The 57,671-nt window shown below is 61.4% G+C and carries 46 protein-coding genes and 1 tRNA gene (2 of these 47 cut by a window edge); 4 read left to right on the forward strand and 43 right to left on the reverse strand.

All coding sequences use genetic code 11. The annotated features are described in order from the left end of the window. Positions 1–542 carry the 5' portion of a threonine synthase gene (thrC, locus tag H6A60_RS03020; protein WP_205101936.1) on the reverse strand. The gene continues 892 nt to the left of window position 1, outside the view, so 542 of the gene's 1,434 nt are visible here — the first part of the coding sequence; its start codon is at positions 540–542; its stop codon lies beyond the left edge, outside the window. Positions 543–910: 368 nt separating this feature from the next. Between thrC and H6A60_RS03025 the strand changes: the two genes are divergently transcribed. Then, the gene (locus H6A60_RS03025; RefSeq protein WP_239477547.1) at positions 911–2,869 is read left to right on the forward strand and encodes a PhoH family protein; all 1,959 of its coding nucleotides are present in this window, start codon (positions 911–913) and stop codon (positions 2,867–2,869) included. Positions 2,870–2,950: 81 nt separating this feature from the next. On the opposite strand, the gene recD is transcribed toward H6A60_RS03025, so the two are convergent. The 11 genes from recD to H6A60_RS03080 all read right to left on the reverse strand — a co-directional run bounded on the left by recD (position 2,951) and on the right by H6A60_RS03080 (position 20,395). After that, positions 2,951–5,305 carry an exodeoxyribonuclease V subunit alpha gene (gene recD, locus H6A60_RS03030; RefSeq protein WP_205101937.1) on the reverse strand — a complete coding sequence of 785 codons (2,355 nt, stop codon included), beginning with the start codon at positions 5,303–5,305 and terminating at the stop codon, positions 2,951–2,953. Continuing rightward, positions 5,298–9,278, reverse strand: a complete 3,981-nt coding sequence (locus H6A60_RS03035) for a UvrD-helicase domain-containing protein (protein ID WP_205101938.1) — start codon at positions 9,276–9,278, stop codon at positions 5,298–5,300. Before H6A60_RS03035 ends, recD begins: the two co-directional genes overlap by 8 nt. A gap of 1 nt (position 9,279) precedes the next feature. Continuing rightward, positions 9,280–13,035 carry an exodeoxyribonuclease V subunit gamma gene (locus tag H6A60_RS03040; protein WP_205101939.1) on the reverse strand — a complete coding sequence of 1,252 codons (3,756 nt, stop codon included), beginning with the start codon at positions 13,033–13,035 and terminating at the stop codon, positions 9,280–9,282. Positions 13,036–13,113: 78 nt separating this feature from the next. Further along, a complete protein-coding gene (locus H6A60_RS03045) occupies positions 13,114–13,623 on the reverse strand; it encodes a DUF456 domain-containing protein (RefSeq protein WP_205101940.1) in 510 nt (169 codons plus the stop codon). A gap of 244 nt (positions 13,624–13,867) precedes the next feature. Further along, the gene (gene dnaB, locus H6A60_RS03050) at positions 13,868–15,256 is read right to left on the reverse strand and encodes a replicative DNA helicase (RefSeq protein ID WP_205102020.1); all 1,389 of its coding nucleotides are present in this window, start codon (positions 15,254–15,256) and stop codon (positions 13,868–13,870) included. A 255-nt stretch (positions 15,257–15,511) separates the two neighbouring features. Further along, on the reverse strand, positions 15,512–15,961 hold the full coding sequence (gene rplI, locus H6A60_RS03055; RefSeq protein ID WP_205101941.1) for a 50S ribosomal protein L9: 450 nt from the start codon (positions 15,959–15,961) through the stop codon (positions 15,512–15,514). A gap of 20 nt (positions 15,962–15,981) precedes the next feature. Next, positions 15,982–16,254: a 30S ribosomal protein S18 gene (gene rpsR / locus H6A60_RS03060; RefSeq protein WP_139687927.1), complete on the reverse strand. Its 273-nt coding sequence runs from the start codon at positions 16,252–16,254 to the stop codon at positions 15,982–15,984. Positions 16,255–16,266: 12 nt separating this feature from the next. Next, complete coding sequence (locus tag H6A60_RS03065; protein ID WP_239477548.1) at positions 16,267–16,560, reverse strand: primosomal replication protein N; 294 nt, start codon at positions 16,558–16,560, stop codon at positions 16,267–16,269. A gap of 58 nt (positions 16,561–16,618) precedes the next feature. After that, positions 16,619–17,008, reverse strand: a complete 390-nt coding sequence (gene rpsF / locus H6A60_RS03070) for a 30S ribosomal protein S6 (protein WP_205101942.1) — start codon at positions 17,006–17,008, stop codon at positions 16,619–16,621. A gap of 141 nt (positions 17,009–17,149) precedes the next feature. Continuing rightward, positions 17,150–17,959, reverse strand: coding sequence for a 23S rRNA (guanosine(2251)-2'-O)-methyltransferase RlmB (rlmB, locus tag H6A60_RS03075; protein WP_338054829.1), 810 nt, complete (start codon positions 17,957–17,959; stop codon positions 17,150–17,152). 111 nt (positions 17,960–18,070) lie between these two features. Next, positions 18,071–20,395, reverse strand: a complete 2,325-nt coding sequence (locus tag H6A60_RS03080) for a ribonuclease R family protein (RefSeq protein WP_205101943.1) — start codon at positions 20,393–20,395, stop codon at positions 18,071–18,073. Positions 20,396–20,854: 459 nt separating this feature from the next. On the opposite strand from H6A60_RS03080, the gene H6A60_RS03085 reads away from it, so the two are divergent. Further along, positions 20,855–20,941: transfer RNA gene (locus tag H6A60_RS03085), tRNA-Leu, on the forward strand. A gap of 204 nt (positions 20,942–21,145) precedes the next feature. On the opposite strand, the gene H6A60_RS03090 is transcribed toward H6A60_RS03085, so the two are convergent. From H6A60_RS03090 to H6A60_RS03100, 3 genes are all read right to left on the reverse strand, one after another. Continuing rightward, on the reverse strand, positions 21,146–22,600 hold the full coding sequence (locus H6A60_RS03090) for a purine-cytosine permease family protein (RefSeq protein ID WP_205101944.1): 1,455 nt from the start codon (positions 22,598–22,600) through the stop codon (positions 21,146–21,148). A gap of 64 nt (positions 22,601–22,664) precedes the next feature. Further along, positions 22,665–23,609 carry a PfkB family carbohydrate kinase gene (locus tag H6A60_RS03095; protein ID WP_205101945.1) on the reverse strand — a complete coding sequence of 315 codons (945 nt, stop codon included), beginning with the start codon at positions 23,607–23,609 and terminating at the stop codon, positions 22,665–22,667. 1 nt (position 23,610) lies between these two features. Next, complete coding sequence (locus H6A60_RS03100; RefSeq protein WP_205101946.1) at positions 23,611–24,633, reverse strand: ADP-ribosylglycohydrolase family protein; 1,023 nt, start codon at positions 24,631–24,633, stop codon at positions 23,611–23,613. Positions 24,634–24,772: 139 nt separating this feature from the next. Between H6A60_RS03100 and H6A60_RS03105 the strand changes: the two genes are divergently transcribed. After that, positions 24,773–25,258: a hypothetical protein gene (locus H6A60_RS03105; RefSeq protein ID WP_205101947.1), complete on the forward strand. Its 486-nt coding sequence runs from the start codon at positions 24,773–24,775 to the stop codon at positions 25,256–25,258. A 24-nt stretch (positions 25,259–25,282) separates the two neighbouring features. Here H6A60_RS03105 and H6A60_RS03110 read toward each other — a convergent pair whose 3' ends face one another. The 24 genes from H6A60_RS03110 to ndk all read right to left on the reverse strand — a co-directional run bounded on the left by H6A60_RS03110 (position 25,283) and on the right by ndk (position 52,668). Next, positions 25,283–26,353 carry a hypothetical protein gene (locus tag H6A60_RS03110; protein WP_205101948.1) on the reverse strand — a complete coding sequence of 357 codons (1,071 nt, stop codon included), beginning with the start codon at positions 26,351–26,353 and terminating at the stop codon, positions 25,283–25,285. Beyond that, entirely contained in the window at positions 26,350–28,926 is a 2,577-nt protein-coding gene (locus H6A60_RS03115) for a fimbria/pilus outer membrane usher protein (RefSeq protein WP_205101949.1), read from the reverse strand. Before H6A60_RS03115 ends, H6A60_RS03110 begins: the two co-directional genes overlap by 4 nt. Continuing rightward, positions 28,927–29,781 (reverse strand): fimbrial biogenesis chaperone, encoded by an 855-nt coding sequence (locus tag H6A60_RS03120; protein ID WP_205101950.1) that lies wholly within the window; start codon positions 29,779–29,781, stop codon positions 28,927–28,929. Then, positions 29,781–30,539, reverse strand: coding sequence for a fimbria/pilus periplasmic chaperone (locus H6A60_RS03125; RefSeq protein ID WP_205101951.1), 759 nt, complete (start codon positions 30,537–30,539; stop codon positions 29,781–29,783). Before H6A60_RS03125 ends, H6A60_RS03120 begins: the two co-directional genes overlap by 1 nt. A 344-nt stretch (positions 30,540–30,883) precedes the next feature. Further along, positions 30,884–31,438, reverse strand: coding sequence for a fimbrial protein (locus H6A60_RS03130; RefSeq protein ID WP_205101952.1), 555 nt, complete (start codon positions 31,436–31,438; stop codon positions 30,884–30,886). Positions 31,439–31,818: 380 nt separating this feature from the next. After that, entirely contained in the window at positions 31,819–33,324 is a 1,506-nt protein-coding gene (locus H6A60_RS03135) for a mechanosensitive ion channel family protein (protein ID WP_205101953.1), read from the reverse strand. Between the two features lie 123 nt (positions 33,325–33,447). Further along, complete coding sequence (locus H6A60_RS03140) at positions 33,448–33,975, reverse strand: phosphoribosyltransferase (RefSeq protein WP_205101954.1); 528 nt, start codon at positions 33,973–33,975, stop codon at positions 33,448–33,450. A gap of 102 nt (positions 33,976–34,077) precedes the next feature. After that, positions 34,078–35,376 carry an adenylosuccinate synthase gene (locus tag H6A60_RS03145; RefSeq protein ID WP_205101955.1) on the reverse strand — a complete coding sequence of 433 codons (1,299 nt, stop codon included), beginning with the start codon at positions 35,374–35,376 and terminating at the stop codon, positions 34,078–34,080. Positions 35,377–35,719: 343 nt separating this feature from the next. After that, entirely contained in the window at positions 35,720–35,914 is a 195-nt protein-coding gene (locus H6A60_RS03150; protein WP_205101956.1) for a DUF2065 domain-containing protein, read from the reverse strand. Then, complete coding sequence (gene hflC / locus H6A60_RS03155; RefSeq protein WP_205101957.1) at positions 35,911–36,822, reverse strand: protease modulator HflC; 912 nt, start codon at positions 36,820–36,822, stop codon at positions 35,911–35,913. The genes H6A60_RS03150 and hflC overlap by 4 nt, the downstream gene beginning before the upstream one ends. Before the next feature lie 20 nt (positions 36,823–36,842). Beyond that, complete coding sequence (gene hflK / locus H6A60_RS03160) at positions 36,843–38,513, reverse strand: FtsH protease activity modulator HflK (protein ID WP_205101958.1); 1,671 nt, start codon at positions 38,511–38,513, stop codon at positions 36,843–36,845. 320 nt (positions 38,514–38,833) lie between these two features. After that, entirely contained in the window at positions 38,834–39,949 is a 1,116-nt protein-coding gene (locus H6A60_RS03165; RefSeq protein WP_205101959.1) for a M20 family metallopeptidase, read from the reverse strand. 179 nt (positions 39,950–40,128) lie between these two features. After that, on the reverse strand, positions 40,129–40,605 hold the full coding sequence (locus H6A60_RS03170; protein WP_239477550.1) for a YjiG family protein: 477 nt from the start codon (positions 40,603–40,605) through the stop codon (positions 40,129–40,131). 60 nt (positions 40,606–40,665) lie between these two features. Continuing rightward, entirely contained in the window at positions 40,666–41,373 is a 708-nt protein-coding gene (locus H6A60_RS03175) for a nucleoside recognition domain-containing protein (protein ID WP_205101960.1), read from the reverse strand. A 304-nt stretch (positions 41,374–41,677) separates the two neighbouring features. Then, entirely contained in the window at positions 41,678–42,853 is a 1,176-nt protein-coding gene (gene hflX / locus H6A60_RS03180) for a GTPase HflX (protein ID WP_338054830.1), read from the reverse strand. Between the two features lie 58 nt (positions 42,854–42,911). Next, positions 42,912–43,151 (reverse strand): RNA chaperone Hfq, encoded by a 240-nt coding sequence (hfq, locus tag H6A60_RS03185; RefSeq protein ID WP_205101961.1) that lies wholly within the window; start codon positions 43,149–43,151, stop codon positions 42,912–42,914. Between the two features lie 394 nt (positions 43,152–43,545). Next, positions 43,546–44,892 (reverse strand): ribosome biogenesis GTPase Der, encoded by a 1,347-nt coding sequence (gene der, locus H6A60_RS03190; RefSeq protein ID WP_205101962.1) that lies wholly within the window; start codon positions 44,890–44,892, stop codon positions 43,546–43,548. A 144-nt stretch (positions 44,893–45,036) separates the two neighbouring features. Next, positions 45,037–46,185, reverse strand: a complete 1,149-nt coding sequence (gene bamB, locus H6A60_RS03195) for an outer membrane protein assembly factor BamB (protein ID WP_205101963.1) — start codon at positions 46,183–46,185, stop codon at positions 45,037–45,039. A 271-nt stretch (positions 46,186–46,456) separates the two neighbouring features. Next, positions 46,457–47,104 (reverse strand): YfgM family protein, encoded by a 648-nt coding sequence (locus H6A60_RS03200; protein WP_205101964.1) that lies wholly within the window; start codon positions 47,102–47,104, stop codon positions 46,457–46,459. Positions 47,105–47,260: 156 nt separating this feature from the next. Next, positions 47,261–48,562 carry a histidine--tRNA ligase gene (hisS, locus tag H6A60_RS03205; RefSeq protein ID WP_205101965.1) on the reverse strand — a complete coding sequence of 434 codons (1,302 nt, stop codon included), beginning with the start codon at positions 48,560–48,562 and terminating at the stop codon, positions 47,261–47,263. A gap of 45 nt (positions 48,563–48,607) precedes the next feature. Then, positions 48,608–49,861 (reverse strand): flavodoxin-dependent (E)-4-hydroxy-3-methylbut-2-enyl-diphosphate synthase, encoded by a 1,254-nt coding sequence (gene ispG, locus H6A60_RS03210; protein WP_205101966.1) that lies wholly within the window; start codon positions 49,859–49,861, stop codon positions 48,608–48,610. A 138-nt stretch (positions 49,862–49,999) separates the two neighbouring features. Further along, positions 50,000–51,016: a RodZ domain-containing protein gene (locus H6A60_RS03215; protein WP_205101967.1), complete on the reverse strand. Its 1,017-nt coding sequence runs from the start codon at positions 51,014–51,016 to the stop codon at positions 50,000–50,002. A 37-nt stretch (positions 51,017–51,053) separates the two neighbouring features. Further along, the gene (rlmN, locus tag H6A60_RS03220) at positions 51,054–52,211 is read right to left on the reverse strand and encodes a dual-specificity RNA methyltransferase RlmN (protein ID WP_205102025.1); all 1,158 of its coding nucleotides are present in this window, start codon (positions 52,209–52,211) and stop codon (positions 51,054–51,056) included. 31 nt (positions 52,212–52,242) lie between these two features. Then, a complete protein-coding gene (ndk, locus tag H6A60_RS03225) occupies positions 52,243–52,668 on the reverse strand; it encodes a nucleoside-diphosphate kinase (RefSeq protein ID WP_205101968.1) in 426 nt (141 codons plus the stop codon). Positions 52,669–52,898: 230 nt separating this feature from the next. Here ndk and H6A60_RS03230 point away from each other — a divergent pair, with 230 nt between their 5' ends. Continuing rightward, entirely contained in the window at positions 52,899–53,498 is a 600-nt protein-coding gene (locus H6A60_RS03230; RefSeq protein ID WP_205101969.1) for a hypothetical protein, read from the forward strand. 117 nt (positions 53,499–53,615) lie between these two features. Here H6A60_RS03230 and rlmD read toward each other — a convergent pair whose 3' ends face one another. From rlmD to H6A60_RS03250, 4 genes are all read right to left on the reverse strand, one after another. Further along, positions 53,616–55,064, reverse strand: coding sequence for a 23S rRNA (uracil(1939)-C(5))-methyltransferase RlmD (gene rlmD, locus H6A60_RS03235; RefSeq protein WP_205101970.1), 1,449 nt, complete (start codon positions 55,062–55,064; stop codon positions 53,616–53,618). Between the two features lie 195 nt (positions 55,065–55,259). Further along, positions 55,260–56,213 carry a peptidoglycan DD-metalloendopeptidase family protein gene (locus H6A60_RS03240; RefSeq protein ID WP_239477551.1) on the reverse strand — a complete coding sequence of 318 codons (954 nt, stop codon included), beginning with the start codon at positions 56,211–56,213 and terminating at the stop codon, positions 55,260–55,262. A 56-nt stretch (positions 56,214–56,269) separates the two neighbouring features. Beyond that, positions 56,270–57,052 carry a 5'/3'-nucleotidase SurE gene (surE, locus tag H6A60_RS03245; protein ID WP_205101971.1) on the reverse strand — a complete coding sequence of 261 codons (783 nt, stop codon included), beginning with the start codon at positions 57,050–57,052 and terminating at the stop codon, positions 56,270–56,272. Between the two features lie 332 nt (positions 57,053–57,384). Next, positions 57,385–57,671, reverse strand: partial view of a M20 metallopeptidase family protein gene (locus tag H6A60_RS03250; protein ID WP_205101972.1) — the final stretch only. The gene runs 886 nt beyond the window's last position; the window shows 287 of its 1,173 coding nt (coding positions 887–1,173); its start codon lies off the right edge, out of view; its stop codon occupies positions 57,385–57,387.

Raw genomic sequence — 57,671 nt, forward strand, 5'->3', positions numbered from 1 at the left:
TGAAACCGCGTCATGCGCCCCTTGGGCGCGAGCATCACGACCTTGACGTCGTCGCGCCCGCCGAAATGCGCCTCGCAGGACGCTCCCATGTCGCCCGTCGTGGCGCCGAGGAAAGTGAGCGGCGGCTTAAAGGGCGCGAGTTTGCGCTCGTAGGCAAGCGACAGAAATCGCATGCTGTGGTCGTCAAACGAGAGGCTCGCGCCGTTGGCGAGCTCCATAAGCGCAACACCGTCGCGCAGCCACGAGAGCGGCGCACAGTCGAAATTGTCGATCTGGTCACGCCCGTACGGAAAGTGTTTCGGCTGAAAGGCATCGCGGCAAAGCAGCCACAGCGACTCCTCGGAGAGCTCCGGCCAGAAGAGACGGAAGGTGCTGTAGACGATGCCTGGGTATTCTTCGCCGAGCAGGCCCTTGAGTTCGTGCTTGTCGAGCTTCGGATAGGATTCGGGCAGATACAGACCGCCGTCGGCGGCGTAGCCTTCGAAAAGAATGTCCGCGAAGGTTTTTCCGGCAGCGTCGCCGCGCGTCGAAATGTAATGCATCGTGGAGAGCCTCCGTTTCGAGGGGTTGCATTTTTGTAGCGGGCTCGCGGCGCAGCTGCCGCAGGGGCGAGCTCGGCACGAAAACCCGATTCGTAATGCCTATGCTACTCGAACTCCTCCGGCCGAAGAGAGGCGCTTTCCACGGAAAAAGGAAGTAGCCGCGAAGGCCTAGGCTTTAGGTCTTACTGGAAACCGAGCGCCGATCGCACGCGCTCGAAAAAAAACGAGCGTACGCGCGCGCCACGAGCGACATACGAACGTCATCCGCGCCGAATAGAATGAAACGTGAAAGGTGCGCCGCTATCCTTCGGGATTGCGGCGCGCAGCCCGCTCGTTTCTTTTCGGCCTCTGCGCCGCTTATTTTCGACATGCCGCTTCCGAAAGCTCCCAGCAAACTCGCAGACATTCTTGAAGACTACGGTGCTCCCGCCGAACCCGAAGACGTTCGACTGAAGCATCAGGCGCCGAAACGCCGTAAAAAGGCGGCAGATGCTGCCGCAATGCCCGCAGCAGATACAACTGATACGACTGAAACGACTGAAGCCCCCGCAGCGGCTGCGACCCGCGACGCAGAGGCTGCACCGAAAGCGGCAGCCAAAGCGCGCGCTTCGAAGGGTACGAAGACCGCGGCCCAAACCGCTGCCAAGACGAGCACCGCCACCGCCAAGGGCACCCAGGCCCGAGCAAAGACGGTGAAAGCCTCGACGAAAACGGCTGACAAGGCGCCCGCAGAACAGGCAGTTAAGCAAACGGTCAAACGAACGGTCAAAGCGTCGGCAAAGCGCGGTCGGAAAGCCGTCGAAGCACTCGAATCCACTATGCTGGCCTCGAGCGCCGAAATCGTCACGAGCGCATCGTCGCAGCCTGCCGCTCCCGCTTTCGCCGCAGCACTCGCTCCGAAGAGCGGCGCGCGCGATCGGCGCGGGCGCGCCCCGACGCCGCAAAACTTGAAGAAGCTCTTCGTGCTCGACACGAATGTCCTCATGCACGATCCGCTTTCGCTCTTCAAGTTCGATGAGCATGACGTGTTTCTGCCGATGACGACGCTCGAAGAGCTCGACAACCACAAAAAGGGCCTCACGGATGTCGCGCGCAACGCGCGCTCGGTGAGTCGCACGCTCGACGCGCTCATTGAAGCCAACGACGGTCAGATTCGCGAAGGCGTACCCTTGGCGCTTCTCGGCAACGCCGAAGCGCGCGGGCGCCTCTGGTTCGAAACCGAACCCCTTGAAGCGGAGCTCCCTGCGATGCTGCCAACCTTCAAGGGCGACAATTCGATTCTCGCAACCGTCAAGGGCGTGCAGGAAGCGTTCCCCGAGCGCGCCGCCGTACTCGTCTCCAAAGACATCAATATGCGCATCAAGGCGACGACGCTCGGCATTCCCGCGGAAGACTACTTCAGCGACAAAGCGCTCGACGACACCGACATGCTCTACACGGGGCGACTTCTTCTCGAAGCCGACTTCTGGGAAAAGACCGCACCGACGCTTCGCTCCTGGCAGGATGCGGGCGCAACGCACTACGAATTCGAAGCCGAGGATCCCTCGCGCTTCATCGTGAACGAGTGTCTCGCCATCGACGGCGACGAAGGCTTCATGGCAATCGTCACCGACGTTTCGGGCAAGAAAGTCACGATGCGGCTTTTGCGGGACTACCGTGCCAAGGGCCGCTTCAAGGTCTGGGGCATTCACGCGCGCAACCGCGAGCAGAACATGGCGCTCAACCTCCTCATGGATCCGGAAATCGACTTTGTCGCGATTCTCGGCCAGGCGGGCACGGGCAAGACCCTCATGACGCTCGCTGCCGCGCTCGCACAGACGATCGACGAGCGGCGCTTCTCCGAAATCATCGTCACGCGCGCCACCGTGAGCGTCGGCGAGGACATCGGTTTTCTGCCCGGCACAGAAGAGGAAAAGATGGCGCCCTGGATGGGAGCGCTCGAAGACAACCTCGAGGTGCTGCACCGCACCGATTCGGGCGGCGAGTGGGGCCGCCAGGCTTCGCTCGACCTCATCAAGAGCCGCATCCGCATCAAGTCGATGAGCTTCATGCGCGGGCGCACGTTCCTGCAGAAATTCGTCATCATCGACGAAGCGCAGAACCTATCGCCCAAGCAGATGAAGACGCTCATTACCCGCGCGGGCCCGGGTACGAAGATCGTGTGCCTCGGCAACATCGCGCAGATCGACACGCCCTATCTCACGGAAGGAAGCTCCGGCCTCACGTACGTCGTCGAACGCTTCCAGGGCTGGCCGCATGCAGCGACGATCACGCTCACCCGCGGCGAACGCTCGCGTCTTGCCGAATTCGCAGCCGAAGCGCTCTGACGTGCAAAATTGGCTGCTAGGAGCCGCTCAGAACGCCATGTTCGGGCGGCTCTTCTTTTTGTAGCAGTCCGAATCAGTTCGTCAAGCGCTTTTTCGTGCCTTTTTCGCTTTCTTAAGGCCGCTCGCAAGCCGCTCGGCAAGGCCGCCCTCGCGGCTTGTCGGCGTCTCGACGGCACGCCTGAGCGCCGCGTCGCTACCGAAGACCGCCACGCTTCGCTTCGTTCGCGTTACGCCCGTATAGAGCAGTTCTCGCGTAGCGAGCCCCGACATCGGATTGACGGGCAGAAACACCGCAACGTCCTCGAACTCCGAGCCCTGCGACTGATGAATCGTCATGGCGAAAGCCGTGTCGGCGGGTGGCAAGAGCGCGGGCGGAAGTCGGCGCCCGACTTCACCGAAGCGCACGACGTGCGCAAACTTGCCGTCCTTGCCGCGCTCGGGCACGACAATGCCGATATCGCCGTTGAAAACGCCGAGCATGTCGTCGTTGCGCCGAACGATCACAACGCGCCCCGGCCAATTTTCGAGGTCGAGCCGCTCGTCGAGCCAGCCCTCGGAAAGCAGTCGATCGCGAAGCTTCGTCTCGAAGTAAGCGTTCACCGCCTCAACGCTCATCGGGCCGCGGCGCTGTGCGGTAAGTGCTCGGAAGCTTTCGAGCGTCGACCAGAGCGAGCGCCATTGAAGTTCGATCGTCTCCGGCCGTGCGTTTCGACGAACGGCCTCAAGGTACCCAGAAAGTGCGCCGCAGTAGCACTCGAACTTTTCGTCGAGCCAAAGGGCGGCACTTTTGCTCAACCCGGAAGCGCCGTCAAAGGGCTCGTCGTAGCGCGTCACGCTGTAGCGACCGTCGGCAGGCGTCGCAAAAAGACGCTTCACGGCCTCAAAGACGTCGCCCTCGCGCTCCCCTTCGTCAAAGAGCGAGGGCTCTTCGGGCACATCGGCCGCTGCGCCCGAACGCGGCGCTGGGATTTCCTCAAGCTCGTGATTGATGGCTTTGGCGAGTCGCCCGATCACCGTATCTTCGGGGAAGCGCCGGCTCGTTTTGAGCGTCACGACGGCTGCACCGAGCGCCCCCCCTTCGTCGGAAATATCGGCAAAAACCGCGCCCGGCCCCACGGCTGCGAGCTGGTGCTTGTCACCCAAAATAATGAGGCGCGTCTCGAGTGAGACGGCGCGAAGCAGTCTTGCGGCAAGGTGAATGTCCACCATAGAGGCTTCGTCAATGATGAGAACATCGGCCTCAAGCGGATTGTCCTCGCTGGGACGGCGGCCGTTCGACGTGCGCGAGACGAGCCACTTGTGAATCGTGCGTTCGCGAATCGCTTGATGCTCGGGCTCTCGCGTGGCGTCAGCCGCTACAACGGCCGCCACGTGCGGCAGATTCGCAGCCAGTTTGGGCGAAGCGAGGCTCAGCATGATCGACTGACGCATGCGGCTTGCAGCCTTGCCGGTGGGTGCCGCGAGCGCGACGCGCAGCTCGGGCTTTTCGGCAAAAAGGCACTCGAGAATCTGCACGACCGTTGTTGTCTTCCCGGTCCCGGGCCCGCCCGAAATGACGGCAAAACGACGCTTGAGCGCAAGTTCGAGCGCCTTGCGTTGCAGCTCGTCAGCGCCGAGCGACTGCGCGAGCGCATTGACGCGCTCGAGCGACTCGGCGCGCAGCCGTCGCTGCGGCAGCAAATAAAACTGCAGGAGCCGGCGTGCGAGCTCGAGCTCTTCGAGCGCCTCTCGCGCAAGATAGAGGCGAGAAGCTTCGAATTCTCGATCCGAGATGCGCCCCTTGCGAAGCACGGCTTCGCCGATGTCGCCGCGCCGCTTGATGCGCCCGCCGCGCGCGGCATCGATAACAAAGGGAGCAGCGGCCGACGAGGCAGCCGCTCTAATGGCTGCGCGCTCGAGCTGTGCGTGCGCACCTACGGCACCGGCCTTCGCCGCTGAAAGCGCTTCGAGCGCCGACAATTCGCCCGCGAGCGAGAGCGTCTTCAGAACACGCAGTCCCGCTTCAACGGTCGGGCGCTTGATGCGGCGAAGCGCCGCCGGGAAACTTTCGAGCGAACCGCCTTCGAAGTAGGTCTCTACCAGTGCGGCCGCGTCTAAGGGCACACTTTGCGCTTCACCGTCGCGATCTGCTTCGTCGCGTGCTTCGGCCGTTTCCCGAGAAAGCGCATCCGCGAGCAAAAGCGCGCCTTCGAGCGCGCCGAAGCGCACGCAGACGCTGCCCGCCTGCGCGGCTTCGTCAAACGCCAGAGCGAGCGCCGTCATGAAGCGCTCGAACTCGGTGCTCTCCGTCAAAAGGAGCGCCGCTTGCACCTCTGGGCGCTCGTCGGCTGCGGCGCGGCGGCGCGCCGCGCGTAGAAGCGCCGAAAAAACACCCGAAAACCCGCCGACGCAAAGTGTGCCGCCGCCAAGCGCCGATTGAATGTCGTTCTTATGCATGGCCGCTCTCCTTGCCGTTCACCGCTGCGTACGCTTCGGTCTTCGCAGCATTCAGTACGCCCGTCTGAAGCGCCGCAAGCCGGCGAGCAGAGACGCCCGAATCGAAAAATTCATCGAGCGCCGCTATCACCTCAGGTTTCACCGGATCGAAAACGATGCCCTGCGGATTCGCCGCCGTTGTCGTCTCGGCGCGAACGCCGCGCAGGAACACGTAAATCGCGCCCCCGATCATGGATTCGCGGAATTTCTCGCCCAAACGCGCCTTGAGGAAGCGACGCAGCGCTACGAGATAGATGAGGTACTGCAGCCGATAGCAGTGCTTTCTCATCTCGTCGCTCATCGCGTTTTCGTCGTAGCCCTCGGGCGTATCCGCGACAGCGTTGCTTTTCCAGTCGATCACCCAGAACTTGCCGTCGACAGCGATGACCAGGTCGATGAACCCCGTGAGAAAGCCTGTGAGCCGCTCGCGCGTGAGTCCGGGCACGGCATACTTCGGATCGATCGCACCGAGGGCTTCCCCAAGAATGTCGGCGGTGAGCGTCGAGCGCATGCTCAGAAGAAATTCAAGTTCGGCAAACCGCATCCCGGCGGGCACGTTTTTGAGCCGCAGTCCCGGTGCAATTTCCGCATTGAGAACGTCGCAGAGCATGCGCGCAGCGCCGCGCACGGCGTCCGTCTTGGCCGCTTCACTCGGGAAGGAAAGATGCCGCTCGACGATGCGCCGAACAAAGGCTTCGCGCGCCTCGCACGCATCGGGCTCTGCGAAATGCGCGAAGTCCGCCTCTTCGAGCATGGCGTGCAGGCATGTACCCGCCTGAGCGCCTCGCGGAAACGCGAGGATGTCGCCGCTCGGCAGCCGCCGCTTTTTCGCTCCGAAGAAGGGCTTGGCACCCGCCCCCTCGGCTTCATCCTCCAGCATGCGGGAAATCGCCGTAAAACTCGAAATGCGCCACTGCGCCCGGCGGTCTTTCGCGGGTGCGGCCGTAAGCGCTGCCGTTTCGCTTGCAAGCGCGCGCACGGGCGCGACCTTGCGCGAACGCACCTCGTTGATGTCGCGCAGCACAATTGTTCGCTCGTCCGAGAGCGTTTCGAGGACCTTAAGCACCGCTTCGCCGCTCGCAGGCGACTCCTCTCCCGTGAGAATTCGGAAAAACGCGTTTTTGAGTGTCTGTCCGTGCCAGAGCGTGTTGTTCTTTGGAGAGCGCGGCCGCTGCGGCACGGTGATGACAAGCCGTTTGGCAGCGCGCGTCATCGCAACGTACGCAAGACGCAGGAGTTCCTGACGGGCTTCAGCGACTTCCGCTTCGGGACACGCCGTTTTTTCGTGCGAAAGCTGCAGCACCATGCCGCAGGGCGACACGCCCGCATCAACACGCGCACGCCGAACGGCACTCGGGCTGCCGCTCGTATCGAACTGCTCGGCATTCGGAACATAAACGATCGGGTACTGCAGCCCCTTGCTCGAATGAATCGTTTCGCCCGTGACGACGTTCGCATCGCTTTCGAGCCGAAGCTTGCGCGCTTCGCTGCCCGCCTCGTCATCGGCACCGGCGACCGCAGACTCGAACCATGCGATGAGACCCGCAGGCGTCGGGTGCCGTCGGCCCGCTTCGTGGAGTACTTCGACGAGATGCGTGTAATTGGCGAGCATGCGCTCGCCGTTATGCACGCGCAGCAGCCGCTGCGCGAGCCCCGTCTCTTCCATAAGCCCCGCAAAGGCCGACGCAACGCCGTAGCGGCGCCACTTCGCCGCACAGTTCTCAAAGAGCGCGCGCAGCGCAACGCGGCCGGCTTCGTCATCAGCTGCAATTTGCGAAAGCGGCTCCCCGATAAAGCGCGTGGCGCGAGCGGCGCGAACGACCCGTTCGTCACCCGGCGCATTAAAGGCACGCAGCACAAGGAGAAGGTCCGCCGCTTCGGGCGTTGCGCAGACGTCGGCCTTGCTGTTCATGCGAAGGCGTACGCCGTACTTCAAGAGCGCCGCACGAATGGGCGCTATCTCGTCGCGCGTTCGAACGAGAATCGCAATATCGCGCGCTTCAACCGCACGAAGAGGCACGCGGCGCTCGCCGAGCAGGACCTCGCCGATTTGAGGCGACGCGTCGCCCTCTTCAAGGGCAACGGCAGCTTTGCCCGCCTTGCCCGCGCCGATCAACGCCGCAATATCACCCGCGATCGCCTGGGCGGTCGCGTCGACGCGATCGCTCTTCGCCATGGGAAGCGATGTCACCGTCCCCCAGATTTCGAGCGGCACGACCGCCTTCCAGCTGCCGCGCGTCAAGCGAAAGAGCCCTGTATTCGAGTCGCTTGCCTTCACCTGCGTGTAGCGGAGCTCCTCGCGCAGGAAAGGCCCGCGCGAGTCGGCCGGCGCGGCCGCAAAAAAACGGTTGAACGCCTCAACGAGGGGCGGACTCGAGCGAAAGTTCTTCTGCAGTTCCGCGCAGATGCCGATACGGGCAATGAGGCGGCGCGCATCGAGATACGTGTTGAGGTCCGCCGAACGGAATCGATAGATCGCCTGTTTGGGGTCGCCCACGAAAAAGAGCGCGCGCGAAGGTTTATCGCTCGCCGCTGCCGATTCGGCCGCCTGAACCGTCGAGGCCGGATGCACGGCATCGATGAAGAGACGCTTGAAAATCGCGAACTGCAGCGGATCCGTATCCTGAAATTCGTCAACAAGCACCCCTCGATAGGCCGAGCGCAGGCTCCCGGCAAAATCGCCCGAGCGATCCGCTTCAAGACGCGCCCAAAGCTCCACGAGAAGGTCGTCAAAGGTGGCAACGCCCGCCGCGCGCTTCTTTTCGCGAAGCGCTGCGGGCGCTTCCTCAATAAAGCGCGCGAGGACCGCCGTCATCGGGTCGTTCTCCGAGGGCGTCTCAGCCGAAAGTTCGGAAACGATCTCTCGCGGCATCAGCGAGGCCGGGTGCCCCGCGAGGGCATGAAGCTTCTCAGACCAAGCCGCACCGAGCGCGAGACGCTCGCGCACGTCCGGCGCGTCGCGATACCGGTCGAGCTCTCTGCGCAGGAAGTCTTCGACCACGTCTTCACGAAGCGCGGCGTCATCGTCTTCGAGCGTCCAGTCGAGTGCGGCGCCCGACGAAAAGGCGAATGCCGTCAGCGACTTCTGTGCGAAGCTGTGAATCGTGTAGATCGCCGCCTTATCAAAGCGCGTGAGTGAGCGCTTGATGCGAGCAGCAATCGCCGAGCGTTCGTAAAAAGCGGCCACTTTCTCTGCTTTCTCACCGCTTCCCGCAAGGGCTGCCGTCCGACGCTTCTTCCAGAGCTCGAGCTGCTCGACGAGAAGCCTGTCGACTTCGTCCGCACCGAGCGTCCCCGTGAGGAACCCGTGCATGTCTGAGAGGTGATGCTTAATGCGAGCCGAGAGCTCGGCCGTCGCCGCTCGCGTGAAACTCATAATAAGGAGCGTATCGATCGGCATATCCTCTTCAACGACGAGGCGCAGCACCAGATGCTTGATCGAAAAGGTCTTCCCTGTGCCTGCCGATGCCTCAAGGAGCGTCGGCACCGTCAGAGGCGCCGTGCACACGTCAAAGGCAACGGGATTGGTCGCAGTGCCCGAGGCAACTGCGGCAACTGCAGCCTCCGAAGGCTCGCTCGGGAGCACGGCCGCCGTTTCGCTGCCCGCTTCGGAAAATACGTCGAGCGCTTTCGCTTCGAGCCCCTCGGCCAATGCCGCCTTTGCGGGTGCTGCGGCGGGTTCGAGCAGATGGGACTCCCGCGGCGCAGGCGCAGCGGGCACCGCCCGAGCGGGCGGCGTTCGATGAAGGAGCAGCTCCTGCACCCAGTCGGCTTCGATGGCATCGCTTTCCGTCCAGGCGTCCTCACCGTCGTTTGCCAGACAGTCGAGCGGAATATCGTCGTCGCTCGCCGCAGGCGGTACGTCGTCGAAAAACGAGGGCATTGCACCCGACGAAAATTCGTCCTCGAGCACGTCGTAATTCTTCTTTTTCATGTCATTCCTGCGAACGCCGACTGCGGGCGGCAACCGTCTTCTGGGCACGCACAAAGTCTTCAATCCGCGCCTCGCATTCGGGGGTGCCGCACGCCTTCATCATGCCGGCAAGCGCGTCTTCGAGTTCGCCGCGTGCGCGACGCGCCGCATCGAGATCCGCACCGCGGAAAAGGAGTTCGTCGGCACGCTCTTCGGTCACGTCGCCCGCTCTCGAGCGGTCGGGGAGCTGTGCCGCACGCTCGAATGCACACGAATAGAGTGCGTAGAGCGCCGCAGCAAAACGCTTGGCGGCCTTCGCAGAGACGAACGGAAATTGAGTGCACTCGACGGGAACCGCCTCTCCCGTCTTTGACGAGCCCTTCTTCGTCTCGCCCCGATGGAAGACTTCCGTTGCGACCGGCCGACCGGCCGCACAAGCAAAAAGATGCTCGACAAAACGCCGCTCGATTGTGGAGCCGCTCTCGCTCGAGACGCTCGCGCAAACACGAAGACGCTCGGAGACATCGAGCGGTGCCTTCGCCTTGCTGGCTTTTTCCGTCTTTTGCAGAGAAGGCTCTGTGGTTTCAAACTCAAGAGCGTGCACCGCAGCAAAGAGGCTCGTGAGGCGCACCGCAATGCGCACCGGCCGCTTTTCAGGCGTTGCGGCAGCAGGGAGCTTCACGACGATGCGTTCGTCTTCAAGGGGCGTCAGTTCCGCTTCCCGAGCGGCAACCCGCTCGGCGAGTTGCTCGGCAAAATCGATTTCGTCTTTGAGCGCCCACTCCCGAACGCCCGCCGTCCCCTTCGTCGGATCGCACCCCCAGCGCCGCTCGATCTCTTCTCGCGAGCGGCCTTCTCGCAGGTACTCGTAGGCAAAATGCTTGCGCTTCCAAGCGTCGAGCGGCTCGCGCGAAGGCATGAGCGAAACCGAGTCGGTCGCGCCCGACTCGGGCAGCACAATGCCGCTCTCTTTCAAAGCCCAATCGGCCGAACGGCGCCAGAAGCGCCAGAGGTCGTCAAAGTCCACAACCTCGACCGGACGTGCGCGCGCAATGCCTGCGTCGGCAAAACACGCTTCGCTCGCAGCATAAGCCGCAGCCTCGGCGTCCGCTACGGCTGCCAGCAGCGCTTTGTCGGTGCTTTGCCAGTCGCCGCTTGCGCTGCTGAAATTCGCTTTTGAAAAGCTGTTGAGCGATAGCCTCGTCGTGAGCTGCGCCTGCGCGGCACGGCGCGCTTCGCGTCCATGCGCAAACGACAGGAGCCAATCGCGCAATTCCGCTGCAACGATCGAGGGTTCCTTCTGATCGGCTTCGTTCGTGCCGCTCACATACGAAACAAGGAACGTCTTGCGTGCGGCGAGCAACAGGTCGAGGAACACATTGCGGTTGTCGACGCGGCTGTCGCGGTCGCCGCGACGCGGCGCGGCACCCATGAGGTCGAATTCCTCGAATCGCATCGTGCCGGGGAAACTGCAGTCGTGATTGAGTCCTATCACGGCGAGCACCTTGTAGGGCAGCCCGCGCATCGCGGACATACCGGCGAAAGTCACGGCGTTGCCCGGCCGCCCCGAAACGGTCTCTTCGCCGAGCCGCTCGAGAAACACTTTCATAAAAAGCGAGAACGGCACGGGAAGCCCCGCTTCGAGCGCCCCCGCCGTTGCGGCCGCTTCGATTTCGGCACGCACGCTGTCGGCGGCGGCTCGAATGGGGCCGTAGCTGTTTTCGGGCGTTTCAGGCGCAAAAAGCGCTTCGAGCGCATCGGCAATCCAAGCACTCCACTGCGCGGGTTCGACTGCGCATTGGGTCGCTTCAAGTCGAGCAGCTTCGCGAAGTTTTTCGAGCTTGCCCGCAATTTCGCAGAGCGTCTCGAGGAGCGCTGGTCGATCGGCGACGCGCACCCAAGAAGACTCGCCCTCGCGCACCGGCAGGATGTCGCCCCACGGCGCGTCAATTGCGTCGGGAAGCGCCAGTCCGAACGAGAGGCGCTCGAGCGCGCGCGCGAGCGTTGTATCTCGCACGTTCGCAAACGTAACGGGGTCGATCGCTTCGAGGTGCGCATCCGAAAGCCCGAAACGGTAGCCCGCCGCGGCGAGCCAAGCGGAAATCGTGCCGATATCTTCGACGGAGAGTCCGAAGCGCTCGGCCACGGGCGGCAGCGCAAGCCACGAAGTCAAGGCTTCACGCCGCGCACGCCCGCTCACGAGCGCAATCAAGTCCGAGAGCGCCTGCGCCGGCGCATCGGCAGCGGCGCTCTGTGCGCCTGTGATGCGGAATTCGATGCGCGCGCCTTCGGCGAGGCTGCCGAAAACCTTTTCAATCAAGGGGCTCGTCGCCGTAATGTCGGGCGTCACAACGAGTACATCGTCGGGCCGCAGCGTCGGATCGGCTTCGAATTGTGCCTGCAGCCAGTCGGCGAGCGCCTCGAGTTCGCGCGTGGCCGTAGGTGCCGCGACAAAGTGAATCGATCGGTCGTCCTTTTGAAAGAGCGGCGCCGATTCACTGGCGAGCTTCTCGAGATCGGGCTCGAGAAGCAGAATCGAATCCTGTACGCGGCGCAAAAGCGTCGGCTCCCGCGCCTCGAGGTAATAGCTTTGCGCGGCAGCTTCGGTTTGCGCATGCATATTGCGGAAATCGCCGAAAAGGCGCCGAGCAAACGCTTCATAGGTTTCGATGCGGCGAGCGTACGGCACACTCGGTTCGCCGGGCGAAGGTGGATCGAGTTCGCTCAGCCGCAGCTCGGGCGTCTCGAGCCCCGTATCCGCACCCTGCGTGAAGCGCCAGAGACGGTCGATATTCGCACGCACGCTCAGACCGTTGTCGGCAAGAATCGGGTGGCCGACCTCGCGGTGATCGTCGCCCGTCCCTTCGCCATCGGCCCTTCGCCAGTCGAAGAGACGCTGCGGCACGAGGTCGAACCAGTATTCGGAACAAGGATTGAGAAGATAGAACCAAACGTCCCGTCCGGCATGCGCATAGGCCTTGATGATCGGCAGCATGAGAGGCGGCACGACAAAAGGCGCAAAGATGTGAAGCGCGTCGGGCAAAGGCGCCCAGCGTCCCGGCCCCACCTCGAGATGTTTCAAATGTTTGGGCGCCTGCGCGAGCGCAGCGAGCGACTGCGGCAACGCCGAAAGGAAAGCCTTGCCCTGCCAGTTCGGCTCCTGCGCCAAACGCACCCAAAGCATGCGCTGCCACAAGTAATCGGGATGGGTTTCCAGCCGACGGCGCTCATCGAGTGCTTCGGCCCCCTGCGGCACAAGTTCTCGGTGAATGCCGAGCCAGTCGAAAAGCCAGTCGACACGGTACGTCGCATAGGCGACGAATACGCTCGAAATGTGTCTCGCGAGCGCAAAGATCTCTTCGCTCGAACGCCCCTCCAAATAACGCTCGAGACGGCTCGACGGATCGGCCTCGCGCACCGCCGCGCGAAAGCTCCCCGGTCCCTCTTCGCAAAGAATGCGCCAAATCATCCAGTCGGCTTCGTTGCCGACGACGTTCGCGAGCGGCTCCTTCGAAAAGAACCCCATCCACTGCGATAGATACATGAAATCCATCGCTGCGCAGACAGCGTTTTGCTTGGCGATGGCGCGCTCAAGATCGGTTTGAACGGCTCGGCTCGGAATGATGACGGGTACCCGCTCGAAAACCTTCGCGCAGAGTGCGTCAAAGTCGGACGCATCGCGCTGCGCTGCCTGCCCACCGAAGCCAAGGTGCTCGATATTGGAAAGCAGCACCGCACGAAGCACCTCATAGCTGTTGCTGTAGACCGTATGAATCATTTGACGAGCGCGCCTCCTTTTCGCCTCAAGACCCGGTCCGCCGCCCGAGCCCCTGCACCATTGCTACCGAAGCCTTTCTCAAGCCGTGAAATAGACGAAAAGGAGAATCCCCGTCATGGCGAACGCAAGCGCCACCTTGACGGCCGTGCCGACGATCATGCCGATCCAGGTCGCGATGCCGACGCGCCCGGCGTGGTAAAGATTGCGCTTTGCGTAAAACTCGCCCACCGCCGCGCCGATCAGCGGCATAAAGAGAAGCCCGAAAAGCCCCAGGAACATTCCGATCACGGTTCCTACGAGCGAGCCGATGATCCCGGCCTTTGAGGCCCCCGCTTTCTGCGCGCCCGCCGTCTGTGCGACCGTGTCAACGACGACCCCGATCGCGGCGAGCACGGCAAGAAAGACGATCGTCTTCCAGCCGACCTTTTCAAAGTCGTCCGCCCAGCCGATGAGCCAGGCGCCGCCCGCAATCATCGGCAGTCCCGGAATCGCAGGCACGATCGTACCCGCAAAGCCCAAGGCAATGAGAACGAATGCGCCGAGCCAGCAAAGAAGAGCCGCCCAGTCGAACGCAGCAAGAGTTTCCATAAATCGGTCCGTTGTGGAAGCAGTCGAAAATTTGCGCCCTGTGGCGGCATCCGTCAGTGCGGCGCCCGCCGAGCGCTATTCGGAAATGATGACATGTTTGCCGACTTTCTACCGCAGCCTGCGCCGCAGAGCGTCGCACCGTCCACGGATTAATTCGCAAAAACCGCAAAAAATTCGCGTAAAAAACGGGCGGCCCGAATCGCTTCGAGCCGCCCGTTGTGCTCTCGGACGCTTTTTCAGGTTGTCACTCTTCGATCCCGCCCCAGTAGCCTTCGTCCGTGTAGGCCTCAAAGCGGGTATTGCCGCCCAAGAACGTCATTCGAAGCGTGCCGATAGGACCGTTTCTCTGCTTGGCAATGATGATTTCGGCCAGATTCTTTTCGGGCGTGTCTTTGTTGTAGACAACATCGCGGTAAATGAACATGATCACGTCGGCGTCCTGTTCGATTGCGCCCGATTCTCGCAAGTCCGACATCACGGGACGACGGTCCGAGCGGCTGTCGACGCTTCGGTTGAGCTGCGAGAGCGCAATGACGGGCACGGAAAGCTCCTTGGCGAGCGACTTGAGGCCTCGGGAAATCTCCGAGAGTTCCTGCGAACGGTTGTCGGTCGCACGGCTGCCGCCCGACATGAGCTGCAGGTAGTCGACAACGATGAGTCCAAGCGGTCCCGCCTGATTGACGAGGCGGCGTGCGCGGCTCGAGAGCTCCGTAATCGAGAGCCCGGGCGTGTCGTCGATGAAAATCGGCTTGTCTTCAAGGCGATGCATCGCCGCCGTGAAGTTGTCCCAGTCTTCGTCGTCCAGGCGTCCTTTTCGCAGCTTTTGCGCATCGATTCTGCCGACGGCGGACACCATACGCTGAGCGAGCTGCTCGGCGCCCATTTCCATCGAGAAGACGGCAACGGGAAGCTCCTGATCGACGCCGATGTTTTCAGCGATGTTGAGCGCAAGCGAGGTCTTGCCCATCGAGGGGCGTCCGGCAATGATGATGAGGTCGCCGCGCTGCAGGCCCGCCGTCACGTTGTCGAGATTGCGGTACCCGGTCGAGACGCCCGTCACGTCGCCCGAGTCACGGCTTTCATAGAGCTCGATGATGCGCTGGCTCACATCGCGAATGAGTGTTGCCATCGGCTGGAAGCCACGCTGGCCGCGCGAATTGCGCTCGTTGATCGCAAGCACTTCGCGCTCGGCATCGTCGAGAATTTCGCGCACTTCGCGCCCCTCGGGCGCGAGCGCGTTCGTCACAATCCGGTCCCCAACGGCGATCAGCTGGCGCAGCACCGACGTGTCGCGCACGATTTCGGCGTAGCGGCGGATATTGGCTGCCGAAGGCGTATTCGAGATGAGCTGCGTCAGATACGCAATGCCGCCTGTCTGTGCTTCACGCCCCTTGTTGCGAAGGGCCTCGGCAAGCGTGACGGGGTCGGCGGGCTTGCCGCTCTGAATGATCTGCGCGATCTGTTCGTAGATCTCTCGATGATCGAGCCGGCAGAAATCGTCGGGCTTGATAACGTCCACGACGCTGTCGAGCGCCGAGTTGTCCGTTAGGAGCCCGCCGAGAATGGCCTGTTCGCTGTGCACGCTTTGCGGCGGCTGGCGCACCGGCGCCGATAGCGCATCGGGCGGCGCCATCGTCGGATCGTGCGGCGCGGGGGTCTGTGTCGTGTCTCTGTCGGTCATCTTCTACCTTTCACGCTGGCGCGGCAGGCGCAGCGAGCATCGTCATCGGGCGGGTCTTTCGAGCGCCGTCGAGAAAAACGCTCGCGTTTCACCCGAAAAAGAAAATCGTCCTTAGCTTAACGAAGAAAGGGCCTCCTTTCGGAGACCCCTTCGTCATTTCAAGCACTTTTTGCTTCGGAAACAGATTCCGAGCGTCGGTGCGCGAAATTAGGCTTCAGCGACAACCTTCACCGTGATGTCGGCGGTGATGTCGGTCATGAGGCCGATCGTGATCACGTAGTCGCCCGTGGCCTTGATGGCGCCGAGCGGCGTGCGGACCTGCGACTTCTTGATCTGGAAGCCGAGAGCGTCGACAGCTTCAGCGATGTCGGCGTTCGTGACGGAACCGAAGAGACGGCCGTCGACGCCGCACTTCGAAGCGATCGTGACTTCCTTGCCGTTAAGCTGAGCGGCGAGTTCCTGGGCAGCAGCAACGCGTTCGGCCTGGGCCTTTTCGAGCTCGGCACGGCGAGCTTCGAATTCGGCGATGGCGGCCTTCGTGGCGCGCTTGGCGTGGCCCTGGGGGATGAGGAAGTTGCGGCCGTAGCCGTCCTTCACCTTGACGATGTCGCCTAGTTCGCCGAGATGCGCGATCTTTTCGAGCAGAATGACTTGCATTTGGATACTCCTCTCAGCGATTACTGGTTGTCCGTGTAGGGGAGAAGGGCGAGGAAGCGAGCGCGCTTGATCGCGGTGTCGAGCTGACGCTGATAGTGCGCCTTCGTACCCGTGAGGCGAGCCGGCATGATCTTGCCGTTTTCCTGGATGAAGTCGCGAAGCGTTTCGACATCCTTGTAGTCGATCTGTTCGACGTGTTCAGCCGTGAAGCGGCAGAACTTCTTGCGCTTGAAAAGCGAATTTTGCTGGTTCGAACGGCGGGGCTTGCCCTTGCCCTTAGCACCAAAAGCCATGTTGATGACTCCTTAATTGAATTCCGTGATGTGTACGATGAGGCGCCGGCTCTTCATGGACCGCGGCGCGAGAAAGCCTTTGAGGCTGATCTGCGCGCCGGGCGCAAGTCCGTTGAGCGCTTTGGCTGTTTCCGCGTAGGAAACGGCAGGAAAATCGAATTCAAGCGTTCGGGTTCTACCCGCTTCGACAAGCTGCGCACGATGGTGAAAGGTGCCTTCGAAAACTTCGAGGCCCGCGGGCGTATACCGCACCGCTTCCTTGCCCGTGAGCGTGCCGACGAGCTCTACCGAATTAATGCCTGACACGTTTTCCCTCGCTGCCGGACCGCCGCGGCGGTCTCAAGCCGAGCGCGTCTCTGTCGAATTAAGCGTTGGCGGCTTCCTGAGCGGCAGCAGCGGCAGCTTCGGCGGCGACCTTCTTCGCTTCTTCCTTCTCGACGACCTTCATCATCGGGGAAGCGCCCGTTTCGGCATGCTTCGTCTTGACCGTGAGGTGACGAAGAACGGCATCGTTGAAGCGGAAGCCGTTTTCGATTTCAGCGAGAGTGTCGTGGCCGCATTCGATGTTGAGCAGCACGTAGTGAGCCTTCACAAGCTTTTCGATCGGGTAGGCGAGCTGACGGCGACCCCAGTCTTCAATACGGTGGATCTTGCCGCCCTGTTCGGCGACCAAAGTCTTGTAGCGTTCGATCATCGCGGGGACCTGTTCGCTCTGGTCGGGGTGCACGATGATGCAGATTTCGTAGTGACGCATTTAGCCTCCTTGCGGAAAAAGCTGCCCAAAGCGTCTTTTGGTGCAGCAAGGACAGGAAAGGACGCGATTCTACCTGGAATTCGCGTCCCGTGTGTGTAAATCGGGCCGATTTTTTTCGTCCGATCGATTTTTCGTCGTTTTTCAGATGCGCTCGGCTGCGGCAATGCCCTTGGGCGCCACTCCTTTGGCGATGCGCTGTCGGAGCGACTCGAAAAGGCAGATGCCCGAAGCGACCGACACGTTGAGGCTCTCGACGGTCCCGACCATCGGAATGGCCGCGAGGTCGTCGCAGCGCCGGCGCGTGAGCTGACGCAACCCCTCGCCTTCGGCGCCGAGCACCCAGGCAAAGGCGCGCGTCTGCTCGAAGTCGTAGATCGACTTTTCCGTGTCGCCCGAAGTCCCGACAACCAGCACGCCCGCGTCGCGCAGTTCGACGATCGCCGAAGCGAGGTTCGTCACCTCAACGACAGGCACCGTTTCCGCAGCACCAGCGGCGGCCTTTGCAGCGGCGGGCGTCATGCGAGCCGAGCGGTCGCGCGGCACGATCACGGCCTGTACGCCTGCAGCATCGGCCACACGCAGACAAGCGCCGAAATTGCGCGGATCCGTCACGCCGTCCAAAATGAGAAGGAGCGTTTCGGGCGTGATTTCGTCGAGCAGATCGGCAAAATCCAGTTCGCAGCGTTTTTCATGCGCGAGCGCCACGATCCCCTGATGCGGCACGTCGGGCGAAAGCCCCTCGAGACGGCGCGCGTCGCCATTCATCACGCGAACGCCCGCAGCCATGAGCTTCTCTCGCATTTCACGCATGCGCTTGTCACGGCGCTCGGGATCGACATACACCGCTTCGATCGAAGCGGCATCGAGCTTGAGCCGCGCAGCCACGGCATGAAAGCCCGCGAGCACAACACGGTCGCTTTTACTCGTCTTTTCCGATTTGTTTTTGGTCACGGCTTGATTCAGCAATAAAAGAATTAAACGGCTGACGCCCGCGGGGCGTCCCGACGGGCGAGAGCATAACAGTTCGTCCGATGTGCTGCGCCGGGAAGCGCCGCCCCGGCCTCAGAACCAGTCGTCGCGGTAGCGCTGTCGCTTGGCGCGGCCGCCCTTGACGACATGCCGGCTCGAATTCGTTACGAGCTGGAAGTTGATGCGCCGCGTCTCAAGCTCCACGGCATCGAGCCGAACGACGACGCGGTCGCCGATGCGCACCTGCGTCATTTCGTCGTAGGAGGTCATCGTCATCTGCGATTCGTCATAGTCGTAGTAGCCCCAGCCGAGGTTCGAGATATGTACGAACCCTTCGATCGGCATCTCGTCGAGCGAGACGAAGACACCCGCAGCACACATGCCCGTCACGGTGCCCTTGAACTTGCGTCCGACGCGGCTTCTTAAGTAGTCGCACTTCAAAAACTGCATGACGTCGCGCGAAGCATCGTCGGCGCGCCGTTCGGCCGCACTCGTCAAAATGCCGAGACGCGCCCATGCCTGTGCACGTCCGGCAGCGGTTCTGTTCGAAGCGGGCTTTTCTTCGCGTTCGGGCTTCGCGCCGAGCGAGCGCGCATGATAGCCCGACATGACGGCTGCGTCGTCAAAGACGACCGAGGGCACATAGCGGCGCTTCGTGAGAATGCCCCGAATGGTGCGGTGCAGCAACAGATCGGGATAGCGGCGAATGGGTGAGGTGAAATGCGCGTAGGCCTGGTACTGCAAACCGAAATGACCGACATTTTCCGGCTGATAGCACGCTTTTGACATGGTGCGCAGAATCGCCGTCTGTAGGAAGGGCATCGCCTTCGTCGCTTCGATGAGCGCCTGAAGCGACTTTGCCGACCCGTCCCCGGCGCTGAGTTTGAAGGGTGCAAGCACGGATTTGAGCGTGGCGAGCCGATCCGCACTCGGCTTTTCGTGCACACGGAAAAGCGTGAGCTGCTTGTTGGCAAGCACGAATTCGGCCGCGCAGACATTGGCGACGAGCATGCACTCTTCAATGAGTCGGTGCGCATCGTTGTGCTCGCGAACGCGAAAGCCGGCAATCCCCCCTTTTTCGTCAAAGATCACCTGCGACTCCTGCGTTTCGAAGTCGAGCGCCGAGCGAGCCTTGCGCGCCCGGCGCAGCGCGCCGTAAAGCGCATGCAGGCGTCGGACCTCTTCGATGCGCTCGCCTACTGCTTCGAGACCGGCAGCTTCGCCTGAGAGCGCTGACCACACCTGCGTATAGGTGAGGCGTGCGTGCGAGTGAATAACCGCCGGATAGAACTGGTAGGCAGTCGTCTCGCCTTCGGACGAAACGAGCGCGTCGCAAACCATGACGAGACGATCGACATGCGGGTTGAGCGAGCAGAGGCCATTCGAGAGCTTCTCGGGCAGCATCGGCACAACAGAAGCCGGAAAGTAGACGGATGTGCCTCGCATCTGCGCATCGCGATCGAGGGCCGACCCCGGCCGCACGTAGTGACTCACATCGGCAATCGCGACAAGCAGACGCCAGCCCGAATCCGTCTTTTCGCAGTAAACCGCGTCGTCGAAGTCGCGCGCGTCCTCGCCGTCGATCGTTACGAATGGCAGGTCCGTTAAATTGACTCGATGCGCAAGACTCCTGCGGTCGACCTTGTCGGGCAGTGCGAGCGCTTCGTCGAGCGCCTCGGCGGAAAATTCGATCGGCACGCCGTGCTCAGCCGAAGCGATCGCCATTTCGCCGAGCGGATCGTCCGTGCGGCCGACACGGCGCACGAAGTGCGCTTCTAGCGCATTCCAGTCCGGACCCTCCCAATTAAAGGGCATTTTTCTCGGCGAGAGTTCCGTCTCGTCAAGCTCCACCTCGATCGCGTCGCGCTTGAGATCGACCTCAGCCGGAATTTCTTCACGCGGTACGCTGAGCTCGAAAGGCGCGAAAGCCGAGACGGGTGTCACCGAAATGCTTCGGCTTCCCGAATAGGTGATGCGGCACACCCAGCGCTTCTGACCGCGAGAAATAAAGCGGCCGATACGCCAGCCGTGTTCTGCGCGGCGCAGCTCAACAACGTCCCCAGGCAGATAGGATGCTTCGCCGTTGAGTTCGAGTTCGACCGAAGGGTCATCCTGCGACATCACGCTCATGCGCTCGAGCTGGCGTGCACCGCGAACCACACCGTTGACACACTGCGCGTCCGGGTGCTCGAACCAGTTTTTGCTCTCGCCGCCAAATCCGCTTTGGTGCAGCGCCACAATGATTGCATTGGCGACGCTGCGCGCCACGCCAAGCTTTTTGATGAGGAGACTCTTCGCTTTCGCGTAGCTCACGTCCGCGCCGACTTCGAGAATCGCCGCCTTCGCGTCTTCAATCTGACGCGGCGTCAGTTCAAGGATCGTCTCTTCGACAGGGGCCTTCTTTTTCTTTTTAGCCATATCGTCTTCTTCCGGTGCCGGAAAACCGGCGAAATCTCGGCGCCGCTTTCCCGACTGTGCATCTCGTCGCCGAGCTTAATCGAATCGCCGAACGTACGCCGCTTCAATTTGCCCGCGCTTTTGCCGCAAAGCAGGCCTCGCTCGGCGCCGCAGGCGGAAAAGCTTTTACGAGACTCTTAGTCAATTGTTTTCTATCGTTAGCTACTCAACAAAAGTAAGCAATAAGGATCATAGTATGAGGCGCAAAATCAGCCGCCGTTTTCTTTCACGCCTCTGCCCGACTCTCGTCCCGCATGCGACGTAGTGCCCACCGACGATGCAGCACGCTTCTCTGCGAAAGTCGCGGCAATGTCTGCCACCCGAGAGGCCACCACGCAGCAGCCGAGCGTTTTTTTGAAGATTTTTACTTTCCACCCTTGACAAAAAAGGGACGCTCAGGCAAAATTCATTTCCTCGGTTGCCCGGGTGGCGAAATTGGTAGACGCACCAGCTTCAGGTGCTGGCGGCTTCACGGCCGTGAAGGTTCGAGTCCTTTCCCGGGCACCAGCCGAATTTATGAGCCCGCAGATCTAACGGTCTGCGGGCTTTCTGCTTTTTCGCCAATCGGTTTTTTCTCGCCCCAAACAATTGCCGCTTCGATGCGCTCATATCAACCGAACGCACACGAAGCGGCGGCGCGCGGCGCGCCCGATGGCGCGCCCTTTTTGCAGCCGATCGACCGAGGCAGTAGCCCGACCGACAGATCGAGACTTAGCGACGGCGAACCGGCGGCACCTCACACTTGAGGACAAACGTGAGGAAGGCATAGAGAAACCCGCCCGCAAGCATCGCGGCAACAAGCCCGATGTTGGCGACGGCAAAGACGCTCTTTTCAACGCCTTCGGGCAAGAGGAAGCTCACCACATGCGCAATGTAGGGGTCCGAGGACGTGATGGTGCCCAAACCGATCAGCGTTGCAACGCCGAGCGAAAGGAGCGCCGTCCAGCGCCAGTTGCGGCCACCCTCGCCGTAGGGCTGCGCCATGTCGACGTCCCAGCCAAGTCGGCGCTGACGGATGAGGTCCACCATTTCAATGGCGCCCCAAGAGCCCATGATCACGGAAATGGCAGCAAGGAACGACTGGAAGGTCGAGACAAAGGAGTCGGAAATAAAGAGCAGGTAGAACGAACCGAGCGCAATGATCACGGCGTTCACAAGAGTCGTCGCCCAGCGCGAGAGCGGCACGCCCATCGCGAGAAGCGCAAGACCCGAGCTGTAGACGCCGGTCATCCCCGCGGAAATGAGCGAGACGATGATGACGATTGAGAAAGGCACGTAGAACCAGAAAGGCAGAATCCCCGTAAGCGCAGCGAGCGGCTCGTGGTTGGCCTTCTCAAGAAGCGCAGGATTGCCCACGGCAAGCATGACGCCGAGGATAAGGAGCACCGAAACGGGGAGCGCAATGCCCGTCATTGTCCAGAAGACGACGCCGCCCGCCGGGGTCTTTCTCGGGAGATAGCGCGAGTAGTCGCCGCCATAGTTGAGAAAGCCGAGCCCAACCATCGTCATGGCGAGCACGATGCCGCCCAAGAACGTACCGAAGCTGCCCGAGGGGGCCGAATCGAGCGCGCCGAAATCGATCTGCGGAATGAAGAAGAAAAGATAGACGAGCGTCATTAGGCCCGTGATCCAGGCGATGGGCTTTTCAACCTTCAAGATGAGCTGATGCCCGTAAATGGCGCCCGACATCGTGAGAACGATCACGACGACGAAGGAGAGCAGCGTGCAGAGTTCGGTCGGGCCGCCAGAGCCGTTCGAAAAAACGGGCAGAAGATGAGCAACGAGGTCGGCGAGCGTTGACGTAGCCATCGAGAGCATCGTCACCTTCCAGCCCATATTGGCCACATACCCGAAGAAGGTCGGGATCTTGTTGCCGTGATAGCCGAAAGCGAAACGCGACTGCACGAGTGTGGGGAGCCCCGTGCGGACGCTGCCGACCGCAAGAATGCCCACGAGCGCACAGGAGGCGAAGTAGCCGATCACACCCGCGGCCATTGCCTGCCAAACCGAAAGGCCGAGACCGAAGACGTAAATGCCGCAGGTAATGCCGAAAATGGAAATGTTCCAAGAGAACCAGACCGGGAACAGGTCGGCGGGCTTGCCGTAGCGTTCGTTGTCGGGCACGGGATTGACGCCGTTGCGCTCGATTTTGGGAGCTTCAGACATATTGAATTGCTGCTTTGAGTTGAAAAAATCGTTTCGTAGTTGTTTTCGCGAAGAGCGGGAGCTTTCAGCCGTGAAGCGCGAGGAGTTCGGCAACGGTGGGTGCGGTGGCTGCGCCTTCACGCCCCGTCACGACGCTCGCAACAGCGTTGGCAAGCCGCACGCTTTCGTCAAGGGGCAGACCGCACATGCGCCCTGCAATGAAGCCGCCCGTGTGTGAGTCGCCCGAACCGATCGTGTCGACGACATCGACGGGGAAGCCCTCGATCAGGCGCACGACGTCGCCCTCGGCAAGCACCGCACCGCGCGCGCCGTCGGTAACGACAGCAGGGCGGCCCGTACGGTGCGAAAGTATGCGCGCGGCGGCTTCGGCCGAGGGCTCGGCCGTCATGGCGCGGGCTTCCTGCGCGTTGATCGTAAGAATCGTGCCGAGCGACAGGAGCACCTTCATGCGTTCGGCCGGAATTTCAAGCGCACGCGGACCCGGATCGAAAATGAGATCCGCATCCGGACGCTTGCGGCGCAACGCTTCGAGCACCACGGCACCGTTTTCCCCCTCGGCCTGATAGCCCGAGAGGTAGATCAGATCGAATTCGGCCATATCGAAGTCGTCGAACCAGTCGAGCGACATGCGCCGCTCAATCCCGAACATCGAGACGAACGTACGCTCGCCATGCGGCTCGACCAATGAGAGGCACCAGCCGTTGTCGCCGCGGTCCGAATAGCGGCGAACGGGATAGCCGCGCTCGCGAAACGCCTTCTCGACAATGTCGGCGATCATGCCTTCGCCGACGGGCATGAGTGCTTCGAACGGCAGTGCGAACTTCGAGAGTACGTCGGCAACATTGAAGGAGCACCCGCCAACCGTCGTCGTGCGGCACTCGCCCTCGAGGTCTCCGCCCGACTGCGGCATCTGCGGCACGCGCACGACCACGTCGACGAAGGCGCTCCCGAGGATGAAGACTTTCTTTTCGGGCGCGAGCGAACGAAGGATCTCAGGCACGCTTCGCATCTCAGTCCCCAATCGTGAAGTTCGCGCGTGCTTCGAGAATCCGCTTGGCGAGTGCGCGGAAGTCGATTCCATTCGTCGTTTCTAGGTACTTCACAACCGATTCGTCCATACCCGAAATGCCGCACTTGGCGCCGCAGATCGCGCACGCCATTGCGCCCATCGTGTCGGTGTCGCCGCCCATGTTGGCACACATCACGGCCGCCAGCCATGGATCGCGGCACCAGAGTGCAACGGCAAGCGCCGCTGCGACGGATTCGCTCGTCATCGTGCCCGTGCCGATCGCGCGGTAAATAAGAAGACTCACGTCTTCTTCCGAGGGGGCGTCGCCAAGCTTCTCAACCATGGCTTCGAATGCTTCGAGACGCGCAAGCACGGAAGCCGCCCAGGTTGGCTCACCCTTGACAAGCGCGATCGGATGGATCGCAGCGATATCGGTGCGGATCTCGTCCCAGCTGCGGCCCGCAACCGCCGACGCGACGGCCTGCGCCACCATGGCGGCGCCCGAAATCGCGACGTCGGTCGAATGTGTCACACGGCTCACGCGCGCAACCGTTTCGGCGAGCTTTTCGTGCTCGTTTGCCTCAACCAAGCAACCGACGGGGGCAATGCGCATCGCCGCACCGTTCGTGAGCGAAAGCTTCGTGACGGCTTCGGCATCTTCGCCCTTACTCCAGGCAAGGAGCGACGCCTTCGACGAAGGACCGAGCAGATTGATCTCAAAGCCGTTCATCGAGCGCACCCACTCGAGCAGATCGTCGGCAAGCGTCTTCGCGGGAGGCACCGTGCCCGCCTTGAGCAGCGCCTCAAGCACCACAAAGGCCTGCGCCGAATCGTCGGTGTAGTGTCCGGCCTTGAAATAGCAGGCAACGATGTTGTCGGCCGGACCGTCGAGAAATTCTTCAATGCGGCCGAAGCGGCTGCGAACTTTTTCACGCGGCCACAGTTCGCCCGGCACGCCGAGCGCGTCGCCAAGCACCATGCCGGCGAGCGCGCCGGCAATTCGGTCTAAGGTTGCATCGGTCATAAGTGAAAACCCTCTCGATTCACCTGGATTCAAAAAAAAAGAAGTTACGCATTGTAAGAAAAAACGACTGCGTGTTTGTTCGGAACTTTGCTCCTAGAATGACCTCAAGTGCGTTTTTTACTTGACGAGCCCGCCGCCCATGACCGCCATCACCGCTCAAACGCTCAATTACGCCGAAGCGTTCCGCTACCACGTCGAGCGTCTTCCGTCGGAAACGTATCGCTTTCACCTGCCGCAGCTCGAAGAGGCCGCCTACGAGGCGCCCTCCTTTGCCGTCGGACGCGCCGTTCTTGAGGAACGCATTATTGCGGCGCTCGAAGCGCGTATTCGCGCGCACAAGCCCCTGCCCGCACCGTCGCGCCCGCACGCGGGGGAAGGCTGCATTGAACTCTCGCCGACGTCTCGCGCAAAGCTCCTACTCATCGTGACGGCCAATCGCACGAACGTCTACCCGGCCGAACTTGCCAGACGACTTGACATCAAGCCGCAGGAAGTTCAGCGCATCCTGCGCCTCTCGCACGCGACAAAGCTCGACACGATCGGCGAGGCGCTTCGTGCCATGGGGCACAAGCTCCTCATTGCGCTCGAGCCGCTCGACGAGCGACCCGAACGCAGCGCAGACTGAGACGAGAAAGCGCACTCGCCCGCGTTAATCCACCCAGATGTCGTAATGGACCGTCGCCTTGAAGTCGCCTGCGGTCACGGCGGACTCCATCTGGCAGACGCCCCATTCGACAAAGCCTTCCGCGCCCTGACGCAACGACGTGCGCTGCTCGAGCGAGAGAAACGCCGTGTCCTCGGCAAGCCAGCTTCTCGCCTCCTCCCGACCGCAGCCCGCCGCTGCGTTGTAGCGGTGCACAAGCGCAAGACTCGGGTGTGACGTTCTCGCGTACCGGTCCGACGACGCAAACGTGCCGCTTGCGGGCGTCAAGCGCATGCGAACGGTCCCCGGCGACGTGCCGCGGTGACAGACGACTTCAATGTCGGTGCGAGCCGCGGCAAGCCGATCGCCCTCGCGCCGGGGCCGGATCGTACCGAAATCGATCTGCACGGGCGAAAGCGAAAAACGACAGTCGGCCCTGAGCGTGGCGCGCTTTCCCGTGAGAATTTCCTTCGCGTGCACGACTCCTTTTTCCGTTGCGACGGCTGTCGACAGCGAAGGAATATGCACGGTGCCGGGTTCGAGCCGGCAAGGCTCGCTCGCGCAAACAAGAACGGGGCGCAATTCACCGCGCAGCCGCCACGATTCGAGCGAGCCTTGCGCTTCGGTCGCCGTCTGCCCCCCTTTGCCGAGAACGCCGAAAACGGGCGCCGTCCGATCCCCGTAAGCAACGGTGCGCGTCGCTGCCGCCGTCGGGTCGGCGCTCTCCCAAACGATTCTCCTCGCAGGGCCAGCGAGTTCCAGGCGACCGACAAAGGTCACTAAGAGCCCCGCACCGATCGAAGCGGGCAGCGTCGTCGCGCCCGATGCGGCGCCGGTCGTCGTGGCGAAAAGCGCCACATGGTTTGCGAGCGCGTCGACCGAAACCACTTCGTCCACGCGCTCGACCGAAGGACTCTCCCAGACAACGCGAGAGGCCTCCTTTAGTTCACCGAGCGAAAGATCGGGCGCCAAAACGGCTCCCTCGACCCCCATTGCCGCGCAGCCCATGAGAAATCCCGCGGCATCTTTACACCATCTTTTTCCAGCCTTACGTTCATCAGTCCTGTGAATCATCATTGAATTTCCGAGTCCCATTCCCGAACTTCCGGCCCTTCGCCTTCAATCCACAAACAAGGAACGCGCTTGCGCAACACGGGCGAACCGTCGTCGGCAGACGCATCGTCCAAAATGGCGTAACAGGCTTCTTCGCCGTGCTCGCCCATCCAGCGAACCTCCGCAATACCGGCGGGCGGCGCCGCCGAAATAAAGGCCCAGCCTTCTTCATCCACAACCGATACGGGCAACTGCGCTCGATCCGTCAGAATTCGCACTTCCGAGCCATAAGGCGCCGACGTGCCGTCCGGACGCGTGACGTCCAAAAAGAGCTCGGTTCCCAAAAATGTTTCAAAATCGAGCCGCACGAGGCCGTTGTCCGCCGGTACCGCACGCCCGTAGAGACTATTGATCGTGAGATTGGGCGGCAGCGAATTCGGATCGATGCGCAGCACATTCAGCTGATAGTTCGTGAGACCCGAGGCGAGAATCCTGTCGCCCGAACGCACGCCGCCCTGAAAGTCAAGAAGCTGCGCACCCTCGCCGTCCGGAATCTTCACGACCGCTAGACCGCCTTGAAGCGAGCGCGCGAATATGACGCCGTCGTCATAAAGCAGCACCCCGCCGCTCGCCGCTCCCGTGAACTGCGTGTAGCTTTCGCCGCGACGTACGCCGACGCTGCCCTGCACGTGCTCGCCCGTGTAGGCATAAGCCGCTTGAAGCGACTGCGTGTGCGCAGCGTCGCCCTCGGCCGCATCAAACTGCAGGCGGTAAGCATGTGTGCCCTCTTCGTCAAAGGCCCCCGAGAGCGACGTCATCGCACTTTGCGACGTTTTCGAACGCGTGCCGCCGAGCGTGAGAAGCGCATCGTCGGCGCCGCCCCCGTATGCGCGTCCGAACAGTACGGAAAGCGGCACGGAAACGTTGAGTGAAAGCACCGTTTCGGCGGTTGCGCCGCGACCTGAGACATGCTGCAGCGTGACATTCCAGAGCATGCGCTTTGCCGAAAGACTCCAAGAGCCCGAAAGACTGCGTGCGGCGTCGCCCGAGACGCTCCGCGTCCAGAGTCCGGTCAGATTCGCGTGCCCGAACGCACCCAAAGGCTGCGAAAGTGAAAACTCCGTTCTGTCGCGGGTGTGCGTGTCAAGGCCCGAGACCGTTACGGACTTGCGAAGCGCGTCAGAGAACGTTGCAATACGTCCCGAGAGCGCACGTTCGTAAGCGACATTCGCATACGTACCGGTGAAGCCGAAGGTCTTTCGCCAAACAAGCTCAAGTTCGGCGCCGCTTTCCCGTTCAGCCTTGCCTGCCGACGCCATGCGTGCCGCACGAACCTGCGCGGTCAAGGCACCCGCACGCCCGACGTCGGCCGCGAGCCCCAAGCCCGCCTTTTGCAGCACGCCGCTCGCGAGTACCGAACCGAAAGCCGTAAAGCCCGACTCGAACCCATAACCCAAGGAGCCTGCCGCGAGCCACGGGTGCGAACCCTCGGCGCCGTCGTAGGTTCCCGCCGCAAAGTCCCAGGAAAAGCGTCCGGTCTTGAGCTGCTCGGGCGCCGTCATGAAGGGCACCATATAGACTTGCGGCGGCCCCACGGTTTCTTCAACCGTGACTTCAATATCGCCGCCGTAACCGATCCCCTCGATGTGTTCGATGCGAAACGGCCCCGGTTCAACCGTATCGCGCCAGAGAATACGGCCGGCCTGCCGAACAACGACGCGTGCAACCGAACGCGCCGTTCCCGTTATGACGGGAAGGTAGGAGCGCTCGCGCACGTCGCGCTGCTCGTCATCGTCTCCAAGCGCAATGCCGCGGATCGAAAGACCGTCGGCAAAACGGCTCGACGTCGAGAGCTCGCCGATCGAAAGCCGTGCGGTCATATCGGGCACAATGCGTGTTGCGTAACCCTGCAGCCACGTCCAGCGCATGTCCGAACCGCCGTGAGCACTCTCGTCATACTGTGCCGTGCCGCGCGCATAAAAGCGCCATGCGCCGACGTGAATGCGCGAAGAGAGCGACGAGAAGGCCGACGTACTAGAGCCGGATTCACGCCGCTCGTGTGCGGCGTTGACGCCGTACTGCAGGGCCGCCATCGGCACCCCCCAATTCCAGCGGCGCCTGTCGACGATGCGGCTTTCTCGCTGCGTCTTGAAGTGAACCTGCGGGATGCTGATGCGGATTTCCTGCGCACTCGTGTCAACGACGACAACCGCGCCTGGAATGTCGCGCTCGATCGAGTCTGTCTTCTCCATGGGACGCTTCTTGGCGAATGCCGGAAGCGTCTCCCAGCGCAGCGGCAGTACGAGCACGGCCAGATACGGCAGCGTCGCACGGGGTTCGCCTTCAGGCGTAAACGAAATGTCGACCCCGAGTCGCTGCATGAAGACCCCGTTCACAACGATGTCGTACGTGTGATGACCTGCGAGCGAAGCCTGCGTGAGACGCTCGACATCGGCGCTCGTAAGCGTCACGCCGAGTTCGCTGCTAAGGAGCTCCAGATCGAACTCGTAGCTCGGCTCCTCCCCCCGCACCAAGCTGCTCAGGAGGGAGGCCGCAAGGGCGATCGATCCGAGAACGGCGCGGGAGGCGTTTGTCATTTAATCCTTGCGCCCCCTGCCGAGCGCGTCTTTTCGCTGCGCGTGCACCGCGTCCGCACGTCTCGCGATATTGAGCGTGCGCGTTTCTGTTGCAAAGCCGTACTCGTCGATCAGGCTGAAGCTCACGCGCTTGGGACAGCCTTCGCTCGCTTCGTAAAGCCGCTCTTCGTGCGGCGACACCATTTGTCGGCGTACATCGTTGGGTACGGCAATGCCGTCCCATTCGAAACGGCCGAAGGTGAGCCAATAGCCGGAAGGATTCGCGACCAATAGATGCGCGAGACCGTCGTCATCCACGATGCAGTAGGCGTCGAGCGCCTCTGCCGCTTCGCGCACGCCCGTATCGTTTACGAGCATGGTTGGACGATAAAAGAGCTTGAGCGTCGTTGTGATGACGGCGCGAACAACGGGTTTTTGATGCGCGTTCTTTTCCTGTGCGGGCACCATCTTGAAGCGAATAAGACGTGCGGATTCCACAACTGCGTTCCCGTCCTCGGCGCGCGACACGTCGTCGCCCGCGCCTTCGCGAGACGCAAGACCCGTCTTGACGATTCGTACGGTGAGCGTTTCGCCCGGCATCAGGAGCCGCACGGGCGGCACGGCGGAAAAAGCTCGGTCGTTGCGCGTTGTCTGTCGATCGACACTCACGAGCCGAACGGACGTAGCAAGCATGTAGGGCGTTTCGCTCTTATTCGTGACATCGATCGACGCAGACTTGGCCCCTTCGTTGAAGACAACGCGCGTCTGCGAAAACGTGATCGGCGCGCTCGGCGCTTTCGCCGCGCCCGTCTGTCCGATCGTCGCGAGAAGGCTCAGAGCGAGTGCGGCGAAAGTCCGGAAGAAAAGCTTGTGCATCAGTTTCTCCCTCTGGCAACGTCGGCTTCACCCGTGCGGATGCCGCCCAAATCGCTCACGGCACGCCAGACGACTTCGGTCTTCTCGTTCGTCTTGCCCTTGGGAAGCCACGCGGCATCGAAAGTCATCGACGCAAAGGGCGCGATCACGTCCGACACTTCATGCGAAACGCCGTTGACCGTGAGGGAAGCGAGCGAGATGTGAAAGGGCGACGCGTTCTTCGCCACGAGCCCGCCGTCGGTCCACGACCACTCGAGCCCCTCGATCGCTTCGCGCATCGTGCCCTTCATGCCCTTCGGGCGATAGAAGACCTTGAGACGCATGACGAAATTGATATTGAGCCGATTTTCGCGGTCGTTCACCTTCGAAGGAATTGCTCGCGTGTAGAGCCAGAACATCGACTCGCGGTCCTGCGGCAGGCTTGCCGGATCCGTCACCGTGACGCGCACGCGCGTGTTCTTGCCCGGCAGAAGCTTCGCGAGAGGCGGCGTGACGAGGAAATCCTTTCGCCGCTCGCCGTGGTCGGCCGTCTCGATGTAGCTCTGTACGAGAAAAGCGAATTCGGACGTGTTTTTGAGAATAAGACTGCCGTCGTGCCGTCCCTTTTCAATCACGACGCGTGTTTCGTTGTAGCCGATACCGCGAACGAGCCGCTCGAGTGCAGCCTGTTGGGCGTGCGCGTCGGCTTCCTCTAAGGCAAGAAGCGCCGTGTTCTCCGCGTGCGCTGCACCCAAAAGTCCAAGCGCAACAGCGACCACAAGGCAGGACCTCTCAGACGTGAGCGCGCAGCCGATCCGACGCAAAAAAGCTCGAGCAGCGTACAACGCAAACAAAGAAAAGGACGGCAAAAATCCCGAGCCCCGGATCGGGCTCGACAGCAAAATGAGTGGCAACGGCATGAAAATTAAATGACTCGGCCGGAGCGCCTCGAGACGAGCGGCGGCGCTCCGCCGCTCAAGCGAACGGCCGGGAGTGGAGAATGCACGTGCGAAGTCTGCCGATGCACGAGCCTCGGCTCGCGTCGGAAGAGTCGCTGCAGGACGTGCCCGACACGCTGTCCAAAGACGTAGCAGCCGGGCGTGAATCGAGCGAAGGTCGCCGCTTACTTGTATTCGATCTGGAACGTCATCTGGCCGTTGACCGTGCCGGGGGTAACATCCTGAATCTGATGCGCGGCAATGGCGGCCTGGAAATTGAACTCGTAGGCCGAAGAAGAAATGCCGTTGCCGAAATTAGGTTTTACAACGACAGGGGTGCTTTGCGCGAACTTCAGCTCCTGCTCGCCCTCTTTGTTCCAAACGCGGATGCCGACCCCGCGCGCAGCGTTACCGCCGTCCTCTGTGATGCCGAGCATGCCCGTGTCGTTCGGGTTGGCGTCAACGAGAGAAAGCGTGGCGAGAACTGCGCTGCCCTGAACGACGGCGCAGTCCGTCAATTTGATCGAGAAGCTCTTTCGTTCGGCCGTGTGGTCGTAGCTGCTCTTCAGCGCAGAGGTATGGACGTCGCCGAGCTGGACGGAAATCTGCTTGCTCTCGGCGGCAAGCGTACAGGCCGACTGCACGACGCGGCCGGAGAAATCGATCCGACCGCTGTTATCGGCGGCAAAGGAAGGAAGCGCGGCCACAAGAAGAGAGGCGGTGAAGACGAATTGACGCATAGCTGACTCCAGAAAACGGAAGTGAATCGAAGATGTGCATGACTTCTCAAGCTGCACATCGCGACTGCGCAATTCGATAGGTCTACAGATCGGTACCACCTTTATTATTCAGGGTTGTCCCTCGAAATTTGATAAGATCCGTCGATCTTATCAGAAAGCCAAACGGGAATGTCAAGGCGGTCGAACACCTTTTTTAGGAAACACACTCGGGGAAAGACTTAGATCAAACCTCGTATATCGATCGACCACCGAGCGGACCTCCTGTCACTATCAGATCGATAGAGGCGGGGAATCAAGTACTCTTTTTGGGACTACAAACAGCATCGGGTCCGCTGACGGTTGGTTGCGGACCCGATGGACTTTTTTGCTCAGGCTGCGCTTTACTGCGCGGCGTCGATATTCGCCGAGGCGATCTTCACCTGATCGACATGCACGTTGAGCGGCGCCTGTGCGTAGCGCAGATCAAGTTCAAGTCGGTTGTAAGGCACCTCGATCCCTTCGGCGACGAATCGATCGTAGATCGCGAGCGAAACTTCCGTCCTGAGCGCAGCCGTACCGTTCTTCGGATCCGCGCACCAGAAAGCGAGCTTCAGGTCGATACCCGAAGCGCCGAACCCTTCGACGTAGGCCCAGGGCTTGCGGTCCTTGGCAATGCGCTTGCGCTCGCGCATGCCTTCTTCGAGCATGATTTCGAGTGCGCGCCTCACGTCCGCGTCGTAGGCCACAGAAATCGCCACGTACACCGTGCTCGCCTCGTCCGTGTAGGAGTAGTTCTTCACGGTGCTCGTCACGAAATTTTCGTTCGGCACGATGCACTCGATGCCGTCGGAACTCCGAACAACCGTGTAGCGGGTATTGATCTGCGTAATGCGTCCCTTGAAACCGCCCACCTCAACCATGTCGTCAATCTTGAGGGAGCGATCAAGCAAAATGATGAACCCCGAAATGTAGTTCGAGGCAATCTTCTGCAGCCCGAAGCCCAAGCCAACGCCCAAGGCACCGGAAAAGACGGAGAGCACCGTCAGGTCGATGCCGACACTCGAGAGCGCAATGATGATCGCGAGCACGAAAAGCGCGATTCGAATGACGCGACCGAGCACGATCTTGAGGTTCGAATCAAGTTTCGTTCGACCGAGCAACGTATCGGAGATGCCCGAGAGCCACTCCGCAATCGCCAGCGTCACGAGCACGTTGAGAACCGCAATGAGGCAGGCCCAAAGCGTCACGTTGCCGCTGCCGATCGGCAGCTTCGTCGTCTCGAGGAACATGACGATCGCATCGAGAATACCGAAGAAGTGCAGGATGACGAGCACCCAGAAGAAGACGGCAACAATCTTGCGGAAATTGCGCGAGAGACGCTTCCCCGTCACAAATTCGTCGAAGAACCCAGTGCAGAAGGAAAGAACGGCAAACGCAAAGAAGACGTGCATGAAGATTCGGCAGAGCACGAGCGAATTGTCCGTGTAGCCGAAGCCTTCGACAAGCGTATACGAGCCAAGCAGCACCGCGAGCCAACCGGTCGCCGAAAAGGTTACGTGCCGCGCAATCGAAAGCAGGAAGCGCTTGAAATGCAGAAGCTGCAGCTCGAGAATCGGGTGCGCCCCGGCAGCGGCCTTGGCTTCGGCTTCAGCCGCTTGCGGACTTTCCTTGCCGTAGTAGTGAGCAATTACAAACGCATTGATGCGCCAGGAAACAAGCCACCCCAATCCGAGCGCGACAGCGACGACTGCCACCTGAAGGGCAATATTCTCAAACGAAAGGTAGTCGAGCATCACGTCGACAATCGAACGGCTTGCGGTCGCGCCGTCGATCGTCAGATCGCCCGCTGCTGCAAGGGCCTCTTCTGCCGCCTGGTTGACGGCGGCTACGTCGGGGGTCTCTGCCATGATTTGGCTCTCCTAAGGACTGGCGGAAGGACGCCACAAAAAAAGCCCCGCCTGCATTGCTCTGCAAGTCGGGGCGCCGGAACTTGTCTCTGGCTTACTGGGCTTGAGGCGCCCGTTCAAAAATCAAGCCTTGAGTTCGGGATGCTTGGCTTCAACGCGCTCGATAAGCTTGTCGGCACCGAGGGCATCGTAGCACTCAAACGGTTGGTGAATCCAGGGATTGTCGGCGAGATACTCAACATACCAATCGGGCTTGAGGACCGAGTGAGCTTTGTACCAAAGAACGGCGACGCGGATTTCGGTAATGGCCGGATAGCGCGTCTTCAGATGCGCGATGACTTCGCGGATGGTCTTCCCGGAGTCGACCATGTCGTCGACGAGAAGCACCTTGCCCTTGAGGTCGCTCACGCCCGTGATGCAGTCGGCGATGTCGAGGTCGCTCTGAACCGTCCCCTTGGCTTCGCGGTAGGAGCTCGTCGCCAGAATGGCGAGCGGCATGTCGTAGACACGGCTGAAGAAATCGCCCGGGCGCATACCGCCGCGGGAGAGGCAGAGGATCGAATCGAACTGCCAGCCGCTCTTGGCGACGGCATGCACAAGACGTTCGTTGAGGTCGATGTAGTCGTCCCAGGAATAGTGCTTGTCGGACATGGGTGAAACGCGAGTTGTGTTGCTCTGAATAAAAACGAAGCGGGCGGCAGGCAGATGCTGTGCGCCTGTCGCCCGTCTGAGCTTCGTTAAAGTGCCGTTATTTTAATTCGCGAACGGATCCGTGTGCAAAATCGTCTGTTCGCGGTCCGGACCGGTCGAAACGAGTGCGATCGGCGCACCAGCGACCTCAGCAAGACGCGTCAGATAGCGGCGAGCGGACTCGGGGAGCTTGTCCCAGTCCGTGCAGCCGAAGGTGCTTTCCTTCCAGCCCGGGAACTCTTCATAGATCGGCTCGCACTTGGCGACGGCATCCGCCCCCGCAGGCATCACGGAGAGCGTTTCGCCTTCGTACTTGTAGCCGACACCGAGCTTGACTACATCCAGTCCGTCGAGCACATCGAGCTTCATGACCGCGAGGCCCGTGATGCCGTTGATCTGAACGGCACGGCGCAGCGCAGCGCCGTCGAACCAGCCGCAACGACGGGGACGCCCCGTCACGGCGCCGAATTCGTTGCCCTTCTGGCGCAGCAGATCACCCGTTTCGTCGTGCAGTTCCGTCGGGAAGGGACCTTCGCCGACGCGCGTGCAATAGGCCTTCGTGATGCCGAGCACGTAGCTGATCTTGTCGGGACCGACGCCCGCACCTGCACAGGCCGAGCCCGCAACGGTGTTCGAGGACGTCACGTACGGGTACGTACCGTGGTCGATGTCGAGCATCGAGCCCTGAGCGCCTTCAAAGAGGTAGCTCTTGCCCGCGGCGATATCGGCGTTAAGACGCTCAGAGACATCGCAAACCATCGGACGCAGACGTTCGGCGTAGGAGAGCGTCTCTTCAATCACCTTTTCCGGATTGAGCGGCTCGGCGCCCAGGAACTTTTCAAGGATGAAGTTGTGCAGCGTCATCACGGCGCGGACCTGTTCGGCGAAGCGCTCCGGATGGAAAAGATCGGCCACGCGCACGGTGCGGCGGGCGATCTTGTCTTCGTAGGCCGGACCGATGCCGCGGCCCGTCGTGCCGATCTTCTTGTTGCCGAGCGCAGCTTCGCGCGCATGGTCGAGCGCGACGTGGTACGGCATGATGAGCGGGCAATTGGCCGAGACGTGCAGACGCTTCTCGACATTGGGCACGCCGACGGCGATCAGTTCATCTACTTCACGGAAGAAAGCCTCAAGCGACACGACGGCGCCGTTTCCGATGAAGCATTCGCTCGTAGCATGCATGATGCCCGAGGGGATAAGACGCAGGATGGTCTTCTTGCCGTTGATGACAAGGGTGTGACCGGCATTGTGGCCGCCATTGAAGCGAACGACGCCCGCGGCCTTTTCCGTCAGCCAGTCAACGATCTTGCCTTTGCCTTCGTCGCCCCATTGAGCGCCGATCACGACAACATTCTTGCCCATTTAGGTTTCCTTCGAGTGAATAAAAAATCGAGCGGCGTTCCGCCTATTCCGGCGGCTGCGAACGGCCGGCGCAAAGCCGAGATCTCCGCAAAGAGAGCTCGGCTTTTCGGACGACCGACTGCGTGCGTTCAACGCAGCGGCAGCGTTTTCTCCGGGCACGCCGCGGCAGCGGCGCATCCGCCGTCGCGAAAAGAGTCCTTTTAAAAGACTTTCAAATGACCTTCACGCTGCGGGCGCACGACCGCTTCAACTTCCAAGTGTGACGATAGCACGGCCGCAAGACGAAATGGGCGCGCGAAGCCGCGCGCCGTGGGAGGTAGTGCGTTCGTTTTGACCGACAGAATCAGTCAAGAACGAGCCAGACAACGGCGAGCCCGAAGAGCACGACCGTCGCAGCAACCGAGCGAATCCGCTCGGGCGGCACCTCGGCGAGGTGCGCGAGCATGCGCTGCCAGCCGACCGGATTGATGAGGGGCGAAAGCCCCTCGATCACGAAAATCCAGCCGAGCACGAGCAGGAAAAGGTCAGTGCCCGTCATTGCGCCGTGCCCTTGACGCGATGCGCGTCACGTGCAGCATCGGGCTTGTCGGACTTCAGGTAGTCGAAGAAGTCGGCCGACGGATCGACCACCATCACGTCGTTCTTCTGCGCAAAACTCTTGCGATAGGCTTCAAGCGAGCGATAAAAGCGCGCGAATTCCGGATCCTTGCCGAAAGCATCCGCATAGATACGAGCGGCCTCGGCGTCACCCTCACCCTTCGTCTTCTGCGCATCGCGATAGGCCTGCGCGAGAATGACTTCGCTCTGGCGATCGGCGTTGGCGCGAATGCGTTCAGCTTCGGCAGCACCCTTCGAGCGCTCTTCGCTCGCGACGCGCTTGCGTTCTGCCTCCATGCGGCGGTAAACCGATTCGGAAATTTCGGGCGTAAAGTCGACGCGCTTCATGCGCACGTCAACGATATCGATGCCGACGTCGCGAACACGCGCCTGGAGAAGCTCGGAAATTTCCGACATGGCCTTTTCACGCTCCGAAGAGGTGATCTGATTGACGGTGCGCTTGTTGACGGCAATGTTGAGCACGTCGCGCAAAAGCGCCGAAAGCCGGTCGCTCGCCGCGCGTTCGCTTCCCTGGAACGACACCCAGTAAAGGCGCGGATCACCGATGCGCCACTTCACGAACGTGTCGATCATGAGGTTTTTCTTTTCGCTCGTCTGAACGAGGTCGGCCCCCGAAGCGTCGAGCGTGAGGATGCGCTTGTCGAGGTAGACAACATTCTGCAGAGGCGGCGGGAGCTTGACATGAATGCCCGGCTCGTCGACAACCGTCTTCAGTTCGCCGAGCGCAAAGACCATGGCGTACTCGCGCTCGTTGACGGTGTAAAGGCAAAGCTCGCCGAGCCCCGCGATGACGGCGAGACCCACAATGGCGGAAGTAAGTCGCTTCATTTTTTCGGGACCTCTCAGTATCAGCGGATGCGCGCGCGCATGCCGGAACGAATGTCGTCAAGGGGTTCAGTCGAGTAGACCGCGCCGTTGGTGTTGGACGTGCCGGCGGGCTGGCCCGCCGCGCCCGAAGAGGCGCCTGCCGTTGTCTGGGCAGAACCGCTCTGCGCCGCAGCTGCGCTCTGGGCGGCTTCGCTCTCCTCAGCAGCGGTCTTGGCTGCCGCCTGCGTAGAGGCGACGATCTTGTCGAGCGGCAGATAGAGCAGGCTTGAGCCGCTCTGCTGATCGACGTACACCTTAGACACATTCGAGAAGACGTCGCGCATCGCATCGACATAGAGTCGGTCGCGCGTGACGACAGGCGCTTTTTCGTATTCGGTGAGAACGCTTGCGAAACGGTCGGCATCGCCTCGCGCCACCTCGGTCACGCGGCTCTTATAGCCTTCGGCTTCTTCCTTGAGGCGCGCAGCCGTACCCTGCGCCTTCGGAATCACCGCGTTCATGTACGCTTCGCCCAAATTGATGGAACGCTCGCGGTCCTGACCGGCCTTGACCGCATCGTTGAAGGCGGCCTGCACCTGCTGCGGCGGCTGCGCGTTCTGAATCGCAACGCTCATCACTTCGATGCCCGTACCATAGCGATCGAGCATCTGCTGCATCGAGGTCTTCACGGCTTCGGCGATTTCGGCCTTCGACTCGAAGAGTACGCTGTCCATCGCCTTGCGGCCCACCACTTCGCGCATGGCCGATTCCGCGGCCTGCGTCACCGACATGTCGGGTGCACGGGTGTTGAAAAGATAGTCTCGTGCGCCTTCGCCCGTCTTAATGCGGTACTGCACGGCAAACTGCACGTCGACGATGTTTTCGTCGTCGGTGAGCATGAGCGCTTCGCGCAGACGATCATTCGACGCGCGCGCGCCGATTGCGGCCGTACGCACGCTGCTCACGTCAACGAGCTGCATGTCCTGAATGGGCGCAGGGAAGCGCCAGTGAAAGCCCGGCATCGTCGAATCCGTATAACGCCCGAACGTCGTTTCAACACCCGTCTGCCCTTCGGGGACGATGTAAAAACCGCTCGCGGCCCAGCCGAGCACCACGCAGAGCGCGAGGATGCCGAGACCGAAATTCTGGCCTTTGCCGCCGCGGGGCGCCTGCGGGAATCGCATCGTAAAGCGCGGACGACCGCCGCCAGCGCCGCCTCCACTGCCGCCCGAGCGACCGCCATCGCGGTCGTCGTACCGGCTGAAACGCTCGTCGGCTTCATCGTCGTGGCGAGGCTGCGCGTAGCGTTCATGCACGCTGCGATCGCTGGCACGACGTTCGTCACGCTCGTCGTCGCGACCGCGCTGCGGCTCGTCGTCGAGCGAAAAATCGTCGCGGCTTTTGAGCTTGCTGCGGGCGTCGTCGTTCGTACGGCCCGCGCCACGCGAGCGCGATCCATTCAGAACATCCGACCAGAGATTGCGGAAATCGTCCCAGAGCTGATCGATATCGGGCTCCTGCGAACGGCCGTCGGCATTGCGGCGGTCCTCGCGGCGCTCGCCGCGATCGGACGGACGACCGTCGCTCTCTGCAGGACGACGGTTCGCACCTTCGGCCTCATCGGCGTTCTCGGAACGATCGTTGACGCTGCGGCGCTTTTCGTCTTCAGACGAATCGCTTTCACGGCCCCAGCGAGGGTCATTGAGTGACATCTTGTTAACCGATTCCAGTGAGCCGCTTCTTGACGACCGGCAGCAGTCCCGAAGGCGCATACCGGCAAAGCGGCAGGTTCTTACGTGTGTTTGATCGATTCTATCGAATGCTTCCGGGCGCTAGGCGAATTAAAAGGCCTTTGTATTGCTTTGCAACCATTTTGAACGCCGAAAGCCGAGCGGCGGAGTGTTTCGATGGAGAAATAAAAGCGGCCGCCCGACACCTCGAGCGACCGCCGGAATAAAGCGATCGATGCGCACGCGCCGAGAATCGGAGCGCGCCGCCGCTGTCGCTTGACGCCTCGGACTCGAGGCTTCGATTAGAGCAGCGTGAAGAAGCGCGTAATCATGCGAATGCGTTCTTCGACCGTATCGAGGCGCAGGAATTCCTTGTCGCAATGGAAGCCCCCGCCCGCCGGCGCGCAACCGTCGATCACGGGCACACGCATTTCAGCAATGTGGTTGCCGTCCGAGCCGCCGCCCGCGTCAATCCACGAAGCTTCGAAGCCTTCGAGTTCGGCAGCCTTCGTGATCTTGGCGACGAGTTCCTTCGTATCCTGCGAGAGCGGCATCGCGGGCGAGTGGTTGAGGTTCTCGATCGTCTGCGTGACACCCGGAGCCCAGGTGACGCCCGCGAGCGCGCGGATTTCGCGGTCGAGATCTTCGTAGTGTTCGTCAAACCAGTAGCGCGTATCGATTTCAACGACGCAGTTGTCGGAAATGACGTTCGAAACCGTGCCGCCTTTGATGACGCCCGGATTCACCGTCGTGCCGCGCTTGATGTCGGCGAGACCGGCAGCAGCGAGCGCAAAGCGCATTGCAGCGACGTTGGCGTTGGCGCCGTCCTGCGGGTTGTTGCCGGCGTGCGCGGAGACACCCTTGAATTCGACGCGGTAGCTCGTGACGCCCTTGCGCGAGCGAACGAGTTCGCCGCCGGCGCGGGCGGCTTCAAAAATCAGCACGTTCTTCGCACGCTTGCCGTGTTCGCAAAGCCATGCGGTAGAGGCCTTAGAACCCGTTTCTTCATCGGGATTGAAGGCGCAGCAAATCGAGAGGCGCTCGAGGTCTTCAGGACGGGCGAGCTTGCAGGCATAGTACGTCGCGAGGACGCCGCCCTTGCAGTCCGAGCACCCAGGGCCGTAGGCACGGTCGCCTTCAATGCGAAGCGGACGCGCCGCGGCAGTGCCGTCGGGGAAGACCGTGTCGAGGTGCGCGTTCATCATGACGTCGTAGTACTCGGCCTCGGGCTTGTTGCGCGCGAGCAGCCCCTTGCCGACCGTCGGCCCGAGGTCGACGAGTTCGCACGTGAAGCCGATCGACTCGAAAAGGCCCTTCATGATTTCGGCCGCGCGCGTAACGCCCGCGGTGTTTGCCGTGCCGCAGTCGAGATTGACGAGCGGTTCGAGGTCCTTCAGATAATCGTTGAGAAATGTCATGATGCATCTCCAAAATATGTTGAATGGACGGTGTGCCGCCTGCGAGTGCGTCCGGCCGCACGAAGCGGCACGAGTGCGAAGACCGCAGGCCAATCTAAAACGAAAGCGACGGTTCCGTCGGAACAGCGTCGCTTTCGCATTTTGTCATTGTCGAAAAACCGGCGATCGATCTCTCGCAATTAGGAGCCCATCACCACGATGCGCATCACGAAGAGGGAGATGAAGGCGGTGATGATCGGCATCGCCATGATGAGGGGAATGCTCTTGCCCTTGATGCCGATAACGCCGAGGCAGCGGCCCATGTACTGGACCTGCGAGCCCATGAGGTAGATCGCGGGCGCGCAGATGGCGATGTGCGTACCGTTGATCGCGCCGTTATCGAAGAGCGCGACCGCGACGCCGACACCGCCACCCATCGACATCCAGCCGCCGAGGAGCACCGTGGCAGCTTCGCCTGGGAGACCGAAGACGCCCATGAGCGGGCCGAAGGCCGAACCGATCAGAGCAAGGAGCCCCGAGTGCTCGAGGATCTTGATGATCACGAACGCCATCAGAACGTTCGGAATCGTCGAACTCGCGGCAATGTTCCAACCCTGAACCGCGCCCTTGACAAAGACGTCGGTAATCATCGGCTTAGCATTTTCATGTCCGGACATTTTGAAATCCTTCTGTATGTGATTGTTGTCTCGATGGAGTCGTTGCGACGTCCGGCCCGATTAAGCGGCCGCCTTGCGGTCGGAACGGATGAGAATGAGGCGCATCAGGTTGGCGGCGAACACCTTGCCGATGAGCATGACACCAAGGCACAGGCCGAGGCTCACGGGAACCGCAGGCGTGCCGTCGGCGGCGACGAGGGTGAAGAGAACGGCGCCCGAAGAGAAGAAGTTCGTAATGCAGGCGTCGGCCGTCATCTGGAAGGAGGCAAAGATGTTGACTTCGCGTTCGGTGAGTTCACCGGCATCCTTGAGCTGGCGGGTAAGCGCAGCGCCGCCGTCCGTCGACTGCAGCGAAGCGATGAGTGCGAGGGTGGCGCCGCCCGGAATGCCGAGGAGCGGACGAAGGACCGGCGTGAGCATCTTGCGCGCGGCGCGCAGAGCACCGTAGTGGTCGAAGATCGTGATCATCGCGAGCGCAAACATCACGGTCGGCACAAGCGTCAGCGCAAACATGAAGCCGTCGATTGCGCCCGAGCCGCCCTTGCCGCGGAACGAGGTCATCGCCGTCTTGATGGCGCCGTCAGCTTCGGTCACGCTGCTCACGAGCTGGCCGAAGGAGCCGTTCATCGTCGTGAAGTCGAAGATGCCCCACCATTCCTTGCTCGCGCACAAGCCCGAGAAGAAAACGATGGCGAAAATGAGCGAGATGTAGCCGCCGATGCCGACTTTGTCCTGGTCCGCGACGGGGGTGTTGGTGTTGTCTGACATACGAGTTCCCTTTTTCTCTTATGTTTTACTCGGTCGCCCCGCCGGACCGACAGGCGGTACATCTTCTTGATTGAGATGCTTGCGTGGAGAATCCTTTCGGCCCAATGCAAATCTGATCTCCGGGCGCCGATTGAGCGATAAATTTTAGCGGATGCAGGGCGACGGTAACATTCGGAAATAACTTAAAGCCTTCGAATACGGGCAAATCCATCTAAGCAAAACACCGAAGACGGCTTGATCCGACTTCGGTGTTTCGGGTAAGCTTGCAAAAATCGTGTGCGTTTTCAGTCGTTTTCGACTGTGCTTAAAGCAACGCCTCGAGCTCGGCGAGCTCCTCCTGCGGCGTCTTGCGGCGATGCTCGGCGTCGTCTTCGATTTCGAGTTCCCAGGGCTCCAGCTCGCGCGGTGTCGAGGGATTTTCTTCGCGCCAGTTGGCAGCAAATTCCGCCACGGCAGAGCGCAGCAGATCGAGCCCCTCCCCCGTGAGTGCGCTGACGAAAACAGCCTTCGGGCGACCCGTTTCGTCCCGAACGATTTCGGGCGTGTTGCCGCTCAGGTCGATTTTGTTGTAGACGAGAAGCACAGGCACATTATCAGCCTCGATATCGGCGAGAACGGCATTGACTTCGTGAATCTGCTCTTCCCGCACGGGCGAAGCGGAATCGACGACATGCAAAAGCAGATCGGCGTGCACCGTTTCATCGAGCGTCGACTTGAATGCTTCGATAAGTTGATGCGGCAGCCCGCGAATGAAGCCGACCGTGTCGCTTGCGACAACCGTTTCTTCATCGTTGAGCCAAAAGCGACGTGCGGTCGTATCGAGCGTTGCGAAAAGCTGGTCGGCCGCGTACGAATTCGCTCGCGTGAGCTTATTGAAAAGCGTCGACTTCCCCGCATTCGTATAGCCCACAAAAGAAACGCTCAGCGTGTCGCCGCGCGAGCGGGCACGGCGCTGCGTACCACGCTGGCGTGCGAGGCGTTTCAACTGATCACGAAGCTGCTTCATTCGAACGCCGATCATTCGGCGGTCGAGTTCGATCTGCTTTTCGCCGGGGCCGCCGGTTTTACCCAAACCGCCGCGTTGGCGCTCCAAGTGGGTCCAGCCGCGTACGAGGCGCGTCGAGAGATGTTCGAGTCGTGCTAGCTCGACCTGCAGACGCCCTTCGCGACTCTTGGCGCGCGCGCGGAAAATCTCGAGAATGAGCTCCGTACGGTCCATGACGGGCATCTCGAGACGACGCGCAATGTTGCGCTCCTGCGCAGCTGAAAGCGCAATATCAAAAACAATGACGTCGGCGCCGGCACTCTTGGCGAGTTCACCCAACTCGTCGATCTTTCCCGAACCGAGAAAAGTCGCCGGATCGGGCTTATCGCGCTTGGCCTGCATGATACCGCAAGGCTCGAGCCCGTCGGACAAAACCAAAAGCCGCAACTCTTCGGCCGAATCCTGATAAAAGGTTCGACCGACGGCTACAGTCACGAGAAAAGCGCGCGAAGCCTTAACTTCGCGCGTCTCATCAATTTGAAAGACAGTCAGATTAGTTCTCCGAAGCGACGGCGGGCATGTTCACGGCGCGCGCGGGAACGACCGTGCTGATGGCGTGCTTGTAAACCATCTGCGTCACGGTATTGCGAAGCAGAACGACGTACTGGTCGAAGGACTCGATCTGCCCCTGAAGCTTGATGCCGTTGACGAGATAGATGGAAACGGGGATATGTTCCTTTCTGAGCGTATTGAGGAACGGATCCTGCAGAAGCTGTCCCTTGTTGTTGGCCATTTTGTTCTTATCTCCAGCCCGCATCCGATGCCGCACCTGACGCGGGCGCTTTCTTATTCTTTTATTTTTCGTGCGCCAATGCCGACCCGGTGCGCTCGGTCGGCCAGATGGAAACACGCGAGGTGCGCTTCATCCGAAAACCGGGCAAACCGCCGCTCGAAGCAAATACTCGGGTGGCAGCCGTCGAAACGCAATTCAGTCGTATCTTAGCACTGAGTTTCAAGTTCTCTTTGAGCGGCCAACATTTTTCTTGCCACACTCAAGCCCACTTTGTCTCAAAGCTTTTCTTGAAGTACCGATAGCCGAATAAAAGCCCGCCGCCTCGAGAATATGTCGAAGCGACGGGCAAATGCTTTGTGTCTATGATTTCAGGCTCGAAAGACGAAACGCATCGTCAGTGCTTTTCTTCCTTCACGTAGGGATTGTCCTTCGTGCGGAATTCGATTCGAAGGGGCGTCCCGGCAAGATTGAATTTTTCGCGGAAGAACGCCTCGAGGTAGCGGCGATACGATTCGCCGATATCTTCGAGTGCATTGCCGTGCACAACGATGACGGGCGGGTTGCTGCCGCCCTGGTGTGCGTAGCGGGGCTTGGGTCGTCCGCCGCGGGCGCGCGGCGGCTGCTGACGCTGAACGGCTTCAAGGAGCGCACGCGTGAGCTTGGGCGTCGGGATCTTCGCGTAGGCGGCGGCATGCGCTTCGTCGACGGCTCGCATCAGGTGGTTGAGCCCGTTGCGCTTAAGGGCCGAAATGCGAATCATGCGCGCCCAGCGCAGGAAGTGGAGCTTCTGCTCAAGATCGAGCGCAGCGCGTTCACGCTCGTAGCTGTCCAAGAGGTCCCACTTGTTGACGGCAACGACGAGTGCTCGCCCCGTTTCAAGCACGTACCCAGCAATGTGCGCGTCGGATTCGGCCACACCGTTCTTCGCATCAATGACGAGAATGACGACGTTGGCGTCCTGAATCGCCTGCAGTGTCTTAACAACGGAGAATTTTTCGACTGCTTCAAAGACCTTGCCCTTGCGACGAAGCCCCGCAGTGTCGACGAGCTCGTAGGGACGGCCGCCGTACTCGAAGTCGACCTTGATCGCGTCGCGAGTCGTGCCGGGCATGTCATAGGCAATGAGGCGCTCTTCGCCCAAAAGGGCATTGATGAGGGTCGATTTACCGGCGTTGGGTCGCCCGGCAACGGTCACCTTGATCGCGCGCGGTGCGTTTTCGTCGAGCACCTCTTCTTCGTCTCCCTCTTCTTCGGGGAAGTCGGCAAGCGCAGCCTCAACGGCATCACGCACGCCCTGACCGTGAGCGGCAGAAATGAGAAGCGGCTCGCCCAAACCGAGCTCATAGAACTCGGCCTTGGCAATGTCGGAAAGTCCTTCGGCCTTGTTGACGCAAAGAATCACCTTGCGCCCGCAACGACGCAGAAAGTCGGCGATGCGGCTGTCCTGCGGCGTGAGACCCGCGCGCGCGTCGCACACGAAAATAACGGCGTCGCACTCTTCAATGGCAAGTTCGGCCTGATTGGCCATGGCCTTGACGATCCCTTCCGTGCGAATCGGTTCAAAGCCGCCCGTATCGATTACAAGGTACGGACGCGGTCCGACGCGGCCCTGCCCGTACTGTCGGTCGCGGGTCAGACCGGCAAAGTCCGCCACGATCGCATCGCGGCTTCGCGTGAGGCGGTTGAAGAGCGTCGACTTGCCAACATTCGGGCGGCCCACAAGGGCAATGACTGGAAGCATGGTTCTTTAGGAATTGCAATGCCGCGCAGCACACGAGAGTCGTGCGCGGGCGCGGCGTCGTAGAAGTTGATCGGGGTGCGCGGCCGAGCGCTCGTCGGCGCGCCGCACACGGAAAGGAAGCAAAGCGTGAAAAGCCGTTGAGGTTTAGTCCTGCAGCTCTTCCTGAACGATGTAGGCAACCTCGCCGTCGACCGTCTGGAAGACGGCGCCGTAGCCGAACTGCGCCGCCGGCGCACGAACGGCATCCGAAAGCGAGGTGCGGGCGATAATCTCGCCGTTGGCCGGATTAAGGAACGTGATCACGCCTTCATAGTCACCCACGGCAAGCGCGGCGCCAACACGGATCGGCGCAGAAACGTCGCGGTAGAGAAGCTCTTCGTTCACCCAGGCCTCTCGACCGTTCTGACGATTGAACGCATGAATGCGGCTCTGCGAGTCGACTTCGTAGACAAAACGCGCGTCTGCAACGGGCCCCGTCACCGCATCGACCTTGGCATTCCAGATAAGACGGCCGTTCATCGAGTTCATGCAAACGACGTTGCCCTGGAAAGCCGCAGCGCACATCATCTCCTGGTCGACCCAGGGGCGGCCCACAACGTCAATGAGACGCTCGACTTCGGTGATGCCGCGCGCCTGACCGATCACGGCGTCAAAAATGACGTTGCCCTTTTCCGGATTGAGCGCCAAAAGACGACCATTGGCCTGACCAATCAGAATCCCAGCGGGCGCCCAAGCCATCTGAGAGAAGACCTGCAGCGACAGCGCCGGGGCCTGGCTCTGATAGTGCCAAGCACGCTCGCCCGTAATGAGGTCGAACCCGGTGATGCGCGTATCGGTCGTCTTCACGACGACACGGCCCGCACCGACGAGCGGCGGCACGGCGATATCGGCAGTCAGTCGTGCTTTCCAAACGGTTTTGCCTTCCGCATCGAAGACCTGCACTTCGCCGCGGTCGGTGCCGACGGCCACATAGCTGCCGTCCGTACCCACACCCGCGGTGATGTTGCCGTCGGCTTCAGCGCGCCAGACAACGTCGCCCGTCTGTCGGTCGAGTCGGACAACCTGGTTCTCGCCGGCCGCATAGACGGCGTTGTCCGTCACGACCGGAGTCAGGTTCTTCGAAACGGCCTCGCCCACATTCGTCGACCACACGGTGCGCACGGCGACGCGCGGCGTGAAATCCGTGAGTTCGTTCGGTTCATGCGGATCCGAAGAAGAGAAGATCCCGCAGCCGGCGAGCGGCAGCACAGCAAGCATTGCCGCAATGCGGCCAAACTTTTTCTGAATGGTCATGATGGGTTGGTGGACCTGGATTTTTTCGTTCTTTCCTAAGCGCAGAAGCTTCAATTCGACTCCGTCGAAGCGCTTTGCAAACATTCTCGGAGTCGCGCGGGAACGCCAAACCCGCTGCGCGTTTCTGCGCCGATGTCGGCTCGATTCTATAAGCTCGTCCGACGCCCGTCAGCAGAAAGGGGCGTCTTTTCGAAACGCCCCCTTTCTTTACGGGTCCGTCCGTAGTCGGCCGGACCGGCGGATGCGCCCCCCAAAAGGACGCAGCGAGCGATCAGTCCGCGGCGGGCAGGCTGCCGAGCTTATATTCGACAACGCGAAGGATCGGATCCGTGCGGAACTCCTTCGCACCGCGATCGAGCACTTCCTGCCAGCTCTTGCGCGCCCCCTCGATATCGCCCTTGGCGGCGAGGATGTCGCCCTTGCGGTCGAGCACGAGCGAAACCTGGCGCGGTTCGGGCTTGGCTTCGTCAACGAGCTTCAGGGCTTCGTCGAGCTTGCCCGCATCAAAGTAGACACCAGCGAGACGAACGCGCGCGAGCGTTTCGTATTCGGGTCGCTTCGAGGATTCGATCACCCACTTCAGGCGAGACTCCGCCGCAGTGAAGTCACCCGCATCGAGCGAGGCCTGCGCGGCGGCAAGCGCCCCCATAGGCGCGTAGATCGTGGTGCCGTAAGAATCGATGAGCCCCGTCGAGAGCGAGCTCACGTTCTTGGCATCGTTGTGGACAAGGGCCTGCTGCAGCTGCGCATACGCAACGGCGGCCTTGCCCGCCTCATTGCGCTGGTACCACTGCCAGCCGTTCCAAGCGGCAAAGCCGAGGCAGACGACGCAGACGGCGGCGGTGATCGGGGTGCCCCACTGATCCCACCAAGCCTTCATTTGGTCGATGCTTTCCTGCTCTTGCAAGTCGTATGCCATTTTCTCTCCGCGCCTCCGTGGCGTCGCAAAAGCGACCGATCGAGCGGCCGATCGCCCTGGTGTTGGTTGCTGAAATTTCCGATTTTACCTGCGAAAGCCGCTTTCCGCGCAGAGATATCGCACGGAAAGCGAGCGAAAGTTCGAGAGCGCTCTCGATCAACGGAGCGCCGCGAGCGCCTCGGCGATCGTGCGGGCCGCCTCGCTCACAGCCACCTTCTGCTGCTGAGCAAAGGCGACCGTACGGTCGGCGTGCTCGCGCAGGGCCTTCACCGAAACGCAGCCTTCGGCCATTTCGTCTTCGGTCGCAAAGACCACAAATTCCGCGCCCGAGCCGTCGGCCTTCTTCATCTGACTCTTGATGCTCGCCGTGCCCGGGTGCACGATCACGCGCACGCCGAGATCTCGCAGGCTCTCGCCGAGGAGAAGCGCCGCCTTTTGCGTCTCGCCGCCATGATGCACGACGTAGACGTCGGTCTGCGTGCGAACGGGCACGTTGCCGACTTCACGCATGAGTTCGATCACGCGCTCGAGCCCCATCGCGAAGCCCACGCCCGGAGCGGGCTTGCCGCCGAGCATCTCGACGAGCGGGTCGTAGCGACCGCCGCCGCAGATCGTGCCCTGGGCACCGAGCTTGTCGGTAATCCACTCGAAAACTGTGTGATTGTAATAGTCCAAGCCGCGAACAAGGCGCGGATTGATCTCGTACTCGATCCCCGCGGCGCTCACGAGTTCCTCAAGGCGATTGAGGAACGCGCGGCTTTCGTCGCCGAGGAAATCAAGAAGCTTGGGCGCCGCTTCAACGAGCGCCTGCATATCCGGATTCTTCGTGTCGAGAATGCGAAGCGGATTCGTGTAGAGGCGGCGCTTGGCGTCGTCGTCAAGCACGTCCTTGTTGGCCTCGAAGTAAGCGATCAGCGCTTCGCGGTGCTTGGCGCGTTCTTCCTGCGCGCCGAGCGTATTCATCTCGAGCTTCACGGGACCGACGCCGAGCGCCTTCCACATGCGAGCGAGCATCATGATGATTTCGGCGTCGACGTCCGGGCCTTCCATACCGAGCGCTTCGGCGCCAAGCTGATGGAACTGGCGATAGCGGCCGCGCTGCGGACGTTCGTGACGGAACATCGGCCCCCAATACCAGAGGCGCTGCGTGGTGCCGTAGAGCAGATTGTGTTCGTTAACGGCACGCACGACCGCGGACGTGCATTCCGGGCGGAGCGTAAGCTGGTCACCATTCATCGAGTCGGTGAAGGAATACATTTCCTTTTCAACGATGTCGGTTACTTCGCCCACGCCGCGCGTGAAAACGCGCGTATTTTCAAGAATAGGCGTGCGAATTTCCTGATAGCCGTAGCGCTCGAGCACCTCGACGGCCGTCGAGACGACGTGCTGCCAAATCGGCGCATCCTGCGGGAGCATGTCGTTCATGCCCTTGACGCCGGTGAATTTTTCCTTAGCCATTTTCTACCTGTTGTTCTGTTGTCACGAGACGCCTCCCGCAAGGCCTCAGCCGCGGGTTCCGTAGGTCTCGAGCACGAATTTTTCAATCATATCCCGAAAGCTTTCCTGCATGTCGGCTCCCTTCAGAGCGGCAACCTTCTCACCGCGCACGAAGACGGGCGCAACGGGGCTTTCGCCCGCACCTGGCAGGCTGATGCCGATGTCGGCATGACGACTTTCGCCCGGACCATTGACAACGCAGCCCATCACGGCGACCTTCATGTTTTCGGCGCCGGGCGCAATTTCTCGCCAAACGGGCGCTCGTTGGCGCAGGTACGCCTGCGTCGAAGCGGCAAGCCGCTGAAAGAGGTCCGAGCTCGTGCGCCCGCAACCCGGGCAGCTCGTTACGGTCGGCACAAACTTGCGGATATCGAGCGACTGCAGAATTTCCTGCGCAACGACGACCTCTTCGGTACGCGCGCTCCCTGGTGCGGGCGTGAGCGAAACGCGAATCGTGTCGCCAATCCCCTCTTCGAGAAGGACAGCGAGCGCAGCGCTCGAAGCGACAATCCCTTTGGAGCCGATGCCGGCTTCGGTGAGTCCCAAATGCAGCGCATAGTTCGAGCGAGCGGCAAGCTTGCGGTAGAGCGCGATCAAGGGCTTCACTTCCGAAACCTTGCACGAGAGCACGAGCCGATCGGCACCAAGCCCGAGGCTTTCGGCGCGGCGGGCGCTCGCGAGCGCGCTCTCGATAAGCGCCTCTTCAAGCACTTCTTCAGGCGCAAGCGGCACGTCCCGCGCCGCATTTTCGTCCATCATCCGCGCCAGAAGCGCCTGGTCGAGCGAGCCCCAGTTGACGCCGATGCGAACGGCCGCGCCCGTCGCCTTGGCAATCTCGATCATGGTGGCGAAATTCTCTTCGCCCTTCGTGCCCTTGCCGACATTGCCCGGATTGATGCGGTACTTCGAAAGCGCCTGCGCGCAAAGCGGCACTTCCTTCAAGAGCTTGTGACCGTTGTAGTGAAAGTCGCCGACGAGCGGAACGCTGCAGCCCGCGCGATCGAGCGCTTCGCGAATTTCGACGACCGCTCGCGCCGCCTCGGGCGTGTTGACCGTCAAGCGAACGAGCTCGGAGCCCGCACGCGCAAGCGCGAGCACCTGTGCCGTCGTTTCGGCAACGTCGGCTGTAGCCGTGTTCGTCATCGACTGCACGACAACGGGGCGTCCCCCGCCGATAACGACCTCACGGTCGCCCCAGGACACGCGAACCGCGTGCGTGCGGTGCCGCTTCAACTCTTCGGTGCTGATGATTGTCTGCATGTCGTTCTCTTCCGATGTCTGGGCACTGTCGGCCCGGCAGAGATCAAAAGAGGCGCACGCGGCGCCTCCTTTTTTTGTCGTTCGATTGCCTTTCGGGCGTGCACGGCCGCGCAAAACCGCGCACGGCCGCCGTCGTTCTTATTCGACGGAGAAGCGGGAAATGCCGTTTCGAATCGTTCCGTCAAGACTGAAGGGCTTGCCGTCGATCGTGAGCTTCACTGCGTCGGCATTGCCGATCGTAAAGCGCGAGCCGGCGGGAATTTCCGTTCCGAAGCGGTCGCCCGGATGCATTTCACGCGCCACGAGGTTTCGCCCCTGCGGGGAAATGACCTGAACCCAGACGGGAGCGGATATTTCGAATTCGACGCGGTGCACGTTCGCGGCCGGCTGTTGCTGCGGCTGCGTCGTCGGCGCCGGCGTCGCAGCGGGTGCCGCAGCAGCAGGCGCAGCTCCGGCGGCGGGTGCGGCGGGCGCCGCGCTCTGTGCAGGCGCCGCCGGGAGCTGCTGCACCGCGGGCGGCTGCACAGCCTCGTTAGCTGGCGCGCCCTTAGGCGCTTCGCTCTTTTGGGGTTCGATCGGCGCAACCTCAGCAACCGGAGCTTCGGTCGCCGCAGCAGGCGCCGCAGGCTGCGATGCTGCTTCGGGCTCGGCCGTGCCGCGCTCGATCTTCTGCGCTTCACTCTCGCCGCTCGCCCAACCGAACTGGTCGGAGTAGACGGTCCAGATGCCAGCGGCAACCGCAGCGACAAGGAGCGCAATCAGCGCAACTTTGAGTGTGCGGTGTCGCGGCGCACCGCCGATCACGAGCTCGTCGGCCGGATCTGAATCCGGCACCTGACCGCGAGCCACATGGGCTGCGCCGCGGCTGTAGCGCGAAACATAGTCATTCACGAGCGCCTGCGCGTCGAGGCCGAGCGACTGGGCGCAGCCGCGGATAAAGGCGCGCACATAAACGGGTTCGGGAAGCTTTTCAACTTCTTCGTTCTCTAGCGCGCGCAGCTGCGCCACCGACAAGCGGCTTCGCACGGCCATATCACCGAGCGAAATGCCCTGCTCTTCGCGCGCGCGGCGAAGTTCGGCGCCAAAGCCCGTCGCGCGAGCGTTCGTCTGAGCTGCGTCAAGCGCGTCGTCTTCGGTCGTGTTCTTGTCGATCACTGGTTCGTATCTGTTGCCGTGCTGCACGACGTCGACCTCAATCTTTGTTGTGCCGATGAAGAATGACCGCCGCCTCTTTCTTCTGCTGCGCGAGGCGTTCGGCTCGGCGCGTGCGGTCGCGCACTTCACCGGCAAGTTGTCCGCACGCGGCGTCGATGTCGTCGCCACGTGTTTTGCGCACCGTCGCTACGTAGCCCGCTTCATTGAGGCGGTAGCAGAAGGCGAGCACCTTCTCACGCGTCGGCTTTTCGAGGTCGGACTGCGGGAAGGGATTGAAGGGTATGAGATTGAATTTGCAGGGCACGCGCTCGCGCCGGACAAGCTCGACCAAACGGTCGGCGTCTTCAAGGCTGTCGTTGATGCCGCCGAGCATCACGTATTCAAACGTGATGAAGTCGCGCGGCGCCACGCGCAGATACCGCCGGCAGGCGGCCATCAGCTGCGAGACGGGGTGCTTTTTGTTGACGGGCATGAGCTTGTCGCGAAGCTCGTCCGTCGCAGCATGGAGACTCACGGCGAGCGCGACGGGCGCGGCTTCGGCAAGCTTATCGATCTGATTGACAAGCCCCGAGGTCGAGACCGTGACGCGGCGGCGGGAAAGACCGTAGCCGTTGTCGTCCAGGAAAATTCTGAGTGCGCGAATGACGTTGTCGAGGTTCTGAAGCGGCTCGCCCATCCCCATGAGAACGACATTGCTGATCACGCGATCGTTGGGATCGGTGATGCCCTGATCGCGGCAGAGCTCGCGCTCGGCCCACCAGAGCTGTCCGACGATTTCGCTTGTCGAGAGGTTGCGATTGAACCCCTGCTTGCCCGTCGAACAGAAGAGGCATCCCATCGCGCAGCCGGCCTGCGAGGAGATGCACAAGGTGCCGCGGTCGTCTTCAGGGATGAAGACGGCCTCGACGGCGTTGCCGCCCCCGACATCAAAGAGCCATTTGCGCGTCCCGTCGCTCGACTTCTTTTCGGCGATGGGCACGGGCGGCTCAATGACCGCAAGCTTCCTGAGCTTCTCGCGAAAACTCTTGGCAAGATCGGTCATTTGGTCGAAGTCCGAAACCTGCCGGCGGTGAATCCAGCGGGTGAGCTGCGTGGCTCGGAACGGCTTTTCGCCGATCGAGGCGCACCACTCTCTGAGCCCCTCGGCATCAAAGTCGAGCAGGTTCACGAGTTCGGTCGTTTCTTTGGCGGTGATGTCGGTCACGGGCGGCACCTGTCAATCCCGATTAGCGGCTGTGAATGGCGAGCGTCGGGAAGAAGTAGGCGATTTCGACGGCGGCCGTTTCCGGAGCATCGGAACCGTGGACGGCGTTGGCGTCGATGCTTTCAGCGAAGTCGGCGCGGATCGTGCCCGGCTCTGCCTTCTTCGGGTCGGTAGCACCCATCAGCTGACGGTTCTTGGCGATGGCGTCTTCGCCTTCGAGCACCTGAATCATCACGGGGCCGGACGTCATGAACTTGACGAGGTCGGCAAAGAAGGGACGTTCGCGATGCACGGCGTAGAAGCCTTCGGCTTCAGCCTGCGAAAGCTGACGCATCTGAGCGGCGACGATCTTGAGGCCGTTCGTTTCGAAACGGGAATAGATCTTGCCGATAACGTTCTTGGCAACGGCGTCCGGCTTGATGATGGAGAGGGTGCGCTGAATAGCCATTTTGTTCTCTCTGAAATCCTAAAAAAGTGGAAAACTCGCGATAAAGCCGCATGCAAGGCGCAGTCCCCCGCCTCAGCGGGAAAATGCGGCATGCGCTTCTTCATCAAACGACGGATTTTATCACGGTGCTCAAGTCGCCCAAATACGGCGACCCGTACTTTTACCGACCGTAACGCGGTGTACTGCCTGTAGAATGCCCTTGCCCGAAAAAACCACAAAGGAGAACTCTCATGGCGCAGCGGCGAATCGACAAAGTCTTCGCTGAAAATCTCGGACTCACCTTCGGCGGATGCGTCCGCGACCAGATTCTCACGGTCTTTACGCGCGACATTCCGCAAGCCGCGGGCGTCAGGTGGCCGCTCGTGCCCTTTGTGGGCACAGAAGAAAAGCGACTCTTCAAACTTCGCTGGGCCGCCCTTTTGCAGGGCGTAGGCATCTGGGCTGCGCGCGACGCGTTTCCCGAAATCCGCGCCGACGAAAAACTTACGCGCAAGGTTCTTTTTGCAATGAAGACCTACGCCGACCAGGCCATGCAAAAGAAGCTCCTCGGTACGTTTTCCGAAGAGGCGCTCAAGGGCTACAACGAGCTGCGCCAGCGCTTCGAGCGTCTTGCGCTGACGGGCGAACCCGAGAAGGAAGCGTTTGCGCGAGCCTTCCTCTCGGCCGTTTGGGACAAGCCTGCGGAAAGCTTTGAGGGCGATCGCGTCGCGCAGACGGCCACGATGGTGGGCCTCGCCTTCGGTCTCTTTGTGAAGGTCGGCAACGTTACCCGCAACCAAGACTCCTCCTACGAGCGCGGCTCGCTCACGAAGCCCCAAAAGAAAGACTGACCGGCACCGCTTGTCCAAGGACCGGTACTGATCCGAAACGCTCATAAAAACGCCTCCGCCCGGCATCGACCGAACGGAGGCGTTTTCGTCTTAGGCGCAAGAAACTTGCTTCAGGCCTCAGGCACCCATCACTTCGGCATCACCTTGGGCAATCTTCGCTTCAATCGCTTCGGCAGCCTCGTCCTTCTTTTCGGGCTTGGGCCCAGGCTCGAGCACGGCCATCGACTCGACATGCCCCGTGTGCGGGAACATGTTCATGATGCCTGCGGCACGGATGTGCCAGCCGCCTTCGTGGTGCAGAATCGCGCAGTCGCGAGCGAGCGTCGCCGGATTGCACGAGACGTAGACGACGCGCGCCGGGCGCAGATCCGTTTCGGCGAGGACACGCGAGAGTGCGAGCGCCCCTTCGCGCGGCGGGTCAATGAGGACGCGGTCGATCCCGCCCATGCGCTTCCAGAGTTTCTGCCAGTCGTCTTCGCACCAAGTGAAGAGGTTGCGCGCGACGAATTCGGTCTTTTCGGCAACGCCGTTTTCAGCGGCGCCCTGACGCGCACGCGCGACAAGCCCCTCGGAGCCTTCGATGCCGATTACACGGGCGCTGCGCGTCGCGAGCGGCATCGTGAAGTTGCCGAGCCCGCAGAAGAAGTCCGCCACCTTGTGCTCGGGCTGCACGTCAAGCAGGCGCACGGCGCGGGAGACCATCGTTTCGTTCAACGCATGATTGACCTGCGTGAAGTCCGTGGGCTTGAAACTGATACGAACGCCGAATTCGGAAAGCGAAAGTCCGAGCGCATTTTCGTTTTCAGGCAGCACCGCATGCGCGCTTTCCGGTCCCTTCGGCTGAAGCCAGATATCCGCGTTGTGGACCCTGCCGAATTCGAGCAGAAGCGCCATATCCGCTTCGCTCGGCGCTTCAAGCGTACGGAAGACGAGCGCCGTACGGCCGTCGCCGCCCACGGCGACTTCGATCTGCGGCATGCGCTGGCGGATCGAAAGCTTAGAGACGAGTTCGCGCATCGGCACGAGCATCTCGTCGACATTCTTCGTGAGAATCTTGCAGTGCTTCATGTCGGCGACATAGGACGAAGCCTTCTCATGGAAGCCCACCAATACGCCGCCTTTTTTGGGCACGTCACGTACGGTGAGGCGCGCACGATGACGGTAGTGCCAGGTAGGCCCGAAGATCGGCACAAGCACCGATTCGGGCTTGACCTTGCCGATGTGCCAGAGCGTATCGAGAAGCACCTTTTCCTTGAACGCGACCTGCGCAGCAGGCTCCAAATGCTGCATCGCGCAGCCGCCGCAGCTGCCCGGGCCGATGCCGAAATTCGGGCACTTGGGCTTCGTTCGGTAAGGACTCTCGCGAAGGACCTGCGCGACGCGTCCGATGTCGTAGCTCGACTTGCTGCGGATACGTTCGTAGCGAACGAGTTCCCCGGGCAGCGCCCCCTGAATAAAGACAACCTTGCCGTCCAGGTGAGCGATGCCTCTGCCCTCCTGATCCAAACGCTCCACCTCTGCGGTGAAGAACTCGGGTACTCGTTCCTTATTGCTTCGGCGCCCCATGGCGAACTCCCTCAAAAAATCGAACGGGCCCCTTCCGTTCGCATCTCGAACGGACGAGGCCCCCAGAAAGCGCACCGACTTCAACCGGCGCGCGCGGACAAACGGTCATTTTCGACTGCCTCGCGGCGCGCACCCAGCGCTAACAGCACGGGCGCACCACGGCGGCGGAGCCGAACTTTAACCTAAAACAACAGCTTACTGGCGTTTGGGCGCGAGATATTTCATCGGATCGACGGGCTTGCCCTTGTCGCGAACTTCAAAGCGAAGCATCGTCTGATCCGCATCGGTGCTGCCCATTTCGGCGATTTTCTGCCCCGCCTTCACCTTGTCGTTCAACTTCACGACAACCTTCGAGTTGTGGCCGTAAGCCGTTACGAGCGTCGGCGAATGCTTGACGATCACGAGATTGCCGTAGCCCTTGACGCCGTCGCCCACAAAGAGCACCGTCCCGTCGGCCGCCGCCACGACGACGCTGCCCGCAGTGCCGCCGATGTCAAGCCCCTTGCCGTTCTTGGCATAGTCGGCAATGATGTTGCCGCGCGCAGGCCAAAGCATGCGCGTGCCGGGCACCACGACGGGCGCCTGTGCTTCGGTTTTAGCGGGCGTCTGCGCCGAAGCACTGCCGGCGGCTGTCTCGGTCGTCTTCTCGGCGGGCACCGCTCCCGTTGAAGTGCTTGCCGCCGTCTCTTCGGCGGGCTTGGACGCGGTCGACGTCTGCGACGTATCCCCCGTCGTCACACGGCTGACACGCACCCCGCCTGCAACGACGGGCGTGCGCGGCTCACGCACGCTTTCGGGCAAGTGGAGCACCTGCCCCAGACGCAGCTGCGTAGGATCCGAGACAGCGTTGAGTCGCGCGAGTTCGCCGCTGTCGAGCCCGTAGCGAACGGAAATGTTGTAGAGCGTGTCGCCCGGCGCCACAACGTGCGTTCGTCCCGAATCACGAATGAGGCTCGTACCCGTTGTCGAGCCCGCGCGCGAGCTCGCTTCAGAATAATTCGAACGATCAACGATCGGCACCGGCGCGGGCTCCAGACTCGAGCACCCCGAGAGGAGCGCCGCAGCCGCAGCGCCTGCAAAAAGCGCGGCGCGCGCTCGGTCGAGCGCAAAGGCCGAGCGGATAGGCATTTGAAGAGTTTGCTTATTCATTTTTTGAGTTCCGCGATCTGGGATCGATCGAATCGGTTGCGGACCGGTCAAGACAATCAAGGCTCGCGACGAGCACAAGCTTCGACGAGACCGCCTCCCACCCAATGTTCCGCAGCGGAGACCTGCTGGTGATTCGTGAGGTCAACCTGCAGAGGCGAAACCGACACGAAACCGTGCGCGGTCGCCCAGAAGTCGGTTCCTTCAGCCGCATCGGCGGGCTTGCCTGCAGCGCCGAGCCAATAAATCGGAAAGCCGCGCGGACTCATTTCGGGAATGACGGGCTCGGCGCTTTGGCGGCGCCCGAGGCGCGTGGCGCGAATCCCGGCAAGTGCTTCATAGGGCATATTCGGGATGTTCACGTTAAGCAGCACGGGACCGTTCTGCGTACGGCGCTCGAGAAAGCGCTCGACCACGGTTTCCGCGACACGGGCTGCCGACTCAAGTTCGGCCCAGCCTTTGTCAATCTGCGAGAACGCAATCGCAGGCACACCGAAAAGATAGCCTTCGATGGCAGCGGCAACCGTGCCCGAATACATCGTGTCGTCGCCCATGTTGGCGCCGCAGTTGATGCCAGAAACAACCAGATCGGGCTTCTCGTCGAGCAGCCCCGTCATCGCAACATGCACGCAGTCGGAGGGCGTCCCCGAGAGCACGTAAAGATCTGCCCCCGGCATGTGTTCGACCGTGAGCGGTCGATTGAGCGTGAGCGAATTGGAAGCGCCGGAATGGTTGTGGTCGGGCGCGACGATCGTCACGCGGCCGAAGCGGCGCATCGCCTGTGCGAGCGCATTGATCCCCGGTGCGCGATAGCCGTCGTCGTTCGAAATGAGAATATGCATTTTTCTTTTGAGTGAGCCGGCCGCAAGCGTTCGGCGTGAAAGCGTTCGGGCGGCGAATTGATCTTTTTTTGATTCTAGCCGAGGGAGATCGCGCAACGGTCGAGCCGCGCACCACGGGACATGCCTCGAAACATTTCCGCTACGCTTCTTTAGCGTTCTTTCGCCGTCAACAAATCCACATCACAAAGCTTCTGCACGCTTTGTCCAAGTGCATGAGCCAATCCGTCTCGAAACACAAACGAAGCGAGCCGGCCCAACATCGCGTTGCTGCCGGCTCGCATTGCCTGCGGTCTCTGAAGCGCCCGAAAGCACTTCAGACCAACACCGTCCTCTTAGAGGTCGACTCCCAAGAAGTCGAGCGCAACCTGCGCGTAAACAGCCGCGCCCTTGACGAGAACGCTTTCATCGACCGTGTACTTCTCGTGGTGCTGCGGCCAGCAGGCGCCGCATGCCGCGTTCTGGATGCCGAAGAAGGCCATAACGCCGGGCACGTGTTCCTGATAGTTGCCGAAGTCTTCGCCGCCCATCGTGGGTTCGGGCTCAACGACGTGTTCGTCACCGAGAAGCTTTCGGCCCGAAGCGCGAACAAGTTCGGCCATCTTGGCGTCGTTGATCGTGA

The organism is Sutterella massiliensis, assembly GCF_016899755.1.
GTDB lineage: Bacteria > Pseudomonadota > Gammaproteobacteria > Burkholderiales > Burkholderiaceae_F > Sutterella > Sutterella massiliensis.

Excerpts from the sequence above, each read along its gene's own strand:
- H6A60_RS03025 (WP_239477547.1), top strand. The coding sequence starts at position 911 with ATGCCGCTTCCGAAAGCTCCCAGCAAACTCGCAGACATTCTTGAAGAC.
- recD (WP_205101937.1), bottom strand. The coding sequence starts at position 5,305 with ATGCATAAGAACGACATTCAATCGGCGCTTGGCGGCGGCACACTTTGC.
- H6A60_RS03035 (WP_205101938.1), bottom strand. The coding sequence starts at position 9,278 with ATGAAAAAGAAGAATTACGACGTGCTCGAGGACGAATTTTCGTCGGGT.
- H6A60_RS03040 (WP_205101939.1), bottom strand. The coding sequence starts at position 13,035 with ATGATTCATACGGTCTACAGCAACAGCTATGAGGTGCTTCGTGCGGTG.
- H6A60_RS03045 (WP_205101940.1), bottom strand. The coding sequence starts at position 13,623 with ATGGAAACTCTTGCTGCGTTCGACTGGGCGGCTCTTCTTTGCTGGCTC.
- dnaB (WP_205102020.1), bottom strand. The coding sequence starts at position 15,256 with ATGGCGCCGCCCGATGCGCTATCGGCGCCGGTGCGCCAGCCGCCGCAA.
- rplI (WP_205101941.1), bottom strand. The coding sequence starts at position 15,961 with ATGCAAGTCATTCTGCTCGAAAAGATCGCGCATCTCGGCGAACTAGGC.
- rpsR (WP_139687927.1), bottom strand. The coding sequence starts at position 16,254 with ATGGCTTTTGGTGCTAAGGGCAAGGGCAAGCCCCGCCGTTCGAACCAG.
- rpsF (WP_205101942.1), bottom strand. The coding sequence starts at position 17,008 with ATGCGTCACTACGAAATCTGCATCATCGTGCACCCCGACCAGAGCGAA.
- H6A60_RS03080 (WP_205101943.1), bottom strand. The coding sequence starts at position 20,395 with ATGGCTAAAAAGAAAAAGAAGGCCCCTGTCGAAGAGACGATCCTTGAA.
- H6A60_RS03090 (WP_205101944.1), bottom strand. The coding sequence starts at position 22,600 with ATGTCTGAAGCTCCCAAAATCGAGCGCAACGGCGTCAATCCCGTGCCC.
- H6A60_RS03095 (WP_205101945.1), bottom strand. The coding sequence starts at position 23,609 with ATGCGAAGCGTGCCTGAGATCCTTCGTTCGCTCGCGCCCGAAAAGAAA.
- H6A60_RS03100 (WP_205101946.1), bottom strand. The coding sequence starts at position 24,633 with ATGACCGATGCAACCTTAGACCGAATTGCCGGCGCGCTCGCCGGCATG.
- H6A60_RS03105 (WP_205101947.1), top strand. The coding sequence starts at position 24,773 with ATGACCGCCATCACCGCTCAAACGCTCAATTACGCCGAAGCGTTCCGC.
- H6A60_RS03110 (WP_205101948.1), bottom strand. The coding sequence starts at position 26,353 with ATGATGATTCACAGGACTGATGAACGTAAGGCTGGAAAAAGATGGTGT.
- H6A60_RS03115 (WP_205101949.1), bottom strand. The coding sequence starts at position 28,926 with ATGACAAACGCCTCCCGCGCCGTTCTCGGATCGATCGCCCTTGCGGCC.
- H6A60_RS03120 (WP_205101950.1), bottom strand. The coding sequence starts at position 29,781 with ATGCACAAGCTTTTCTTCCGGACTTTCGCCGCACTCGCTCTGAGCCTT.
- H6A60_RS03130 (WP_205101952.1), bottom strand. The coding sequence starts at position 31,438 with ATGCGTCAATTCGTCTTCACCGCCTCTCTTCTTGTGGCCGCGCTTCCT.
- H6A60_RS03135 (WP_205101953.1), bottom strand. The coding sequence starts at position 33,324 with ATGGCAGAGACCCCCGACGTAGCCGCCGTCAACCAGGCGGCAGAAGAG.
- H6A60_RS03140 (WP_205101954.1), bottom strand. The coding sequence starts at position 33,975 with ATGTCCGACAAGCACTATTCCTGGGACGACTACATCGACCTCAACGAA.
- H6A60_RS03145 (WP_205101955.1), bottom strand. The coding sequence starts at position 35,376 with ATGGGCAAGAATGTTGTCGTGATCGGCGCTCAATGGGGCGACGAAGGC.
- H6A60_RS03150 (WP_205101956.1), bottom strand. The coding sequence starts at position 35,914 with ATGACGGGCACTGACCTTTTCCTGCTCGTGCTCGGCTGGATTTTCGTG.
- hflC (WP_205101957.1), bottom strand. The coding sequence starts at position 36,822 with ATGAAGCGACTTACTTCCGCCATTGTGGGTCTCGCCGTCATCGCGGGG.
- hflK (WP_205101958.1), bottom strand. The coding sequence starts at position 38,513 with ATGTCACTCAATGACCCTCGCTGGGGCCGTGAAAGCGATTCGTCTGAA.
- H6A60_RS03165 (WP_205101959.1), bottom strand. The coding sequence starts at position 39,949 with ATGACATTTCTCAACGATTATCTGAAGGACCTCGAACCGCTCGTCAAT.
- H6A60_RS03170 (WP_239477550.1), bottom strand. The coding sequence starts at position 40,605 with ATGTCCGGACATGAAAATGCTAAGCCGATGATTACCGACGTCTTTGTC.
- H6A60_RS03175 (WP_205101960.1), bottom strand. The coding sequence starts at position 41,373 with ATGTCAGACAACACCAACACCCCCGTCGCGGACCAGGACAAAGTCGGC.
- hfq (WP_205101961.1), bottom strand. The coding sequence starts at position 43,151 with ATGGCCAACAACAAGGGACAGCTTCTGCAGGATCCGTTCCTCAATACG.
- der (WP_205101962.1), bottom strand. The coding sequence starts at position 44,892 with ATGCTTCCAGTCATTGCCCTTGTGGGCCGCCCGAATGTTGGCAAGTCG.
- bamB (WP_205101963.1), bottom strand. The coding sequence starts at position 46,185 with ATGACCATTCAGAAAAAGTTTGGCCGCATTGCGGCAATGCTTGCTGTG.
- H6A60_RS03200 (WP_205101964.1), bottom strand. The coding sequence starts at position 47,104 with ATGGCATACGACTTGCAAGAGCAGGAAAGCATCGACCAAATGAAGGCT.
- hisS (WP_205101965.1), bottom strand. The coding sequence starts at position 48,562 with ATGGCTAAGGAAAAATTCACCGGCGTCAAGGGCATGAACGACATGCTC.
- ispG (WP_205101966.1), bottom strand. The coding sequence starts at position 49,861 with ATGCAGACAATCATCAGCACCGAAGAGTTGAAGCGGCACCGCACGCAC.
- ndk (WP_205101968.1), bottom strand. The coding sequence starts at position 52,668 with ATGGCTATTCAGCGCACCCTCTCCATCATCAAGCCGGACGCCGTTGCC.
- H6A60_RS03230 (WP_205101969.1), top strand. The coding sequence starts at position 52,899 with ATGGCGCAGCGGCGAATCGACAAAGTCTTCGCTGAAAATCTCGGACTC.
- rlmD (WP_205101970.1), bottom strand. The coding sequence starts at position 55,064 with ATGGGGCGCCGAAGCAATAAGGAACGAGTACCCGAGTTCTTCACCGCA.
- H6A60_RS03240 (WP_239477551.1), bottom strand. The coding sequence starts at position 56,213 with ATGAATAAGCAAACTCTTCAAATGCCTATCCGCTCGGCCTTTGCGCTC.
- surE (WP_205101971.1), bottom strand. The coding sequence starts at position 57,052 with ATGCATATTCTCATTTCGAACGACGACGGCTATCGCGCACCGGGGATC.